Here is a 57,449-nt window from a genome sequence, read left to right as displayed (position 1 = left end):
GCGCTGATCCATGTCTATAACGACGGGTCGATCCATCTGAACCACGGTGGCACCGAGATGGGCCAGGGGTTGAATACCAAGGTGGCGCAGGTCGTGGCGGAGGCCTTCCAGGTGGATTTTGACCGGATCAAGATCACCAAGACCACCACCGAGAAAGTGCCGAACACCTCGGCGACGGCGGCCTCGTCGGGATCGGACCTGAACGGGATGGCGGCGCTGGATGCTGCCGAGCAGATCAAGGCGCGGCTGGTGCAGTTTGCGGCAGAGAGCCGTGGTGTGGGCGAAGACGCGGTACGTTTTGTGCCGAACCACGTGCAGATCGGCGATGAGGTCGTGGCTTTTGATACGCTTGTGAAAGAGGCCTATATGGCGCGGGTGCATCTGTCGGCGGCGGGGTTCTACAAGACGCCGAAAATCCACTGGGATCGCGCGGCGGGCAAGGGGCGGCCGTTTTACTATTACGCCTATGGCGCGGCCTGTTCCGAGGTGGTGATTGATACGCTGACCGGCGAGTATCGGGTCGAGCGCACGGATATCCTGCATGATGTGGGCAGGTCGCTCAATCCGGCGCTGGACAAGGGGCAGGTTGAGGGCGCGTTTATCCAGGGCATGGGATGGCTGACCACGGAAGAGCTTTGGTGGGACGATGCGGGGCGGCTGCGCACACATGCGCCATCGACCTACAAGATTCCGCTGGCAAGTGACCGGCCCCGCGTTTTCAACGTGGAGCTCGCGGATTGGTCGGAAAACCGGGAGATGACGATCAAACGGTCAAAGGCGGTGGGGGAACCGCCGTTCATCCTTGGGATTGCGGTTCTCGAGGCGCTGTCGATGGCGGTGGCGTCGGTGGCGGATTACAAGGTCTGCCCGCGTCTTGATACGCCCGCCACGCCGGAGCGGGTCTTGCTGGCGGTGGAACGGCTGCGGACCGAGGGAGCGCGGGGATGAGCCAGAGCGCGACATTGCGGGCTTTCCTAGAGGCACATGAGGCCGTGGCCAAGGTGCGGATCAGCCGCGTTCTGGGCTCGGCACCGCGTGCGGAAGGCACCGAGATGTTCGTAGCGTCAGGGGGTGTTTTCGGCACGATTGGTGGCGGTCAGCTGGAGTTTCGGGTGATTGATGCGGCCCGCGCCCTGTTGGAACGGGGCGACGCGGCGGATGTGCTTGATCTGCCGTTGGGGCCGGAGATCGGCCAGTGTTGCGGCGGGCGCGTCGAGGTTTCGCTGTCCTGCATGAGTGCGCAAGACAAGGAGGCGGCGGTTGCCGAAGCGGCGCGGGAAGATGCGCACCAGCCGTCGGTTTATGTGCTGGGGGCCGGTCATGTGGGGCGTGCGCTGTGTGACCTGTTTCAGCATATGCCGGTGCGTTGCGTGTTGGTGGATCAGCGCGAGGAAGAGCTGGCGCAATGCGCGGCGCAGGTGGAACAGTGTCTTACTGCGCTGCCCGAGGCCGAGATTGCAAGCGCACCGGATGGCAGCGCCTTTATCGTCACGACACACGATCACGGACTGGATTTCCTCTTGGCCTCGACCGCACTTGGGCGGGAGGATGCGACCTATGTCGGGCTGATCGGGTCCGCCACGAAACGGGCGAACTTCCGCAGTTGGGTGCAGCGGCATTGTGACGGGGTCGACGTTGCGCGGCTTGTTTGCCCGATTGGTGCGGGTGCCGATAAGGACAAGCGGCCAGCCGTGATTGCGGCAATGACGGTGGCCGAGGTGATGGCGGCGCTGTCGATCGCTAACCAGTGTGACGCCGACATCCCGGTGCGCCATTTCGCGGCGCAGTAGCGCGTTTCTAGGTGTCGATCGTCAGCGGCGTTTCGAACCAGTGTTCCTCGAGGTTGGGGCCTTCGCCGATTCGATCCACCACGGCAAAGAGGCCGGGATCATGGAGCGGCGTCAGAACGCCGTGCCAGACACCCCGATGATAGTTCACCCCCTGCCCCGGAGCGGTTTTGAACGCCAGGGGGCGGCCGGGTTTGCCATCCTCATCCGGTGCCACCACGACGACGAAGGGTTTGTCTGACAGGGGCAGAAAGGCCTGACTGCCGTCGGGATGTCGCTCCATCATGTCGAGTGCGAAGGGCAAGGTCACGCATTGGGATTGAAACACGCTGATCCCGGCCTGACCGTCGGTGAAATCAAGGCGCGCGCGATCGTGGTAGCGGCCACACCGGCCCTGATTGATGATCTTGTCGGCCTCGCCCGAGACTTCGATCACATCCCCGAATGCGGCAAAGGCCGCGGCGGTCAGCGGTTGCAGGTGGATGATATCGCTCATGCGCCCAGCTTCTCGATCAGGCGCAATTCGGCGATCCGCTCGACCTGTTTGCAGGCCTCGGCGAATTCGGTGTCGCGATCATTGTCGACCCTGCGTTTGAAGGCCTCAAGGATCGTGGCCTTGGTATTGTCGCGCACGGCAATGATGAAGGGGAAGCCGAATTTTTCGGTGTAGGCGGTGTTGAGCGCGGTAAAGTCTGCGCGTTCCTGATCGGTCAGCGCGTCGAGACCGGCCGAGGCCTGCTCGGCGGTGGATTCGGCAGTCAGGCGCTTGGCAGCAGCCAGTTTGCCGGCAAGGTCGGGGTGCGCGACCAGAACCGCGTGGCGCTGTTCCTGCGAGGCGGAGCGGAAAATCCGCGACAGGGCGCTGTGAACGCCGGTTGCCGTGTCATGGGTTGGGCCAAGTTCGAGATCAAAGGCGCCTTCTGCAATCCACGGGCTGTGTTCGAAAATGCCGCCAAATTCCGACACAAAGGTTTCCTTGTCCATCGCGGACGGGCGCAGGCCCTGTCTGGGGGGGTGTTGCCGCGCCCAGTGATCGGCGATCTGTTCGCGGGTGGCGAACCAGACGCCATCGTGTTGGCGGAAATAGTCGAGCACGCGCTTGAGGGCGGCGGCACGGCCCGGACGACCCATCAGGCGACAGTGAAGGCCGATAGAGAGCATCTTGGGCGCGCCCTCCTGACCCTCGGCATAGAGCATGTCGAAGCTGTCCTTGAGGTAGCTTTCGAACTGGTCGCCGTTGGTATAGCCCGCCTGAATGGCAAAGCGCATGTCGTTGCAATCCATCGTGTAGGGCACGATCAGTTGATCCTTGCCCCCTGCCCTGACCCAGTACGGCAAATCATCGGCATAGCTGTCGGCGATATAGGCAAAGCTGCCTTCCTGGGCGACAAGGTCGACGGTGTTCATGGAACAGCGCCCGGTGTACCAGCCGCGCGGCGCGCTGCCGGTGACTTCGGTGTGCAGACGGATCGCCTCGCGGATTTGTGCGGCCTCTTCTTCGGCGCTCATGTCCTTGTGTTCGATCCACTTCAGACCATGGCTGGCGATTTCCCAGCCAGCGGCGGTCATTGCCGCCACCTGTTCCGGCGCGCGTGCCAAGGCAGTGGCGACACCGTAGACCGTGACAGGCAGATCGGACATCAGGCGATGCAGGCGCCAGAAACCGGCGCGGCTGCCGTATTCGTAGATCGATTCCATGTTCCAGTGGCGCTGACCGGGCCAAGGCTGAGCGCCGGTGATTTCGGAGAGGAACGCCTCGGAGGCGGCGTCGCCGTGGAGGATGTTGTTCTCGCCGCCCTCTTCGTAGTTGAGAACGATCTGAACGGCGATCTTGGCACCGTTCGGCCAGTTGGCGGCCGGCGGGTTTGCGCCGTGGCCTGTCATGTCTCGTGGATAGCGTGTCACGTGAAATCCCTTGTGCGTTCGACACTTACTAAATCACAAAGCCGCCGTGGTTTTTCAAAAAATGTTAGAAACACCATTCTGGTGGACCGGCTTTGCCTCATTTCTGATATTAGGGCAGAACGATCCCAGCACACAGGAGACCCAGCCGATGACGGGATATTTGACCACGCATGTTCTTGATACCGCGCGCGGATGCCCGGCGGCGGGGCTTGAGATTGAACTGTTCCGGATTGAAGGCGAGAGCCGCACCCTGTTGAAGACGCTGACAACCAATGACGACGGGCGCACGGATGAACAGATCCTGCCAGCGGACGCCTTTGCGATCGGGGAATACGAGCTGGTGTTTCACGCGGGCGCCTATCTGGACGCGACCGGCACGCCACCGGAATCCCCGCGTTTCCTGAACGTGATCCCGATCCGGTTCGGCATGTCGGAAGCGGCGCATTACCACGTGCCGCTGCTGCTGTCTCCGTTCGGCTATTCCACCTATCGCGGCAGTTGATCCCGGGGCCGGTCAGGCCGTGGCAAATTCGGCCTGCGCGGCGGTGACGGCGATCATGTGAAGCGCGTCTTCGGCGCTGCAACCGCGTGAGAGATCGTTCGCCGGTTTGTCGAGTCCCTGAAGGATCGGGCCAATCGCTACCGCGCCGCCAAGACGTTGCGCGATCTTGTAGGCGATGTTGCCGCTTTCGAGATTGGGGAAGACGAAGATGTTGGCATCCCCTCCAAGCGGCGAGTCGCTGGCCTTGGAAGCGGCGACGTCGGGTACAAAGGCCGCGTCGAACTGAAGTTCGCCGTCGATCAGGAGATTGGGCTGGGTTTCCTGTGCAATCTGGGTGGCGGTGACGACCTTGGACACTGCCACATGTTCGGCACTGCCGCGCGTCGAGAAAGACAGCATGGCGACGCGAGGTGTTTCGCTGGTGAGTGTGGCAAAGGATTCTGCGGAGGCCATGGCGATCTCGGCCAGCTCTTCAGCGTTGGGATCGACCACGAGGCCACTGTCGGCAAAGATGTGCGCGCCTTTCTTGGCGTGATGCGCCTCGCAGAACAGCATCAGAAAGAAACTGGACACCAGCTTGGCACCCTTTTTAGGGCCAATGACCTGAAGCGCGGTGCGTACGATTTCGGCGGTGGTGGCAACAGCGCCGCCAACGGTCCCGTCTGCCAGCCCGGCCTTCACAAGAAGCGCCGCATAGACATGCGGTTTCGACGCGGCACGCAACGCCTGTTCGAGGGTGACACCCTTGTGCTTGCGCAGGCTGTAGTAGAGGAGCGCAAGTTCATCACGGTGGGGGGATTTGGTGGGGTCGTGAATCTCGATACCCTCGCCCGGCTCTTGCTTGAGCAGCGAGAATTGCAACTGAACAGTCAGTTCATCGCCAACCAGAATCGTGCGGGCAATCCCCTTGTCGCGCGCCTCAATGGCGGCCTCGACGATACGCGGATCCGTGCCTTCGCTCATGGCAATGACCTTTTGCGAGCGGGCAGCGTTTTTCAGCAGCGTCTCCAATGGTTTCATGAATTCTTCCCCTCCCGAGATGCATCCGGAAGCGTACGGCAAATTCCCAAACGGGTTAGGGCCAGCCAGAAGCGCCGTTTAGGTCCAAGCAAGAAGTATCTGGCATTCACCTGCTGATCGCCAAGTGCGGACGATTGCATTCAGGTCTGCCGGCGGGCAAAAGGGAGGCAGATTTGCAGAGCAACATGCGTCCAATGGACCGGAAAAGTCGCGTAGGTGTTACATTCGTTTGTTTTGCGCCCTAAAGGAACGTTAGAAGAGCTTGATACTGGCCTTTTGACCAAAATTTTTCGCAAGGAGAGACACGTTGAACATTCTTCTGGTAGGAGCCGGACTTTCCGGTGCGGTGATCGGGCGACGTCTTGCCGAGGCAGGACATGACATCACAATCGTTGACGGGCGCGACCATATCGGCGGCAACTGCCACACCGAACGCGATGCCGAAACCGATGTGATGGTGCATGTCTACGGCCCGCATATCTTCCACACCGACGACGAAGAAGTGTGGAACTATGTCAACGAGTTCACCACCTTCATGCCCTACAAGAACCGGGTGAAGACAACGAGCCAGGGGCAGGTGTTTTCGCTGCCGATCAACCTGCACACCATCAACCAGTACTACGGCAAGACCATGCGCCCCGACGAGGCGCGCGAGTTTATCGCCAGCATCGGTGACAGCTCGATCGAAGAGCCGGAAACCTTTGAAGAGCAGGCGCTGAAGTTTGTTGGCCCCGATCTCTACGAGGCCTTTTTCAAGGGCTATACCGAGAAACAGTGGGGCTGTTCGCCAACCGAGCTGCCGGCTTCGATCCTGAAGCGCCTGCCGGTGCGCTTCAACTATGACGACAACTATTTCTTCCACAAGTTCCAGGGCATGCCGGAAAACGGCTATACCCCGATGATCGAAGCGATCCTGAAGCACGACAAGATCACCGTGAAGCTGAACACCTGGTACACGCCGGAGATGGGGGAAGGCTTTGATCACGTGTTCTGGTCGGGTCCGCTGGACGGGTTCTTCGATTACAAGCTGGGCCGTCTTGGCTATCGCACGCTGGACTTTGAAAAGTTCACCGAACAGGGCGACTATCAGGGCTGTGCCGTGATGAACTATGGCGACCGCGACGTGCCCTTTACCCGCATCACCGAGCACAAGCATTTCTCGCCGTGGGAAGAGCATGAGGGCACCGTGTGCTACCGCGAATTCTCGCGTTCCTGCACGCCGGACGACATCCCCTATTATCCGATCCGCATGGTCGACGAGAAGGCGATGCTGGCGGACTATGTGGCGCTGGCGGAAGAAAGCGAGGGCGTGACCTTTGTTGGGCGCCTTGGCACCTATCGGTATCTCGACATGGACGTGACCATTCGCGAGGCGATGGACACGGCGACGATGTTCCTTGAGCATCAGGAAAACGGCAGCAAGATGCCCGCCTTCGCGGTGTCGCCGCAGTAACGACGCGCGCGTCCAAAGCGAAAGAAACAAGGCCGGTACCGCGACGGGTGCCGGCCTTTTGCGTTCCGCAACGAGGTGTTTTGCCTTAGGGACAAATCTGCGGTAAGGGAAAGCCTTCCAAAACGGATGCGCGACTCATGACCCAACATCGTTCCGAACTGCTGATGCCAGCGGGCAACCTTCGCAAGCTCAAGATGGCCGTGCTTTATGGCGCGGATGCCGTCTATCTTGGCACGCCCGACATGTCGCTTCGCACGAAATCCGAGTTTTCGCTCGAGGATGTGATCGAGGGGGTCGAGTTCTGCCATGAACATGGTCGCCGCGCCTATCTGACGCTGAACCTGTTCTCGCACAACAAGGACATCCCCAAGCTGGACGAGTACATCGAGACGGTGCGGAAGGTGAAGCCGGACGGCCTCATCATTTCCGATCCGGGGGTGTTTCAATACGTACGCGAACGGGCACCGGAAATCCCGCTGCATGTCTCGACGCAGGCCAATATCGCCTCTTGGCTGACCACGCAATTCTGGCAGTCGCAGGGTGCGGACCTTGTGGTTCTGGCACGCGAGGTGTCTTTCCCCGAGCTGGAGGAAATTCGCGAGAAATGCCCGGACATCAAGCTGGAAGCCTTTGTGCATGGCGCGATGTGCATGACCTATTCGGGCCGCTGCCTGTTGTCGAACTTCATGGCCGAGCGCGGGGCGAACCAGGGCAACTGTGCCAACTCGTGTCGCTGGAACTACAAGTTCCACATGCGTCTCAAGGACGGCACGGTTCAGGAGTTGATTGTCGACGAGGACAATTTGCACATGTTCGAATTCCTGCTGGAAGAAGGTGTGCGGCCCGGTGAGTTCCTGCCGATCCAGGAAGACGAGCGCGGGAGTTATATCCTGAACTCGAAAGACCTGTGCCTGATGCCAAAGCTGGATGATTATCTGCGCATTGGTGTCGACAGTCTCAAGGTCGAGGGGCGCGGGAAATCGGAATACTATGCCGCCGTCGTGGCGCGGGCCTACCGGATGGCGATTGATGACTACTATGCCGACCCGGAGAACTGGAACGCGGCGGATTACATGGAAGAACTGGGGACCGTGGGCAACCGCGGCTATACGCTGGCCTTCCACAAGGGGCGTTTGACCAACCTCGCGCATGGTTACGAGCAGACGCAGGCGATTGCCCAGTGGGAATATGCCGGGGTTGTGACCGAGGTGACCGAAGACGCCTTTCATGTCGAGGTGAAGAACAAGCTTGAGCCGGGGGATGTGATCGAGATCGTGTCACCGGTGGCGCGCAATACCATCCTGCTGCGGGGCTATGAGTACGAGGTGGCGGCAACCGGTGAGAAGAAAGAGGTAATCCACGGATCGACCAAGACGATCATCCGTCTGCCTTTCGCCCTGTTCGAGCATGAAGACCTTGAGGACCTGCGCACGAACTTTCCGCCCTACACGGTGCTGCGCAAAGAGCGTGCGCTGACCGAAGAGCAATGGGCGCGTCTGCAACTCGACAAGACGGCGCTGGCGATGGAAGTGAAGGATAGCACCGGCGAGACCGCGTATAAGCGTCGCCGCGACAAGCTGGTGGAGGCGATTGAAGCGGATGCCAACACCAAGCGTTTCAAGACCAACCGCAAGGGCACCGAAGGGTGTTGCGGCAAGGGGTGCAACGGCTGTCTGATCTTCTGGCAGGACGACATGTACGCCAAGGCCCGCGAAGTCCTTCTGGAACGCAAGCAGGGGGCGATGCTGACCAAGGCCGAGGCGGCCGAGTTCAAACTTCCGGCGGCAGAGTAAGCGGGGTTCAGGCCTGATCGTGCCGGTAAAGCGTGATCGGGCCGGATTGCATTTCGCTCAGAAACTGGCGGGTGAAGTCCCAGATATCGGCATCATGCACGAGGTGGTGGGTGAGATAGCCCAGCGGCTCGGCGGCATCGGTGTTGCCGTTCCGCCGATCTTGCAGCAGCTGCACGGTTTGGGCGACCAGCGTCTCGGGCGCGACGAGGCCCCGCGTGCCGCGCCAGAAAATCGGATCGATATGGGTGTTGATCTGGACCACGCCGGGCGCGGGCTCAACGGCTTTGCGGGGCGTATAGGTCGAGATCGCGGTATAGCCGATGGCGGCAAGCGCCGGCATCAGGTCGGGCGCGATGCGGTTCCAGGGCGGCACGAACATCGGGGCGAGACGCGCACCAAAGAGGCCTTGCAGGCGGGCGAGCGCGTTTTGCAGATCGGCGCGGGCGTCTTCAGGTCTGCGGGTGGCGCCGAACTCGACCTTCTTGGCTTCGGGCGGGGCGTGGTTTTCATGCGCCCAGCCGTGGATCACGGGGATCAGGTTTTGGCGGCCGTCGACATAAGTCGCCAGTTCCGGCCTGGCCGTTTTCGGGATCACGGCAAGGTGGACAGGCACGCCAAGCGCCCGTGACATCTCGTGCATCCGGTCCAGGTGCGCGGTGGACTGGATCGCGTCGTCGTCGCGCCACCAGAAGGGCAGAATCAGACCCTGTTCCCGCCAAATCGCCAGTTCTTGCCGGAGGGGGGACCAGTCGATCTTCATGCCACACTGACCAGTTTTTCGGTGATGCGCACCGCCTCGGCAGCGCCATCCATCGCGGCGCCATTCCCGCTACGCGGGCCTTGGTTGATCACCCTGGCGACCAGTTCGGCCATGCGCGCCGGTGTCACGTCGGCGGTGGGCAGAACCTCAATCGCAGGCTGTTCGGCAAGCGAGGTGGAGCGCAGGGTCTGTTCCACCTCTCCGCCATCATCGAAGGGGACGAGAACCGAGGGGATGCCGGTTTGCAGGAGATCAAGCGCGGTGTTGTAGCCACACATACTCAGCGAGGCGGCAGCGCAGTAGAGCATCTGGCGGAAGTCGGGGCGCACGGCCTCAATGGTGATGTCGAGATCGCCGGCCTTTTGTTTCAGCGCGGCAATCCGCGCGTCGCGGTCTGCGCCGCCGACAAGGATGTGCCAGTGCAGATCACTTTGGCGGGCGGCCTCGATCGCGCATTCGAACATGGCCTGCCCGACTGATCCACCACCGGCACTGACCAGCACCTCGCCCTGCCCTGCCCCGTCAGGATGGGGTGTTGCGGCGGGTGGTGCCACGTAACCGGTGTAGTGCAACAGGGGCGCGATGGCATCGGTGACCGGCCAGCTTGCCGAGAGTTGGGTGATTTCGGGGTCGGAATGGACCAAGACGCCATCGTAGTAGGTTGTGAGAATTTCGGCGGCTTTTTCCGCCTTTTTGGGTTTCGAGGGCGGGGCGAGGATATCGCGAATGGAGCACAGCACCCGGGGGCGGTTGGGCATGGCATGGGCCGCATTGAGAAGGGCCAGAAACTCGTCCGACAAAGAGCGGCGACCGAAGGGAAAGAGTTCGGTCAGGAGCACATCGGGTTGCAGGCGGTGCAGGGTTGCGATGGCCAGCTGCTTGCGCGCTTCGAAGGTTTGTTCAGTCACCTCAAGGCCAGCATCGTCCAGTAGGCGGCTGAAATTGGTGCCGTCAGAGGCGACCGACGGCAATTGTATGAGATCGATTCCGGCAAAATCCATGTGCGGCGCTGGGCGGCCGCCCGACAGGATCGTGACGGTGTGACCCGCGGCCAGATAGGCACGGCCCAGGGTCAGGGCGCGGGACAGGTGGCCAGCGCCGAGAAGATGGGTGACGGAGATCAGAACCTTCATGCGACCCTGTCCAGACGCACGATTTCGGGTGAGGCGACGCGCAGGTCTGTGCCGTCGATCTCTACCACGAACAGGCGGTTTCGCTTAACGGCAAAGGGCGGCGTGCCAAGGAAATCCCAGCCGTGGGCCTTGGCGAGGATCATCCGCATGATGCCGATGTGGCAGACGGCAAGCGTATCGGCCTTGAGCGAGAAAACCCAATCGGCGAGACGGTTCCAGACCTCGGCCGGGGTTTCGCCGCTGGGGGGCTGATAGTCCCAGCCCCAGTATTCGATGTCCCGAAATCCGGAGTCGGGGTCGGCCTTGAGGTCGACGCCCTTGAGGCCTTCCCAGTCACCCCAGTTCATTTCGATCAGGGAGTCGACGGTTTCGGGTGCGCGACCGGCAACGATTTCCGCGGTTTCGCGGGCCCGGTGAAGGGGGCTTGAGACAAGGGCGGCATCGGCCCAGTCGGCGGGCAGGCGAAAGGCGGCAAGGTCGGCGCGGGCCTCGTCATCCAGCGGAATGTCGGTGCGCCCCTGAATGCGGCCTGCACGGTTCCAATGCGTGTGCCCGTGACGCAGCATGGCCAATCGGATCATGCGTTCTCTCCCATCAGTGTCTCAAGCACATCCCACAGGGTTTTGCGGGCGGCTGGCAAGAGATGATTTTGCTGAACGAAGGCGCGGGCCTGGGTGGCGCGGGAGGCCCAGTAATGCCGCGCGCCCCAGAGGCGATCAATCGCGGTGGCCATCGCGGTGATATCGCCTTCGGACACCATCGCCGCGTTTGGCAGGACGTCGCGCACGCCGGGACGGTTCTCGGCCACGACGGGAACGCCCGCCGCCTGCGCCTCGAGGTAGACCATGCCGAAAGCCTCGTTCACACCCGGCCAAAGGAGAACCGAAGCGCGATCAAAGGCGGCGTCTTTTGCAGGCCCTTCCAGCTTGCCCAGAAAGGTGACGCGATCGCCGAATGGGGCGAACAGGGCTTCGACCTCGGCGCGGGCAGTCCCATCGCCAACGATTTCACACCGCCAATCGGGGGTCTTGAGGTGTTTCAGAACCTCGGCGGCCACGGTGTAGGACGCCAGCTTGTCGCCCGGACGCATCATGCCGAGGCACAGGATGGTCCGGTCCGACGGCATCTGGTGCACGGGAAGGTCATCGCGGCGCAGGAAAGGGTGCAGGTGCGCGATGCGCTGATCCTCGGGCGCGTGTTCCAGAAGCGAGACACCATCGCGTTCGGTGACATGGAAAATCGCCTGTGCCTGATCGGATGCGGCGTGTGCCGCGCGGGCGAATTGATCCCACGGGCCATCAAGGCGCTTGTAGGCGCGGGTTGCTTCGATCTGGATGTAGGGGATGTTCAGGGCGGCGGCGACCTTTGGACCGATCAGGTCGGGGGCTTTGTAGTAGTTGTGATAGGTAACCCAGGCCGACCATCCGCCAAGAGCGATCAGCCGCTCTGCCTCGGCCTCTGCATCTTTGAAAAGCGCAGCCTGTACCGCGCTGTCACCCTTGCCGTCATAGCTTCGCAGTTCCGAGACAAGGACCACGGTGCAATCGCGGGCGGGATCGGCCAGCGCGTCCATGATCCCACGGGCCATTTCACGATCTCCCGACGGGTTCGGATGGTTCGGGGATTTGAGCGGCGCGTAGAAGGCGATCCGGGCCATCTTACTCTCCGATCAGGGCCTTGAGACGGGCATCGAGTGCCTTGATATGCGGCCCCATGAGGAAGTGATTGGTGAGACGCTCGTAGGCGGCCTCGGCCATGGAAAGGCGCTTTTGCGGATTGTCGGCAAGATCGGTCATGGCTGCGGCCAGTGCCTTGGGGGCGTCATCCGACAGGATGCCGTGAACGCCCGTGTCGATGAACTCGGGGATGGCAGAGACCGGGGTCGACAGAATACAGAGCTTTTGCGAGGCGGCTTCCATCAGGACGTTGGGCAGGCCATCGCGGTCACCATCCTTGGCGATACGGCTGGGCAGAACGAAGATATCGGAGGCGCGCATGGCCTCGATCACTTCCGGCTGGTCGCAGGCCCCGCTCCAGGTGATGCGGTGGTCGATCCCGAGGTCGCGGGCCTGTGCCTTGAGGGTATCGCCGTTGCCGCCGCCGATATGCTGCCAGTGCCAGTCGAGCGTTTCGGGCAGTTGACCGAGGGCGGCGATCAGGTTGTCGAAGCCTTTTTTCTCGACCAGACGACCAACCGACAAAAGGCGCAGGGGGCCGTCGGTGATGGTGCGTTCCGGAGGGGCGGGAAAGCGGGCGAGATCAAGCCCATGGTAGATCAGTTCGACCCGATCGCGACGATCCGCCAGCCCCTTGAGGTGCTCGGCGCCAAAGCCGGTGCAGGTGGCAAGGAACTCGGCGCCATAGGTGCTTGCCTGAAGTTTCTCGCGCTTTTCCCATTCCGGCGAGGTCCAGATGTCCTTGGCGTGGGCCGAGACGCCCCAGTCCATACCCCGCATGATGGCGGCATAGCGGGTAACAGAGGCCGGTGTGTGCATGAAATGCGCATAAAGGGCAGCGGTTTCCGGCGGCAATTCAGCGGCCAGAACGCAGGCCTGACCAAACCGGCGGCCCCGGTTGGTTGTGCGGTCGCGCATCAGATCCCACAGCCAGACAGCCGTCGCCTTCCAGAAGCCAGTGCGCAGGATGTTGCGACCAATGCCACGCAAGACGCGCAGAGGTTCCTGATAGAGATACTCGGGCAGGTAGTTGACCTTGGCCTTGAGCCGGTCATGCAGCGGATGGCGCTTTTTGTCGGTTGGAAAGCGAAGCGACCAGATTTCCAGATCATGGCCCATTTCTTCGAGGGCCACGAGTTCCTGTGCGATGAAGGTTTCGGACAGGCGCGGCCAGCCCTTTACCACAACCGCCAGACGGGCGTGTTTTGTGTTCATGCCACCCCTTGTGCGTCCTTCAGACCCAGCATTTCAAGAGAACGATGTGAGACGAAATCCAATCCGTCCAGAAGCCCCGGCACAAAGGCCGTCGAGGGTTTCTTCTGGTGCGGCAGTGCGCGGATGGCTTCGATCATGGCCACAACGGTCAGCCCCTCGCGGAATTCGTCGAGAACACGCACAAGACCGAGTTCTTCGGCGCGATGTGCGCGGATGTATTGTTCGAGACGCGGCTTGGTGCGCGGCACGATAACCGCGGGCTTGTCGAAGGACAGCATCTCGCAAAAAGTGTTGTAGCCGCCCATCGACACGATGCCCTGTGCGCCTGTGATCAGGTTTTCCATACGGCTGTCGAAACCGGTGGTCTGCACGCGGCCATCAAGAGCGGCAACGCGGGTTTCAAACTCGGCACGCTGCTCGCCGGAGAGGAAGGGGCCATAGACCAGCTTGGCATTGGGGCCGAGGGTGGGATCGCGTTCATAGGCGGACAGAACGAGGTCCACCATGCTGGCGCCATCGCCGCCACCGCCCGGAGTGATGAGAATATAGTTCTCGTCCGGGATCTCGCCCTCTTCGAGGACTTCGCGGCGGAGATAGCCGGTATATTTCATCCGCGACCGGAAGGCGGCGGAGAGATCGAGACCTGCCGTGGGATCATAGATCGAGCGCAGGCCGTAGACCCATGCCTCGTCATAGTATTTCTCGGCCGCCTCGATGGCGCCCTTGCGTTCCCATTCGGCGGCCAGAACTTCAGGTTCGTCCAGCACGTCCCGCAGGCCCAGAACGATATGCGCCTTGCGCTTGTTCTTGAGCCAGTCGAGCGCCGGGATCAATTCGCCGCGAAACCCCGTGGGTTCCTTGTCGACGATCAGGATATCCGGATTGAAGTGCATGGCGGCCGACTTGATGAGACCCGCCCGCAATTCCGTGGTTTCGTCGATATCAAGGCCAAGCGTTTCCGAGGCATAGGAGCCATCGGGGTTCTTGGTGACACCGGGAAGGCGGATGTGGTCGACGCGATCCGGGAAGGCAAAGCGTCCTGCGACCGGAGATCCGGTGAGGATGATCGCGGAAATGCTCTGGTCTGCGGCGGTGATGGCACTGGCAAGGGTACGCGAGCGACGGAGATGGCCAAGGCCGAAGGTGTCATGGCTGTAGAACAGCACACGCGGCGAGCTGTTGCCCGCTGCCTGTCCGGTCACATTCTTGTCGTCAGCCAAGTTCTTGCCCCTTTACCGCGAGATCACAGTCGCAAATCCGACTCGGACTTCGCAAGCACCCCTTTGATATCGTACAGGATCGCACCCGGCTTTCCGAGTGCTCTTATTGCCTCGGCTCCCATGGTCACGAATTCGGAATGGGAAACGGCAACAATGATTCCGTCATACGCCCCTTGTTCCGGCGTCTCAACCGGGGTGAGGCCATATTCTTCCTGCATCACTTCGGCACTGACCCACGGATCCCAGATATCGACATCTGCCGAGTAGGATTGCAGCTCTTCCGCGATGTCGGCGACGCGGGTGTTGCGCGTGTCGGCGCAGTTTTCCTTGAAGGTGAACCCCATGATGAGCACGCGCGAACGGGCCGGGTTTTCCTTGCGTGCCAGCATCGCCTTGATCATCTCCTGGGCAACGTGACGGCCCATGTGATCGTTGATGCGGCGTCCTGCGAGGATCACTTCGGGGTGATAGCCCAGCTGTTCCGCCCTGTAGGTCAGGTAGTAGGGATCGACACCGATGCAGTGCCCGCCGACAAGACCCGGCTTGAACGGCAGGAAGTTCCACTTGGTGCCTGCGGCTTCGAGCACTTCGAGCGTATCGAGGCCAAGGCGGGAGAAGATCAGAGCGAATTCGTTGACCAATGCGATATTGAGATCGCGCTGGGTGTTTTCGATGACCTTTGCGGCCTCGGCGGTCTTGATCGAACTGGCCCGATGGAGGCCCGCCTTCACGACCGGCGCGTAGATCGCCTCGACACGGTCGAGGGTTTCATCATCCTGCGCGGCGACCACCTTGATGACGGACTCGAGCGAATGTTCCGCATCCCCCGGGTTCACGCGTTCGGGCGAATAGGCGAGTTTGAAATCCTCGTAGGCCCGCAAACCGCTGCCGGCGGCAAGGGCGGGGCCGCAGACGTCTTCCGTCACGCCGGGATAGACGGTGGATTCAAGGATGACCAGGTCGCCCTTGGAAAGGTATGGCGCAATGCTGTTGCAGGCGCTGTGGATCGGCCCAAGGTCAGGTTTGCGCGCGTCGCTGATCGGGGTCGGCACGGCGATCACGTAGACCGTCGCGTCTGCAAGATCGGCGGGGTTCGACGTATAAAGCACGTTGGCGGCCTGCATCGACTCGGTCGAGACCTCGCCGTTGCGGTCTTCGCCGTTGCGCAGCGCGGCGACATGACCGTCGTGGGTATCAAAGCCGATCACGCCGAAGCCGTTTCTGGACAGGGCCAGGGCCAAAGGCAGCCCCACGTAGCCAAGACCAAGGACTGCGATTTTCTCTTTTGGTGCGATTGTCACGGATCCTCGCCCAGCGGCCAAGGCCGCGTCTTCTTCATCCGCACTTGCGCTAACGAAAACCACGGGAAATGTCACCCCTAAAGGCGCAGAAAGCACCGGCTAAGGACACAAAGACAACAGATTTCCCGGGCTTGGCGGCACGGATAAACCCGAACGTTTACGTGGCGCGGGATTCTGCGCTACATCTTGGCTGTAACGCGGCAGAAGGCTTTCTCGATGGTACTCCGATTTCTGGTTCTTGTTCTGACTGTACTTTTCCTTGCGCAGACCCCGCAAAGCGGGATGGCACAGGGAACGGAGGTCAGCGGCGAAGTAAGTGATATTCTCCAACAGGCTGCCGACAATGGCATGAGCGTGATCGTGCTGGATGGTTCCGGCAACATGATAGGTGCCTCTGAGGAAGCCGGTGAGACGGAAGCGGAAGCCGAAGAGAGCGACGGCTCCCAGCTCATGAAAGCCCAGATGCGGGTCAAGAGTTTCCGGGAGACGTTTGCCCAGCGGCTGAGCGCCCTGCCCGCCGCCATCAACGAAGTCGAGTTCATCCTGCGTGCCTCGAGCCCGACAGGCCAGATCTGGGCCTTTTTCGAGACGGTAATCTGGACGCTTGGGTTCCTCGCGATTGGTATCCTGTTCGAGCGTGAGGTGTACGGCAAACGGTTTGCCATCAATTTCGTGGTGCCGCGCATCAAGGAAAATCCGGAAGGGTATTCGGGCAAACTGCCGTTCCTTGTCTATCGCTTTGTGGCTGGTTGTATCGGCATCTGCGTTTCGGTTGCCGTCGCTATTCTGGTGAGCTTCCTGGTCTTTGGCTCGACGGACGATACCGCGATCGAATTCACCTATCTGACGGTGACGGCCGCCTACATGCTGGTGCGCGTGGTGTCACTTGTCTGGCGGATGATCCTGTCGCCCTACCTTGATCAGTACCGCATTCCCGCGTTTTCAACCCACGATGCGCGCAAATTGCACAACTGGCTGTTCTTCGTGGCCATGTTCGACATCTGCACGGCGTTCTTTGGCATCTGGCTGAAAGAGCTGGGACTGAACTACGATGTGTTTGCGATCATGTCGGTTGGTCTGAACACGGCGCTTCTGTTGCTGAACATCAGCATGATCTTTGCCAACCGCGTCGCCATTTCGAACGCGATCCGGAATGGGCGCGATCTCGACGATGTGACGCTTGCCACACGTCTTGCCAGCCAGCTGTGGGCACCTTTCATGCTGGTCTACATGGTCATCGGCTGGGCGCGTCTGAACTTCCAGCTGGTGCTGGAGTTGCCGGTCTCGGTTCCGCTGATCGCCGGCGCCTACATGATCCTGATGTCAATCATCGTGGTCTACGCCACGATCAACTATGGCATCGAACGCTATTTCCAGCGTGCCCGCGCCATCCGCGAGCTGAACGAAGCTGCCGAGGAACTGGCCGCGGCTGCGGAAGAGGATGGTGAAGACGCGGAAGTTCAGGACGAGGTGGCCGAAATCGAGGAGCAGCTTGAAGAGCTGAACTCGAAGAAGATGAACACCTTCGAAGATCTCGCGCGGCGTATCTCGGGGATTCTGGCGATGGTGGCGGGTCTCGTGGCCTGCATCAATATCTGGAACGGCGAAAACATCATGGACAGTGATGATTTTTCGGGACGCGCAATTGATGTGATCGTGATCCTGTTCCTTGGGTATATCGTGTTCCATGCCTTCCGGATCTGGGTTGATACCAAGATCCGCGAAGAACAGGGGGATCAGCCGGAAGAGGCCGAGCTTGGTGACGAGGGTGGCGCGTCCAGTGCTTCGCGCCTGGCGACCCTGCTGCCGCTGTTCCGCAATTTCATCCTTGTGGTGATCACCGTCACTATCGTGCTGATTGCGCTGATGGAACTGGGCGTAAATGTCAGCCCGCTGTTTGCCGGCGCCGGTGTTGTTGGCCTGGCGATCGGTTTCGGTGCACAGACCCTTGTGCGGGATATTTTCTCGGGCGCGTTCTTCCTGTTCGACGATGCGTTCCGCAAGGGCGAGTACATCGATATTGGCAGCGTGAAGGGGACGGTCGAGAAGATCTCGGTGCGGTCCTTCCAACTGCGCCACCACCTTGGGCCGCTGCACACGGTGCCCTTTGGTGAAATCACCCACCTGACGAACTTTTCGCGTGACTGGGTGATCATGAAGCTACCGCTGCGCGTGACATATGACACCGACGTGGAACGCGTGCGCAAGCTGATCAAGAAGCTGGGGATCAGCCTGCTGGATGATCCGGTTATCGGTAAGGATTTCATCCAGCCGCTGAAAAGCCAGGGTGTGATCGAGATGCAGGATTCGGCGATGATCATCCGGGTGAAGTTCATGACCAAGCCGGGGGATCAGTGGATGGTGCGCAAACGTGTCTTCCAGGAAATCCGCGATCTGTTCGAACGCGAAGGCATCAAGTTCGCCCACCGCGAAGTGACCGTGCGCCTTGCGGATGAACCGAAAGAGCCGCTGAACGAGAAGCAGAAAGAAGCGATTGCAGGGGCGGTACAGGGCGCCATCGACGACGAGGCGCTGGAAGGTCAGAGCGCCCCAATGGATGACCGGTAACGCGAAACCAATCGTCTGAAAACGAATGCCCCGGACATTGTCCGGGGCATCTTTCGTTTGGGGTGTTGGTTGCTGCCTTAGCTGCGGTTCGGATCAAGAGCGTCGCGCAGGCCATCCCCGAAGAAGTTGAAGGCGAGAACCACGATCACGATCGGCAGCATGGGAATGGCTGTCCAGGGGTAGATCTCAATGGAGGCGAGGTTCTGGGCGTCATTGAGCATGACCCCCCAGCTTACGGCCGGGGCGCGCAGGCCTAGACCAAGGAATGACAGGGCCGTTTCGCCAAGGATCATCGCCGGTATCGACAGGGTTGCGCTGGCGATGAGGTGGCTGAGGAAGTTCGGCAGCAGGTGCTTGCGGATGACGCGGCTGGGCCGTGCGCCCATCATTTCGGCGGCGCGCACGAATTCTTCTTCGCGCAGCGACAGGAACTTGGATCGCACGGCACGGGCCAGGCCCGGCCAATCCAGAATGCCAAGGATGATCGAGATGATGAAGAAAACCGCGACCGGCCCCCAGTGCGAGGGCACCGCCGCAGATAGCGCCAGCCAGAGCGGCAATTCAGGCAGGGAGCGCAGGATTTCAATGACGCGGTTGATGCCCCAGTCGAGGATACCGCCGAAATAACCCGCGATAGAGCCAAGCACGATGCCGATGACAAAGGACACGGTGATCCCGACAAGACCCACGGTCAGCGACAGCTGAGCACCATAGAGGATGCGCGAGAACACATCGCGGCCAAGCCGGTCAGCCCCGAAGAGGAAGAGAGTGGCCCCTTCCGGCGCGCAGAACAGGTGCGTGTTGGTCTTGATCAGCCCGGCCAGCTTGTAGTGCGAGCCTTCGCAAAAGAATTCGAGCGGTGCGGGTGACGCGGTGTCCGGGATGTACTTCCATGCAAAGGTTTCGAGATCCATCTCGGCCACGAGCGGATAGACGAAAGGCCCAACAAATTCGCCCTCGTGGATGAAATGCACCGCTTGGGGCGGGGCGTAGAGGTGGTCGGGATGCCGCTCGTTCGCCGTGTAGGGCGAAATGAACCCCGCGAAGGGCAGCATCAGGTAGGAAAACAGCAGGAACAGGGCCGAGAAGAGACCGAGTTTGTGTTCCTTGAACCGCAGCCAGATCAGCCGGGTGTTGGACATATCTAGTTCGGCGCTGCGCTCTTCGATGCCGCTGTTCGGATCATAGGGGGCGTCGTCGATGTAACGACCGTCGGGAAGCTGGGTCATGCCGAACGTCCTCCAAAGCGGATGCGCGGATCAAGCAGCGCGAGAAGCAGGTCCGAGATCAGCGTGCCGATCAGGGTCAGAAGAGCGACGAACATCAGGACAAATGCCGAGAGGAACTGGTCCTGCGACTTGAGCGCAGCGAGCAGCACAGGACCAATGGTTTGCAGGCCCAGCACCACCGAGACCAGAACCGAGCCCGAAACCAGCGCGGGCAGCAGCGTGCCGATGTCGGCAACGAAGGGGTTGAAGGCCACGCGCAGGGGATATTTCACCAGCATCCGGCTTTCGGGCATGCCCTTGGCGCGGGCGGTCTCGACGTAGGGTTTGCCCAGCTCGTCCAGAAGGTTGGCCCGCAGACGCTGCATCATCGCCGCCGCACCGGACGTGCCGATCACGAAGGTTGGAATGATCATGTGGATGAGGACCGACTTCATCTTTTCGAAACTCATGGGCTGGCCTTCGAATTCGGGCGCCATGAGACCGCCGATGGGCAGGTTGAGATAACGGTTGCCATAGTAGAAGAGGATCAGCGCCAGAAGGAAGTTCGGTGTCGCAAGGCCGAGGTAGCCGACAAAGGCAGAGGTGTAATCGACCCATGTTTTTGCGCGGGCCGCAGCCAGAACGCCAAGCGGCAGCGCCACGGCATAGACAAAGATCACGGCGGCGAGGTTGACCAGAACCGTCAGCCAGAGCGCGCCGCCCACCAATTCGGAAACCGGACGGTCAAATTCGAACGACCAGCCGAATTCGCCCTGCAACATCCCGGCATAGCCATGTGGGCCGGGGGCGAACCCCATCCAGATCATGTATTGCTCCCATAACGGGCGATCCAGCGCGAACTCCTTGCGCAGGAACTCGGCCTTGGCGACGCCGGCAGACTGGCCCGTCGCGCGCAACTCGTTGATCTGGTTCGACAGGTAATCGCCGGGGGGCAGGTTGATGATCACGAAGATCAACACCGACACCACCAGCAATGTCGCCAGCATGGTCAGAAGCCGAAAGAACGCAAAGCGCAGAAGGGCCATTCAGGGGTCTCCTTACCGGTCCAGCCAGTATTCGTCGGGACGGTGCACCCCGAAGTGCGCACCCGGCGACCAGGCCCAGATGGCCTTGAGCGGTACGTTTTTCACGGCGTTGTTCACCACGACGGGCTGACGGCCGCCGGCGAGGATACCGATGCCGTAGACCTGATCGGCGTGGATATCGACAATCTCCTGCCAGGCCGCCGTGCGCCCCGCATCATCCGTAGCAGTGCGCCAGTCCTCGGCCAGGTCCATCAGGCGTTTGGGTGCCTCCATATCGATGGGTTCCCCAGCTTCACCGCGGGTCTGGTAATACTGGCCCCACTTGGGCCATGCGAAGAATTCCTGCTGCTGCGGAACGGCATAGGTGGGCGAGGTATAGGGCTGGGCCAGACCATTGTCCCATCCGAACCAGACCGCCATCATGGTTTCGCCCGCATAGACGCGGTTGCGCAGGATGTCCCGTTCGAGCGGGCGCATGATCAGTTTGACGCCGATGTCACGCCAGTTGTCGGTGATGATCTGAAGCGCATTTTCAACTTCCTGACGTTCGCCAGCGGTTTCGATGACAACCCAGACCGGGCGACCATCGGGCAGAAGGCGGATACCTTCGGCATCGCGTTCGGTCAGGCCCATGTCATCGAGCAGCGCATTGGCCTGCGCCACGTCGTAGGCGGACCACGCGGCGAGGTTTTCCGGTTTGTGGAAGGGGCTTTCGGGCAGCATGGTCATCGCGCCCTCTTTGCCCAGACCGAAGTAGAGCGCCTTGTTGATGATGCGCCGGTCGATTGCCAGCGATAGGGCACGGCGGAAACGCACGTCGCGCAGCGTGTTGCGCCAGCCTTCGTCGTTATAGTTCAGGTTGGGGTAGATAGCGATTTGCGAGGCGTTCCCCTGCCCCCAGAGAAGCGTTCTGTAGCCGCCCGTCTTTTCGCCCTTCTTGAGGATCGCGACGTCCTTGAAATCAAGACCACGGGCCTGAAGATCGACTTCGCCGGCATTGGCCTTGGCCGCCACGAGACCACCGGAGACGACGTTCATTTCAACGATGTCGATGTAAGGCAGTTGCGTCCCTTGGGTATCAATGCGGTGATAGTAGGGGTTGCGCACGAAAAGGAAGCGGCTCTTGCCGTCCTTGGTGGCGAGAATCCAGGGCTGCAACGTCGGCAGGGCCGGGTTGTCGAACTTGTACATGTTGTCCGACTTGTTATGCAGCGCCGCCCAGGAGCGCACGCGCTTTTCCTCCAGCAGGGCCTCAAGGCTTGCCATGTCGGCATATTTCTCGTGAAACGGCTTCAGGAAATGCGCCGGGCGATAGATGAACGGTGGGCGGGCCTCGGCGAGGGCCTGAAGGAACAGCGGGTTGGGTTTGGACCATTCGTAGATCACGGTGGTCTCGTCCGGGAAGGTCACGGTTGGCAATTCGCCTTCCACGCGCAGGAAATCCTGCGGGCCGGAGGGCGACAGCGCGGGGTTGTTGGCAACGTCTTCCCACCAGTAGCGGAAATCCTCGGAGGTGAAGGGGTGGCCGTCTGACCACTTGTGCCCCGGCCTCAGACGCAGGGTGAACTTGCGGCTGTCTTCGATGTCGATGGCCGCGAGGATGTCCGGCTTGATCTCGTAGGTTTCGTCATAGCCGGCAAGACGCGCGTAGCCGTAGACAACCATCTGGCGGATGTCCTTGCTGCGGGTCACGAGCGTGCGCAGGGTGCCCCCCTGTTTCCCAATGGTGCGCCCCTTGGCCTTGAGATCAACAACAAGCGGGTCGGAGGGCACACGTTCCGCGGCGGGTGGCAGATTGCCTGCGTCCACTTCAGCCTTCCAGAAGTTGCTTTCATTGACGCCTGCCAAAGCTGTTGTCGCGGTGAGCGCAATGGCGGCGAGAGAGGAAAGAAGACGGTTAAACATGGCAGCGCACCTTATGTCCGGGGCTTGTTTCGTTGAGAGGTGGCACGTTGGCACCATCAAAGCGGAAGGCTTCGGGCCAGGACGAGGGCTCTCCGGCCCCCTGTGCCACGACATTGAGATCGATCGGGCGTTTGATGTCGGGCTCGGGCTGGGCCGCGAGCAACGCCTTGGTGTAGGGATGTTTGGGGTCGAAAAAGAGGCTTTCGGGCGGCCCCTGTTCCACCACCAGGCCTGCGCGCATCACCGCAACATCATCCGCGATCCGCGCCACGACGGCGAGGTCATGCGAGATGAACAGGTAGCTGAGGTTGAGACGGTCGCGGATTTCCTCGAGTAGTTGCAGTACCTGTTCCTGTACTGACACATCCAGCGCGGAGGTGGGTTCGTCGCACACAAGGAATGTCGGCCCAAGCATCAGGGCGCGGGCAATCGAGAGGCGCTGGCGTTGTCCGCCGGAAAAGGCGTGTGGATAACGGGTCAGCATGTTCTCGGAGAGGCCCACCCAGTTCAGCATCTCTGCCGCGCGGTCGAGACGCTCCGAGGCGGACCCGATACCGTGGATATCCATCGGTTCGCACAGGGCATCCTTGACGCGCATTCGGGGGTTCAGGGTCGAGTAGGGATCCTGAAACACCATCTGCGCCTTGCGCTGGAAAGCAAGGCGACCGGCGCGATCAAGCTCTTGCAGGTTCACCGGATCGGCACCCTTTTCGGCACGGAACAGAACCTGCGCACCGGGATCGGCAATTTCCGCGCCCAGCGCGATGCGGGCGCAGGTTGTTTTGCCCGAACCGCTTTCGCCGACGACAGCCAGTGTCTTGCCGCGCTCGACACCGAATTCGATGCCACGCACGGCATGTACATGGGTCTTGGGATGCCAGGGCGCCGATCCCTTGAGCGTGAACGTCTTGGTGACGTCCTTCATCTCGAGTATCATGTCCTTTTCCGGCTCTTGCGCGTCGAGGGCACAGCCTTCGGGGATCTGCGGCGCCGCCGCGAAAAGATGACGGGTGTAGCCGTGCTGGGGATCGCCCAGGATTTGCTGCGCGGTCCCTGCCTCCATGACCCGGCCACGATTCATCACGCAGACGCTGTCGGCCATGTTGGCAACAACGCCAAGATCGTGGGTCACGAGGACAACGGACATGCCCGTATCTTTCTGGATGTCCTTGATCAGGCCCAAAACCTGTGCCTGAGTTGTTACATCCAGGGCAGTTGTCGGTTCATCCGCGATAAGAAGGTCGGGTTTGCCGACAATCGCCATTGCGATCATCGCGCGCTGGCGCATACCGCCGGACAATTCGAAGGGATAGGAGCGGAAGATGCGCTCGGGGTCGACAAAGCCGACACGTTCGAAGGTTTCCAGAACCCGCTTGCGGGCGCCCTGCCCCTTGGCAGTGCCATGCAGGCGCAGGACCTCGATCACCTGATTGCCGATGCGATGCAACGGCGAGAGCGAGCGCATCGGCTCTTGGAAGATCATCGAAATCTGGTTGCCGCGGATGTCACACATGCGCCGCTCGGACTGGGCGAGGATATCAACGGGGCCGTTCTGACCGTTCAGCGTGATCGAACCGGCCCGGATTTGCGCGGCGGCGGGCAAGATACGCAGGGCGGAGCGGCAGCTCAGGGTTTTGCCCGAACCGGATTCGCCAACAAGGGCCAGTGTTTCACCCGGTTCGACGGAAAAGCTCACGTCTTCGACAACGGGGGCCGACTTGCCGAAACCGATGGTAAGCCCCTCAACCTTCAATAATGCCGTCACGCGTTTTCCCCTAAACCCGCCTTTGCGGGACACTCCCTACAGGGCAGATCATTTTTTCTTGATTCAATCTGTCCCTGACAACAAAGCGAGTGAAGCATGTTTGACAGTCGACAGGCAAGTCGCTTGAACCCTTTCGACGTAACGCCGCTGTGACGTTTTGGCGTCAATGCCTCACTTCCCTGTTATCTATTGGTGAACTGCGCTAAAGAGTTTTCAAGCTGACTTCTTGATTTAGCAATCGGTTGCCTTTGCGCGGCCAACAATCACATTTGACCCATTTTCTTTTGATCAGGCCACACCATAACGATGAAGATTGCAGCACGATCAATGGCTTGGCATCCGGTTTGGATTGCCCGTGAAATTCGCCCCACCGCAATGCCACAAAAAGCATCAAAAGGGGATTATCCAAACAGTACTGTTTCCGGATCAATCACGAAAAAGCCTTTCCTCGCGCGAGTCTTGTGGGCTAGAACGGTTTGGAAGGGGTTGTTTTCAAACGTTTTGGCCCAGCAGTTAGGGCGGAGGAAGTGATGTCGTCTGACTGTGGCAGTTTCTTGACCTATGTGGAGCGCCGTTTCCGGTTGGCCGGCAGTGCGCTCGTCGACGACGGCAACCACCCTTATTTTGTCCCCACAGACACGCTTGAAGAAGAAGGCGGACCGTGGCCCGAGGGCTTTCTGAGCATGTCGCACTATGACTATCTCGGCCTCATGCACCATCCGGAGACGGTTGGCGCGGCCAAGGCGGCCTATGACACGTTCGGGACCGGCGCGGGCGGATCGCGGCTCGTGGGGGGTGAACGCAGCACGCACAGGGCGTTTGAAAAAGACCTTGCCGAGTTCCTTGGCGTAGGCGGCGTGCTATCGATCATTTCCGGCTATCTCACCAATATCTCACTTATCCAGCATATGGTTGGCGGCCGTGATCTGGTGATCGCGGACGAGCTTGCCCACAATTCGATCATCATGGGGTGCAAGGCTGCGAAGTGCACCTTTCTGACCTATCCGCACAACGATCTGGATGCCCTTGCGGCCCTGCTGGACGAACAGCGCGCGCATTTTGGCCGCGTGCTGATCGCCACCGACGGGTTGTTTTCGATGGATGGCGACATCACCGATCTTCCAAGGCTCCTTGAGATCAAGGAAAAGCACGACGCCTGGCTGTTGCTGGACGAAGCGCATTCCTACGGGGTGCTTGGGGCGACAGGTCGCGGACTGTGCGAGCATTTCGGGATCGACCCCAACCGTATCGAACTGGCCGTGGGCACCCTGTCAAAGACCTTTGGGTCGTCGGGCGGGTTCGTGGCTGCGAATGAACGGGTGATCGAATGGCTGCGGTTTACCCTGCCGGGGTTCGTCTTCTCCGTGGGGCTGGCCCCCGCGACGGTGGCCTGTGCGCAGGCGGCTCTTGGTATCCTGCGCCGCGAACCAGAGCGCGTTGCGCGGCTGCGTGACAATTCCCAGACGTTCCTGAACATGGCACATTCTGCGGGGCTTGATACCGGCGAGGCCATTGGCGAAGCGGTGGTGCCGGTGTTGTTCGATACTCCGGACGAATGCGTGTATGTCGCCGGGTGTCTCATGCAACAGGGGATCTATGCGCCGCCGGTCGTTCACGTGGGTGTGCCGAAGGATGCGCCACGTATCCGGTTCTTTATCTCGGCAGCACATGAAAAGGCCGACCTCGAGAGGGTTATCAACGCGGTTGCATTGGCGCTTGCCGATTTCCGGGCATCGCAACAAACGGCGATCAGCGCGGAGTAACTGAATGACATCGCGCCAGTCCCTTACACGCCGCACCGCGCTTGGCTTGATGTCCGGTGCCACGATCGCGGGTTTCGGCGCGACCCAAGGGCACGCGGGACCGAAACTGCGCGTGGTCGAGTCGATCCCGAGCAAGCGGCTGCCGAAGGTGCGGCGGACATGGCCGATGCCCAAGGATCGCGGGCAGGTGTTCTTTATCCAGAGGTCAATGAACCCCAATACCGTGGTCTATACCGCGCGATACGACGGTGCCGGAAATCTGGGGCGTCGTCCCCTGACGGCCTATTGGCGCAGGTATGCGGAAGAGGGACAGAAGCGCGACCTCTTTGTTTACGAGCGCGTCTTTGCCTATGGCATTTCGGCCCGCAGGAAACGCGAGGCCGGGCGATGGTCGGCACGCTTTGCCGCTTTGCCCGACCTGCCTGCCGAACTCAGGCAGAACGGCCCGAATGACGCGGCCCTCTGGAGCCGGATCGAGGGGCGGGACTACCGCCTGATTTACGGCTTTCTCGATCTCGACGAAAGCGGGATGATCCCGAAAGTTGAGCGCCTGCGCCTTGTGACCCATGACAAGGATGCGGGGCAATTTGTAACCCATATGATTTCCGTATCCGGCGGAGAAATTCACTGATGAACACGACGACCAAGACCCCCATCCGCACCGCAATTGTAGGTGTCGGCAACTGTGCCAGCTCGCTGATCCAGGGGGTAAGTTATTGCCGCGCCATGGGGGATGCCGCCATCGGGGTGAGCTTTCCGAACCTTGGCGGTTACACGCCTGCCGATGTCGAGCTGGTTGCCGGATTCGATGTGGACAAACGCAAGGTCGGCAAGACGCTGGGCGAAGCGGCCTTTGCCGCCCCCAACTGTACCGAGCAATTCCATACCGAGGTCTCCGATCAACAGGCGCTGGTCTATCGCGCGCCGGATCTGGATGGTGTCGCGGCGCATATGCTGTCCAAGCCCGAAGACCGGAGTTTCCGCCTGTCGGATGCACCTGAGATGGCGCGGGACGAGATCATCGACCTGCTGCGCGAGAAAGGTGTCGAGGTTCTGATCATCTTCCTGCCGGTGGGATCACAGAAGGCGGTGGAGTTCTGGGCCGGTTGCGCGCTTGAAGCGGGGGTGTCGATCGTGAACGGCATCCCGGTATTCATCGTCTCCAACCCGGTCTGGGCCGAGAAGTTCACCAAGGCGGGTATTCCCTGCGTCGGCGACGATTTCAAGGCGCAGCTTGGCGCAACCATCGTGCACAGAACGCTTGCCAACCTGGCCGAGATGCGCGGCGTTCAGATCGACCGCACATATCAGCTGAACGTAGGTGGCAATACCGATTTTCTCAACATGACGGAACATGACCGTCTGGCCAGCAAGCGCGAAAGCAAGACCGAAGCGGTTCAGGCGGTGATGGAAGAGCGGCTGCCGACGGATGACATCCGCATTGGCCCGTCGGACTATGTGCCGTGGTTGAATGACCGCAAGGTGGCCTATGTGCGTCTTGAAGGGCGTCTGTTTGGCGGCGCACGGACCAACATCGAACTCCGTCTGGATGTTGAGGACAGCCCGAATGCAGCAGCCGAGGCGCTGACGGCGATCCGGTGTGCGCGTATTGCACGGGATCGTGGCATGGCCGGGCCGGTGGCTGCGGCAAGCGCCTTCCTGTTCAAACACCCGCCGGAACAGATCGAAGATACCGACGCGCATGACGCGCTTCTGGCCTTTGCCAACGGCGACGAGGGATAAGACCATGCGCGCCGCCTTCGTGACTGGGGGTTCCAGCGGAATTGGTCTGGCGGCGGCAAAGCTTTTGGCGAAACGCGGGCACGTGGTGGTCTTGTTTGCCAGGGATGCCGACAAGCTGACACAGGCGGCCGATAGTGTGCGGGCCGAGACCCCGGGTGCCGAGGTGCATGTGTTTTCGGTGGATGTGCGTGACAAGACCGCGCTTGCGGCGGCGGTTGAGGCCGCGATTGCAAAGGTGGGTGCCCCCGAAATTGCCATTGCCAGCGCGGGGATTGCCGAACCGGGATTGTTCCGCGAGCAGTCGCTTGAAGCGCACGAAACGCAGATGGCCGTGAACTATTTCGGCACGCTGTATTTCCTGCACGCTTTGCGGGGGCCGATGTCGGCGGCTGGCGGGGGCAATATCGGGGTGATCGCCTCTGGGGCCGCGTTCTTTGGTATCTATGGCTATGGGGCCTATGCGCCGTCGAAATTCGCCCTTCGCGGCCTTGCCGAAGTTCTGCGGCTTGAGCTGGAAGAGGACGGCATTAGCCTGACCCTCAGCTATCCGCCGGATACGGATACGCCACAATTGGCAGCCGAAAAACGGACCAAGCCGATGGCCACGCAGAAGATTACCGAAGGCGGTGGCCTATGGAGTGCCAAGGCGGTGGCGGCGTCGCTGCTGGATGGCATGGATGCGGGACGTTTCGTGGATGCTCCCGGGGCGCAGATGAAGGCGCTGAACCGTTTGACCAGCCTGATTGCGCCGCTGCTGCGGTGGCATCAAGCGCGTATCATTCGCAAGGTGAACCGGTGAGCGTTGTTCAGATTGCCTATGCCGCCGGGGTCTTGCTTGCCATTGGCGCCACGACCATCGCGATCTTGATGATGGTGCCAGCCGGCCGGAAAGTTGCCAGCGACCTTGTCGGCGCATTTGGAAGCCTTGCCATCACCGCCGCCGTTCTAATTGGCGTGTTTCTGGCCGGTCCATGGGCGCTGATGGTGTTCTTTTTGCTGCTGGCCGGGCGCGTAGCGTTTGAGGCGGCGCAGGTGCGCCTTGGAAACGGCTACGTTTTAGGCGGCGTGGCCGTGTTGCTGACGCTGGGCTCGGTTCTGCACGAAGCGGTGGCCCCGGTGCTGATCGCGCTTTGGTTTCTGGCCGCCGGGCGGCTGCTGGCCGTGCCGTGGGCGGACAACAGCAAATGGCGCGCCGTGATCGAGGTGCTTTTGTTTCCCGCGCTTCCCGTTGCCATCCTTGCCCAGGGTGTCCTGCGCCCTGAACTGATGGCGCTGATGCTGGCGATCTATGTCCTGATTGAAACCTTCGACAGCTACGCGCTTGTGGTTGGCAAGGTCTTTGGCAGGACCAAGGCCTTTCCGGTGCTCAGCCCGCGCAAGACGGTTGAGGGGCTTTTGGGCGGCACGGTCTGCCTTGTGATAACGGCCGCTGGCGTTGCCTATCTTGTCGGGGAACCTGTTGGTCTGGCCTGCGGCATCGCGGTGGCGGTGGGTGTACTTGGCCTTGCCGGAGATCTTGGTGCGTCGCGGCTCAAGCGGATTGGAGGCGTAAAAGATTATCCCGTTGTTCTGAAACGGCAGGGCGGCGCGTTCGACATTTTCGACAGCTGGATCGCCGCCGGTGCTGGGGTGACGGCCGGAGCAATGCTTTGGTCGATGCTGTGAAAGGGTTGCAAGCAATGGCAGGGAAACGGACAATCACCCCATGATCCGACCCGGCCCCGTTTTTCGCATCCTCGCCGTGCCGACCGTTGCGCGGCTTGCCTTGCTCGTGGGGTTGGTGGTCGCCGTATTCTTGGCCGAGAGTTTCACCACGCTGATGGAAGGGGCCATCCGGCATGGCGGCGGCAGCCTGCATGTGCTGACACTGCTCGGCTACAAGGCGCCTGAGATCGTAGATCTTGCACTGGCCCTTGGCATGTTGATCGCCCTCTATTTTGCCCTGAGCGATGCGCGGCGGCGGGGGGAGCTTGTCATTCTGGCCACCAGCGGCGTGAGCTGGGCGCGCATTCTCTGGTTCGCGATCTGGATGGGGGCGATTGGCGCCATGCTGTCGGTTCTGGTGTCGGGTTATCTTGTGCCTGCCGCCCGATTTGGCGAGCGGATCACGCAGGCGGAATTGCGTAAGGACTATATTCTGGCGCAGGTTCTGGAAGCCGGACCACGCAATACGCTGCAAACGATCGAGGATATCACCTTTATTGCGACCCCGCCCGCAAGTACCGAACAGGAGCGCGGCAAACTTTTTGCCTTTCAGGCGCATCCCACCGGGTCATGGCGTGTCGGGCAATCGCATGACTGGACAGTGACCGGACCGGACGGCGAAGGCAGCTACCGACTGCAAATGAACCAAACAACGGCCTATGAAGGCCTGCCGGCAGAGGCCCGCCCCGCGCCAATCAGTGTCTTTCGCGCACGCAATGCGGGGTTCGATTTCGAGATGCAGAAAATCGTTTCCGAGGTCAGCAAGGTTCGACAGACCTGGGAGCGGCCGCTGGTGTTGGGCGAGGTGCCTCTCAAACGGCTTGCCGAAGTGCTGTCGCGTGCGATCCTTGTGCCAACGGCGGCGCTTCTTGCGGTGGCGGCCGTGCTTGCGGCGGGGCGTGGCCTGATGCGGTTTGCCAGCCTGCCCCTCGCGGCGGTTCTGCTGCTGTTTTACGATGTTCTGGGCCGGACTCTTGTTCTGGATACGGTCGGTAGCCTGCCATTCATGGGCTTGGTGGCGCTGACGATGCTCGCCTATCTTGGACCACCGCTTGCCTATGTGCTGATGCGCGGTGAAGCGATCATGATCCCGGTCAGAGGTGACGCATGAGATGGCGCGGCGGAGTGGCCCGGCGCATGATTGTCATGACGCATCTGCAGGCGATTGCCTTTGTGATGTTTGTTCTGCTGACCGTTGCCATTGCCATCGACCTGACCGAGACGCTTGACGAGGTGCGGGCGCATGTTGCGGAGACAGGCCATTCCCTGCCCTTGGTTCTGGCGCAATACCTGAGTTACCGGGCGGCTGATATCGTGACGCGCCTCTTGCCGATGGCCTGCCTTGCCGGGGCCTTTGTGGCAGAGCTTCTGCGCCATCAGCGCATGGAGCATGTCATCCTTGCCGCGGCTGGTGCCGGGCCGGGCATGTTCCTTGCTTCGATGTTGTGGGTCGGGGGCATCGTGGGCGGAGCGCAGGTGGCGCTGGAAGGGTGGCTGCGCCCTGCGGCGGTGTTTGCCCAGACGGACCTTGGCATCGGATCTTATGCCCACCGGTTTCGTCGGGGGGAAAGTGGACCGCGCTGGTTTCTTGACGGCAATCGCGCAATCCGGGCGCGGGTTCTGAGGGACACAAACCCGGAACTGCGCGAGGTGATGGTTTTCGAAGGCGTTGATGAACCTGCGCTGCGCAGCATCACGCAGGCGGACCGTGCCATTCCCGGAGCGACCGATCAGGAATGGATTTTGGAGAACGTGGTGGTCTGGTCCCCTTCGGGTGGGCAGGTGCTGTTTCCCGTACGCCATGACCGGCTGGTGCTGCAATTCCCGCTGCGGCAGGCGCATCTTGAGTATCACGATATCTGGAGTTTCTACCTGCCCAATGCGGCGCTTCGACAGATCGCCACCCTTGAAGGCACGCCCAAAACGGCGGACGGGCAAACCGCGGTCGCACGGCGATATCTGGCGCTGTTTCTGCCCGGGGTCTTTGCCCTACTGGGCGCCAGCCTTGCCCAGGCCGCGCGCAGTGGCAGGCTGATCGCATGGTGGCGTCTGCTGGCGCTGGGCACGCTGGGGTATGTCACACTGGTGTCGGTCAAGGCGTTCTGGTCGCTGGGCGAGATGGGCACGATGGCCCCCTTGCCGGCAACCACGGCGCCGTTGGTGTTCGCCCTGATCCTTGTGATGATCTTTCAGATCCGGATGAACGGGCTACCCGGCCGTCGCTAGCAAGGTGTCGCGTTCCTGAATGCGCGGCCAGATGGTGCCGATCGCACGCGAGAGCATTTCCTCGGTGTCCACCTCGCTCCACGCCAGATCGGGGATCAGGGTGCAGGCGATATCGCGGGTCTGCGCCAACCGGATCACCGAGTCCTCGTAGTCGGCCTTGGCGTCTTCTGCGAGAACCGCGCGTGCGGCGGTTTTCAGGCGCTCGGTGTCTTCGGCGTCAAACCTGCTGAGACCGGTCAGTTCACCGAAATGGGCGCGGGGTTGGGCATCGATCTTCTTGGACATGGTGTCGAAAATGGTTTCGTCGCGGGTCCAGATATAAACTTCGTCCCCTGATCCGGTCACGCCGGACACAAGGATTGTCGATGGGCCGTCAAGAACGGGGGCAAGCGCGGCGGTTTCATAGATCAGGTCGGATTCCAGAAGGACGAAAGGCCCCGAGAGATCTTCGAGACCGGTCATCATGGAGCGGAGGCTGCCTGTCGTCGCGAAATCCGGATTGTGCACCAGTTCGACCCCCGGCATGGTGCCGAAGATATCCTCGTATTGGTCTGCCAGATGGCCGGTTACGATGCGCACCCGCGAAACGCCTTTGGCTTGCAGGAGAGTGACAGAGCGCGCCACAAGCGGGGTGTCGTTGATTTTCAACAGGCCCTTGGGCGTGAGGGTGCCGCGTGGCCCCATGCGGATGCCGCGCCCGGCCGCAACAATCAAGGCAGTATCTGTCATCGTATTACAAGATCCTGAAATGGCTCGAATTTGAGGGTGAGCCTATGGTAGGGAAGAAGCGTTCGCAAGTTTCAAGGGGCCGGTTGCCACCATGAAGATCGTGCAGGTTAGCCCCTATGCAATGGACCGCCCGGGCGGCGTTCAAAGCCATGTTCGCGACCTGAGCAACTGGCTGGAGCGGCAGGGCCACGACGTTCAGATCATTGCACCTCCGGGCAAAGGCGGCGCACCGGACGTGATGACCCTTGGCAAGGTGCGCGAAATCTCGATGCACGGTACGCATTTCGAGCTGAGCCGCGCCAGCAAGAGCGAGATCGAAGGCGCATCGATGGCGCTTTTCGACTGGGGGGCGGATGTGGTTCACCTGCATACGCCGTGGACCCCGATGCTCGGCTGGCAGGTCTGGAAGGCGCTGGAGCTGCCAACCGTCGCCACCTTCCACGCGACCCTGCCGGAAGGGGGCGGGTTTGACCCGATGACATGGTTCCTGGGCCGTGCCGCAAAATACTTCGACGAGCGCCTCGAAGGTATCGTCGTGCCCTCGCGGGCGCCCCAGGCGCAATGGGAAGCGCGCGGGCATGATCCGGTTCCCAAAATTCTGGCGCCCGCGATTGATCTTTCAGAGTGGCGGGATGTCCGGCAGGGGCCGAGGCATTCCGAAGACGGGCCGCACGTGATCTATCTGGGGCGGCTGGAAGAGCGAAAAGGGGTGCAGGTTCTGGTGGAAGCCTGGAAAGAGGTGTCCCGACGCCTGCCGGCTGCGCGCCTGACCATTGCAGGCAAGGGCAGCATGGAAGGCGCATTGCGCGAAGCGGCGCAGGGCATGCGTTCGATCCGCTTTCTTCCGCCGCCCGACAACGAGGCGGCCCGCGCCTTGGTCGCGCGCGCCGATTTCTTTGCCGCGCCCGCAACGGGCGGCGAAAGTTTTGGCCTTGTTCTGATCGAAGCGATGGCGGCGGGCACCATACCGATTGCCGCAGAGAACGAGGGCTATGCCACCGTTCTGGCCAATGGCGGCGAGACGCTGCTGGTGCCACCGGGCGATCCCGCGGCCCTGGCGGACCGCATTGTTCTGCTTGCTTCGGACCAGCAGAAGGCGCTGGATTTGCGCACATGGGCAATGGCGCGGGCCGAGACCTTTGACGTGGCGCAGGTCGGGCCGCGTTACGTCGCACTTTATCAGGCCGCGGTGGACAAGCACGGCGCATCCATGCCAGCGTGCGACGAAACATGACAAGCAATTGACGCGCGGCGAAAACCGGCGCGAAGAGGGATAGACAACAGGTATGGGCGATCTCGTGATCTCGGCCGATTTCGGCACGTCCGGTGTCAAGGTGGGCGTCGTGGACGAAAGCCTGACTCTGCTGGCCAAGACCACCGAAACCTATCCCATGCACCTCGCTCCGGGCGGGATCGCCGAGCAGGCGCCGGATGATCTCTGGCAGGGTTTCGTCCGCGCGGTGCGTCGTCTTGCAGAAGAGTTTCCAGACCTGCAAACCCGTGTGAACGTGATCGTGTTTTCCAGCCAGTTGTGCGGTGTGATCTGTGCCGACGAAAGTGGCGCGGCGCTGCGGCCCTGTTTGACATGGTTGGACAAAAGGGCGGCAGAAACAGGCCAGTCGCTGGTTGGCGGGTTTCCGACGGTCGCTGGGTACGGCGCGTTCAAACTCGCCCGCTGGCTCAGGATCGCGAATGGTGCGCCGGCCAAGAACGGCATGGACCCGACGGCCAAGATCCTGTGGATCATGCAGAACGAGGCCGATGTCTTTGCCCGCACGCGGTGGCTGCTTGATGTGAAAGACTGGCTGATCCATCGCGCCACGGGTGTATTCACCACGAGTTCGGAAAGCGCCAACCTGACGTGGTTGATGGATACGCGCAAAGGGCGTGAAGGGTGGTCGGAGACCCTGTCGCGCATGACCGGCATCGGGTTGGACAAGATGCCGGAGATCGTGGATGGCGAAGCGGTTGTGGACCGCCTGTCCGCGAGGGCCGCGGATGAACTGGGGTTGCGGGCCGACACCGTTGTCCTTGGCGGCACATCGGATGTGACCGCGGCAGCGTTGGGATCAGGCGAGGTGGAAGACGGGGCGCTGCATGTTTCGGCGGCGACCAGCCTCTGGATTGCCGGTTTCATGCCGGGCCGCGTGTTGAACGTGGCAAGTTCCTACGCCACGATTTCATCCAGCCTTAGCTATCGGCCGCTGCTTGTCGCCTCGCAGGAAAACGCGGGATCAGCGATGGAATGGGCGGTCCGGATGAGTGGCGGCACAACCGAAGGCGAGGCACTGGCGGGGGCATTCGACGACATGGGCACACCGCAAGCGGATGACCCCTATTTCCTGCCGTGGCTTGCCGGTGAACGTGTTCCGGTGGACAACGAAGCCGTGAGAGGCGCGTTTCACGGGCTTGCCCTGCACCATGATGCCCGCGCCATCCGTCGCGCGGCGGTCGAAGGTGTCGCGCTGAATTTGCGGTGGGCCTATGACAAGGTCAGCCGTGAACGGGGTGTTCTGACGAACCGCCCCTTGCGTATGGTGGGCGGCGTGGCGGCAAATGCCGCATTCGCACAGACGGTTGCAGACGCACTGGATCGCGAGGTTCATGTGGGCGGTGCGCGTCATGCAGGTGTTCTGGGCGCGGCGACCCTTGCGGCCAGTTACCAGGGATGGGCGCAGAACGCGTTTGAGGCGGCCGCGCGCCTGCGGCACCAGAGCACTGCGACCTATACCCCCAATCCGCAGCGTGTGGATGCGCTTGCCCAGCGCAATGCGCGGCTTGAAAAAATCCGCCGCCACGTGGTGCGCAGCTACCAGTAGGAGAGCGATATGATCGACGGGCTTATAAAATCCAAGATCGACCCGATGTGGGAAGCCATGTCGACACCGCTTGTCCGCGCCAAGTGGACGCCCAATCAGGTGACCTTTGCGGGGCTGGTGCTGATCATTCTGGTCTCCGCGGCCTACCTCTGGCACGGCAACCCGTGGGTCTATGGGCTGACGCTGGCGGTGGCCTTTGCCTTTGACGCGCTGGACGGTGCGGTGGCGCGCCGGCGGGACATGCGCAGCAAGGCAGGCGGTTATTTCGATGCCATGGTGGACCGCTATCAGGAGCTTGCCGTTCTGGGCGCATTGGCGTGGATGCACGATCTATGGGCGCTGGCGCTGCTGGCCTTTTCGGGCAGCGTGATCACCAGCTATGCCAAGGCCCGCACAGCCATCGAAATCCCGATCAGCAACGAGGACTGGCCGGACTTTTTCGAACGGCTTGAGCGGGTGATCTTTCTCTGTGTGATGATGGTGATTGCGGGCGTGTTTCGCACCCATGCGGACCTGATCGTGATGGGCGGACTTGCCATATTCGCGTTGTTATCGCACGGAACGGCGCTTCAACGGGCAAGGCGTGCCACCGCCATGTTGCGAAGCGAGGATCAGGCGCGCAAGTAGCGCCAGATCGCACGCCCCATATCGAAGTGATAGGACAGGACGTAGCCGAGGAATGACGAGAGCAGCATTGGCTCTGTCACGGTATAGGCCGTGTAAAGTGGCACGCTGATTGGGCCGAGGTCATATCCCTTGATTACGAAGAGAAAGAGATAGGCCACACCAAGGCAGACCGGCACCCAGATATAGACGCGCCGCAGGTTTCCGCCCCTTTTGTCCATGAAGCTGCGCCCCTCTTCCAGGGCACCGTGGCGGCGCGAAAGGAACTCCCCGAAGACGACGACGAAGGCCTGTGAGAAGAAGAAAAGGTAAGAGCCAACCATGTGCATTTCATGGTGATCCGGAAAGCGATACCGGCTCAGCAAGACCATGCCGACGCTGGCCATTGCCTGAAGCAGAACAACAATCAGCGAGAGCCAGAAGATGCCCCGATCCGTGGGACCGGTACGCGCCTGTTCGCGCCATGCGCCGTAGACCAGTGCAGAGACACCGACAAAGAGGATCGGAGCGCAGATCGCCATCCAGATGGCAAAGGGCTCGCCCACCTGCGGGGCAGAGATTGCGCGGCTGATGGTGGCAGGTTGCTCCGAGACATACTCGGGGTGCAGAACGGCAAACACGATACGGGCGCGGTAGATCAGGATGTTGACCACGACAATGACGAACCCTGTGCACAGGATCGACAGCGCCAGAAGGCGCACGGTGAGACGCGAGGGGATCACCCCGACACCTGTGGTGCGCGATGGTCCTGTCGCTGGTCCTGCACAACCCTGCCCGCTTCCATGCGGATCAGGCGATCGCATTTGTGGAACTGGTGTTCGTCATGTGTAATCGCGATGACCAACTGACCCGAAGCCGCGAGTTCCGGCACAAGAACGTCGTAGAAAAACGCCCGGTTGGCCGGGTCCTGATCGGCGGCAAATTCATCCAGAACGATGATGGGGCGTTGTTCGGCCAGCGCAAGCGAGAGGGCCAGACGGCGTTTCTGACCCGCGGACAGGGAAAGCGACGAAAAGCGATCCTCGTGCATGTTGACGCGATCGGAAAGGTTCAGATCGGCGATGCGGCGCTCCATGCGCTCGATTTCCTCGGGGCTGAGGCCATAGGCGCGCGGGAACAGGTAGAAACCGCTGAAGACCGACGAGAACAGTTCGCGGTAGGTATGGCGGCTTTGATCGTCCAGCGGCGCGCCATCAAGGTAGATTTCCCCCTGATCCGGACGGCGCAGACCGGTGATGATGTCGAGCAGGGTTGTCTTGCCCGATCCATTGCCACCACAGATGAAGATGGTTTCGCCGGGGGAGAAGGTGAGATTAACGGGGCCGAGATGAAAGAATTCCGCATCCTCGCGGCCGGGTTCGGACACGCTGGCAGAGATGTTTTCGAGCCGGACTTCCCTGAAGGATGTCGGGGCGGGCTGATCACTGTCGATGGAGGCTGACTGCGCATGTGTCAGGGCCTCTTCCACCTCGTGGATCCTGTTGAAGGAGTTTTCGGCGCTGGCAAGGATCGGCAGGGCGCCGAAGAAATACTCGATCGGTCCGTTGGTCAGGAAAATGATCGTCAGAACCTGGAACATCAGGGCCACGCTGCCACCGGGCAGAACCGGCAGGAGGATGACGACGAAACACAACAGAAGGATCACCGCGGTCTGGCCAAGGGCGGTGGAGGCCGCGAACATGCGTTCGGCATCAATTGTGTGGCGGCTGGTGTCCTCGATGATCTCGAGCGTCTCGCTTTCAAGTGCGGCGCGGCGGCTTTGGCGCAGGCGCAGTTCCTTCCAGCCGGACAGCAGATCGCGGACACGATCCCAATAGGCCGCGCGATCCTGCGATGCGCGATGCAGCCTCGTACGGGCGGGACGGTCGAAGAACTGGTAGCCCAGCGCACCGATCACCATCGCCCCAACCGTGGCCATGCCAGTTTCCCAGCTGATCCAGAACAGGTAGGGCACCGCGAACAGGATGATGACCGTGGCCTCGACCGCACCGATGACGGTGTTGATTGCGCCGGACAGGTTATCGACCTCGTGGGTGATCGCCTGATGCACCCGGCCGTGCGGGCTGGACAGCAGGAAGTCGATATCAGCGCGGGTCAGGGTCTTTGTCAGACGAATGCGGGTCTTTTTGCGGATGCGTTCGATCAGGACATGGGTCCGCATTTTGAGGACATATCCGAAGGCCAGCATCAGCGCCGCCGAAACCCCGATCCAGACTGCGGACCACCCAACACCCTGTTCCGCGGTCTTGGCCGTTTCGTTGATCGAGAACATCAGGCCAGCGCGGCTGAGGCTGCTGAAAATCACCAGAAAGACAATCGGATCGCGCATGATGCCGCTGGTGACCAGCAAGTAGCGCACCACCGGGGCCTTTTCGGCAAACATCCTGCCAATACCCTGCTTTTTCGAAGAAGTAGTCACGAAAATTCCTTGCCCATCGAACTTGGGAGAACGCTAAACGGTTTCTTGTGAGGACGCCAGATTGTGTCCGCCGACACGCCAGCGATCTGCATAATGGCGGATGGCAATTGTATTGTTGCGGGTTTCCGGCCCGCCTTCCCCGGCGTTGATCCGGCCCAGCGAGGTTTCCTTGAAGTGTTTGAAGTCCTGCCACGGCAGATAGCTGAGGCCGTTGTTTGGCACCACGAGACAGGGTGCGTTGCACAGGGCCGAGGTGCGCACGTCATCGGCAAGAAACCCGGCACGCGGGGTTTCGGAGAAATCGGTCATGTCTTCGAGGTCGAAGAAACGGGGACGCACCAGATAGGCGAAGACACCCAGAAGGACGTCAACCTCTTCCGGTTGACGCAGGCGATGCCCCCGCAAGGGCGCGGGCGCGCGTTTCAGCAGGTTATCCATGACCCGCGTCGGGCCATCGGTCAGATCACCGGGCACGATCCAGCCCGCGTTGGTCAGGGCGGCATCCGGCAAGCGGGAGGCGTGTTTCTCGATCTCTTCAAGCGTGTCGCGTGGATATATGCGGTCGTCGTCAACCACGAGGATCGGCTGGTCCGGGTTATCAGAGGATAGCAAAGTTGGGATCAGCTTGGTCGCAGGTCCCCAGTCGCGGCCACAACGGTGGATTTCAACGCCTTGCAGGGCACTCAGGTGGGGCGGCACCTCGTAGGCGCAATCTTCACGCAGGGAATGATCGGGGATGTTCACAACGATCTTTTTCGGCGGGCGCGACTGGGCCAGAAGGCCTTTCAGCGCATAGTCGATGCGCGAAATGCGGCTTGGGATCGTTGTCAGGCTGATGATCGTGTCGGATTTCGCAGGGGAAGCGGCCCATTCTGCATCGAGTTGCGCCAGCGATTTGCGGGACAGACGCCATTCATGCAGAACGTCCCGAAAAAACCTTTCCCCTTCGAAAAGGAACAGCAGCCGCCAGGCAAGGTAAACCGCCGCGATCAATAGGATAGCTGTCCAGATAATCCAACTCATCCCTGTCCCCCAGTTGCGCCCTTTCCATGTAACAGGTGGCAGGCGCAGCGCAAACTGTCTCCTTTGGCGCAGGGTGGTAAAATGGTGCACAAGGGGGTTTAGTGGTCGGGAATTCCATTTCATGACTCGGATTGCGATGACCAAGCCTCTTCCACTTTTCGTGACCGCTGCCGATGCGCGTTACTGGCGGTGCCTGCATCAACTGCTGCGTGCGGTTCAGCGCAAGGGCTGGACCGAACAGGCGGAGTGGGCGGCCTATGATCTTGGCATGGAAGCGGAACAGAGGGCTCGGCTTGAGCGCGATTTTCCCTGGGTGCGGTGGGAGACGTTTTCTTACGACGGTCTGCCGGAACATTACGTCCCCTCGGCCGGGAGCTATGCCTGGAAAGCGCATCTTTTCTGGCCGGAGGTGGAACGCGCATCAGGCCCCGTGATCTGGATGGACAGCGCCAACCTGCCACTGGCGTCGCCGAGCGAGATGCTGGATCACATCGATCAATACGGGATCTACCTGTTGCATGGGCAGGCCCCTTTGCAAGAACGCTGTGATCCAAGGGTGCTTGATGCCTTAGGTGTCCCGCGCTGGACATGGGGCACGCGGGAATGTGTGACGGGCCTTGTGGGGGTGGATGCCGCCAACCCGGTGATGCGCGATTTCATGCGGCGCTGGAGTGACTTGTCGGCCGACCCCGAGATCATTCGCCCGAAAGAGCGGATTGAACGGCACATGAACGATCAGGCGGTTCTGAATGCGATCATGGCTGAAGCAACCTGCAAGGGTGATGTCGTGCTTCCGCAGAAGGATGTGGACATCAGTTCGGGGCGCCCTGTGCGGTTTCTTTCGACGCGCAACAAGGTGCGGCCCAGTTTTCCAATCTGGGCAGACTGGTTTTCCCGCGCCTACTATCGCGTGAACAAGGTGCTGGATCAGTTTCTGCACCGGCTGGATGATTTCCACCTCGATCACAACCCGTTCTGGAGGATGCACAAGGAATACTTCGGGGTGCACTACAAGGCGGCGGACGGGTCGGTGAGCGACATGCCCTGCCCCTTTGGCCACTACTATGCCGATCCTTTCCTGATCGAACAGAATGGCGAGACATGGGCGTTCTTCGAGGACCTGAACTATTTCAAAGACCGCGCCACTATCGCGGCGATGCGTCTGGATGACGGGCCATCAAAGGCGGTTCAGGTGCTTGATCCGGGGTGCCATGCCTCGTTCCCGTTCCTGTTCCGCCATGATGGCCAGCTGTGGATGCTGCCGGAAACCTGCAAGAACGGCACTCTGGAGCTGTGGCGGTGCATCGGGTTTCCAGAGCGCTGGGAGAAGGTGCGCAATGTGTTTGAAGGCGTCAACTGCGCAGACAGCGTGGTGTTTGAACACGATGGGCGCTGGTGGCTGATCACCTCCATGGAATCGCCGATGGCAGGCGGCATGTACCGCTATCTTGCGATCTTCCACAGCGATGATCCGGTGACGGGGGATTGGCAGGCGCATCCGGGCAACAAAAAGGGTCTGGAAGTCACATCACGCGGCGGTACGGGGCGCAACGCGGGTGGCGTCCTGCGCAGCCGGGGGCGGCTTCTCAGGGCCGTTCAGTCCAGTCGGGACTACTATGGTCAGGGCATGCAGTTTCGCGAAATCACCACTTTGACACCCGAAGCCTTCGAAGAACGTGTCGTCCCGACACCTGACGATCTGCGCATGGCGGATCAGGAGGGCGTGCATCACCTGTCACGACTCGGGACGCTGACGATCTGGGACAAGCGCACACGGCACTAAACCAACCCGCCCATCGCATTCGCAATGGGCATATGCAGTGTCGGTTTTCGCAAACAGATTTCGGAATCCTGCAGGTGAAGCCCCGTTTGTCTCTTTTACCGTAAGGGTCAAAGGAGACATCGCAATGAACATGGAAACCCCTCGCACCCGTTCCCGCTCGGGCGGTCGCAGCGCCCGCCGCGCGGCTCGTACGGCACCCGATTTCGCAATGCTGCCCGGCCTGACCCGCAACATTCCCGTTTGCGAGGTCATGGACGGTAGCCAGGTTGAACGCATCCATAATGCGTCGATGGACATTCTAGAAAACGTGGGCGTCCACTTCCGCGATCCGATTGCCTTGGAAGACTGGAAGCGCATTGGCGCCAAGGTGGTCGACGAAACCGTCTATCTGGACCGTGCGCTGGTGATGGACCTGATTTCGACGATCCCGTCGGACTTTACCTACCACGCGCGCAACCCGGCCAAGAACGTGCGTCTTGGCGGCAAACATTCGATCTTTGTTCCGATGACTGGCGCGCCGTTCCTGCGTGACCTTGATGACGTGCGTCGCAACCCGACGCTCGACGATCTCGCCATGTTCCACAAGCTGGCGCATATGTCGCCTGCGCTGCATTCCTCGGCGCACCATATTGTCGAACCCTACGACCACCCGATTTCGCAACGGCACCTCCGCATCACCTATTCGTCGATGAAATACTCGGACAAGACCTTCATGGGCATGACTACCTCGCCCAAGAACGCCGAGGATGTCATGGACATGTGCGCAATCCTGTTCGGCGAGGATTTCCTTGAGGAAAACCCGGTGACCACAGGCAACTGTAACGGCAACTCGCCGCTGGTGTGGGATGAGACGATGCTGGGGGCAATGCGGGCCTTCTGCAAACGCAACCAGCCGGTTCTGTGTTCGCCCTTCGTGCTGGGCGGGGCCAACACACCGGCATCGGTGGCCGCCTCCGTGGCGCAGCTGAATGCCGAGGCGCTTTCCGCCCTGGCCTATACGCAGGTGATCCGCCGTGGGGCGCCGGCGATCTATGGGCATTACCTGTCGACCGTGAGCATGAAGTCGGGCGCGCCGATGGCGGGCACCCCCGAGATCAGCCTGATGAATTTCATGATCGGCCAGATGGCGCGGTTCTATGACGTGCCGTGGCGGACCTCGAACACCCTTGGCGGGGCCAAGACCTTTGATGCGCAGGCAGGGTACGAGAGTGCGACCACGCTGTCGTCGGTCATTCACGCGGGCGCCAACTATATCTGGCACTCGGCCGGTTGGAACGAGGCGGGTATGCACTGTTCGGTTGCCAAGTTCGTGGTGGACGCCGAGCAATGCGCGATGGCCTATCGCATGGCGGAAGGCCCGAAATGGGATGACTTTGACACCGCCGTGGGCGCCGTGCCTGATGTTGGTCCGGGCGGTCACTATCTTGGCCACCCGCACACGCAGGAAAACTTCCAGACCGCATTCTTCATGCCGGAACTGTTCGACAACAACTCGATCGAGCAATGGGTGGCCGAAGGCAGTGTCGAGATCACCGAGCGCGCCTTGAACCACGCCCGCAAGCTGCTCAACGACTATGAAGAGCCGAAGCTGGACGAAGCCAAGAACGAAGCGCTTCTGGATTACATCGCACGCCGCGAACGCGAAATCCCGGCAGCGGACGAGTTGAACCAGAGCTACTAAGCGTATCGAGGGGCCACATCGGCCCCTCCTTTTCTTATGCACCTTCGGCGGCGCGAACGAGCCAATCCCGCAGTAACAGAGCCTGTTTCGAGGCCCCCGTGGCGGCGCGAATGTAGAACTCGCGCGGTGCCGGGGCCTCGAGATCCATCAGGGGCACCAAAGCCCCGCTTTCCAGCATCGGCCGGGTTTCCTCGCGCCATCCCAGCACTACACCGATCCCATCCTGTGCCGCCTGAAGCGCGATGATGTAGTTGTTGAGGTGCAAGAGATCGCCAAGCGGGCCTTCATAGCCGACCTCGCGGAACCAGACCGGCCATGTTGTATAGACGTCCTCTGGTGAATGCAGGTGGATGAGCGGCAGTTTGGCCAGCTCTTCAACCGAGGTAACGGGATGCTCGGCTGCGAACGCGGGACTGGCAAGTGGCACCATCACATCGCGGAACAGAAGCCGGCAGTCGCCCGCATCTTCGGACATGTGACCATAGCGGATTTCAAGGTCGGCGCGCGCGCCCTCGGGTTCAACATCGCTCAGTTCCTGAGTGACCCGGACGTTGGGAAACTCGCGCCAGAACCGCGCGAGCCGCGGGGTGAGCCAGAGGTAAGATAGGGCGGTTGTTGATGCGATGCGCACGCCCCGGTGCTCGGCCTGGTGGCGCAGCGCGGCAATCGCCTCGCCGATCTGGGAAAACCCGCGTTCCAGCGCGGCATAGAGCATGGCCCCCTCAGGGTTCAGTTCCACCCCACGCCGGTGCCTTTCGAACAGAACAAGGCCCAGTTCCGTTTCCAACCCCTTGATCTGATGGCTGACGGCGGCCGGGGTCACGTTCAACTCTCCCGCGGCACGTTTGAAACTGCGATGACGCGCGGCAGCCTCGAAGGCGTCCAGCGCGCTTAGCGGGGGCAGATCATAGTAGGTACGGGCCATTACCTTCTCTAACTTGGATGTTTGCGCTTTCACCAAAGCACAAGGGACAGGATCACTCCATAGATGAATCCATCTAAACCCAGATGAATTTTTTCAGAATTGTCGGACCGAACGCGCGAGGGCAGGTTCCCGCCACACACAGGAGACCGCAATGACCCAATCCCCCCTCGCCCTGCTGGACGACACCCTGCGCGCCACACGCGTGTCGTTTGACCAGATCCCCGTTATCGACGTGGCCCCGCTTTTGGATGGCAGCGACAAACAGAAAGTCGCCAGGGAAATCCGCTGGGCGTTGTCCAATGTCGGCTTCATGTACGTCAAGAACCACGGCGTGGCCCGTGACGTTGTCGAGAGCGCGTTTGACCAGACCCGCCAGTTCTTTGACCTGCCGCTAGACCAGAAAATGGACCTGCACGTGAGCAAATCCGGCACCGCGCTGCGGGGCTATATCGAGATGTTCGGCGAGAATACCGACCCGACCCGCACCAAGGATCTGAAAGAGTGTTTCGATCTTGGTCCGGAAACACCGGGAGATGCCACACCGTTTTTCGGCGCGAACCAATGGCCCTCTGAAGCGGTGCTGCCGGATTTTGCCAGGGTGATCTATGGCTACCATCAGGACATGCGGGCCCTGTCGACCAAGCTGCTGCGCGGGATTGCGCTCTCTCTGGATCTCGACGAAGACTTCTTTGCGCCAAAGATGACCAACCCGATTTCGATCCAGCGCCTTCTTCACTACCCGCCGCAGACCGGCAAGATCGACGAAAGCGTGATGGGCATCGGTGCGCACACCGACTATGGCAACCTCACCATTCTGGCTCAGGACAACGTGGGCGGGCTGCAAGTGATGAACCGCGACGGGGATTGGGTGATGGGCCCGCCGATCGAGGACACCTTTGTCATCAATATCGGCGACCTTGTGCAGAAGCTGACCAACGACCGCTATATCGCCAACCTGCATCGCGTGGTGAACACATCGGGGCGCGAACGTTACTCGATCCCGTTCTTCATCGACGCCGACTATGACGCCGAGTTTGCGCCGCTGCCGTCCTGTGTGACCGAGGACAATCCTGCACGCTATGAGCCTGTGACCTGCGGTCGACACAAATTCGCCCGCTTTGTCGACAGCTTCCCTCATCTGGCTGCGGAACAGGGCAAATGAAAGAAAGGGGCGGTTTCTAGCCGCCCTCTGCAGCAAAGGGTGAGCGCGGCAGGTGGGGCCACGTTCAAAAGCAACGCCTGGGGAAATCTTCGGGCATCCTCCTCCGCAAAGAGGGGCGGCGGTGCACACGGAGCTGCCTTTCAAATAGAGATGGGTTACTTCCGTTTTCGTTCGAATTCTTGTTCGACGACTTCCGTACCCCACTGCTTGCCCCGTTCTTCATGGACTAGTTCAAATCCATACTTTTCATAAAGGTGGCGCGCGGCATCGAGTCCTTTGAACGTCCAGAGACGGGTTCGATCGAAAGCTGCCGTATCAACAAATGACGTGGCCTTTTCGAGAAGCAGTTTTCCTACTCCCATGCCTTGGGATTCGGGACTGACAATGAACCACCTGAGATGGCTGGCCCCATCCTCAAGGTCCTCTCCATCAAGCGACACCGAACCCAGCAGTGTTTCGCCAATGTAAGCGGAGAATGTCGTGTTCACGGAGCTTTCTATACGCCCCATGAATTCTGACATTTCAGCCGCAACTTTTCTCTCAAAGATGGCACCAAAACCAAAATTGCTCGCGTAGTAGGAGGCGTGCAGACCAACGACGGACGCAATCACACCGGGGTAATAACCCTGGCGAAACTCTATCGCACTCGAGTCAAAGACCCGGCTTGTTTCTCCTCGCAACGCCTTGGCGAAAAGCGTCAAACCTGTTTCGACCTTCGTGAGATCATCCTTCGCAAGATGTTCAAAGGCCGACCTGATTTGTCGGCGCCCGAAGTCTTCAAGCGACTTCAAAAGAGCTTTACCTTCCTTCGTGAGACCTATTTCCCGAGATCGGCGGTCGGCGGGGTTTGTCTTTGCCTCGATCAATCCGTCCTCAGCGAGTCTTTGGACAAGACGACTGACCGATGACTTCTCTAGCTGCAGTAAGTAGCTCAGGTCACTTGCATTTGTGACGGTGCCGTAACCCAACTCTATGATCGTATGCACGGCTGACGGAGACAGCGCTGTCCCAGCTAGCCCTTTCTGCATGAACCCAAGCTCGCGGACGATGTCGCGTGAAGCTGCGCGCAGCTTATCGATACGCTGTATGGAAACGAGTTCACTCATAGTTGTATAGTACAACTAATTTTCCTCCCGTCTACCTACAACCGACATTCGCTTCGATGCTGCGACACGTCTGGGTGGACTCAAAGCGACCATTGTCCTTCGAGCCTTCGGGGCTCTCAAATTCACCACGTCTTGCAAGGGGCTAGCGCTTACAAACCGGCCCATCGTCTCTGAATCAGTCTCTAATTCACCTTATTCGGCACCGGCGCGCCATTCCTTGTAGCGCAGATAGACATTGGCACCGATGGTGGCGAAGGGCTGGGGCGGGAGCCGTTTGGGCGCGTCCTCGGCGGTGAAATGCGCGGTGATCTCGCTGCTTTCGCCACAGGCAAGTTCCGCCGCCCCCATACCGGTCAGGGTGCCGCGCGCGGTGCCAAGACCGTTTTGCACGCAGGCCGAAAAGACACCGTCTTCGACCTCCTGCATCACCGACACGCCATTGAGCGAGAGGCACAGGTGCCCTGCCCACTTGTACTCCATCGGGTATCCGGCAAGCTGTGGGAAACGTTCGTCGAACTTCTGGCGATGCACGCGGCCGGCGCGGTTGTTTTCCGCTTCGGAGGGGTTCATCTCGGGTTTGAGAACGGCGCAGGTGCGGGTCACGATGCGATTGCCGCCCTGCCCCGTATCAATGCGGCGCATGGTGGTGCCCATCGGGTCTGATGGCGTGATGCCCCAGCGCGGCTGGCCACCAAGGGCCTTGAGAGCATCCGCGTCGAGCTCGCCTGTCATCGAGGCAAAGAGGAAGAGTTGCATCAACCGCCCCCTGGCAAAGCCAAAGCTTTCCAGATGGCCGTTATTGGCAAGGATGATACGCCCCGTTGCCACGCTCCCCTTGGCGGTCTTGACCACCCAATCGCTGCCCGCCTTTTCGAACCCGGTGACGGGCGAGTTCTCGTGCAGGGAGATCCGGGTGGAAAGCGCCTCGCCAAGGCTTCGGATATAGCCGGCGGGCTGCAGCATCACGGTGCCGGGCGTATAGAGACCGGACGTGTAATGCCTGCTTCCGGTCAGGTCATACATGGCCTGCGCGTCAAGCATCTCGGAGGTTTCCCCCATCGTCGCAAGGTGCCTGGCATAGCTTTGGTTGTGCGCGTCCCCGGCGGGGGTTGCGGCACCATTCACCTTGCCGACAGGATCGAAAAAGTTCGCGTCGATCCCGTAAGCGTTGACGGCGTCACGCGCGAAACCGATGGCCTTGCGATTGAGGTCGATGATCTTCCGGTCATCCCCTGATCCGGCATAGTCATCCGAGGCAAGGTCGTGCGGCAGGTCAATCATGAAACCCGAATTGCGCCCTGCGGCACCTTCGGCAAGCCGACCGGCCTCGAGCAGGACAACGCGCGCATCTGGTTGCAGCTGAAGCAAACGCTCGGCGGCCGAGAGGCCCGCAAAGCCGCCACCGACGATGACGAAATCGGCGGTCTGAGACCCTTCAAGCGGCACGGCCGGAGGCTGCGGCCCCAGAATGGCGCTCCAGGCCGCCTGCCCCCGATGCGAGGGCAGGCGTTTGGCTGTGAACCGTGTCACGACACGGCCTCGTCTTCGTCGTCCGCCAGATCGATCCAGATCGTCTTGAGCTGGGTATACTGGTCGTGAGCGTGAACCGAGTTGTCCCGACCGCCAAAGCCCGACTGCTTGTAGCCGCCGAAGGGTGTGGTGATGTCGCCTTCGCCAAAGCTGTTGACTGTCACCGTCCCTGCGCAGATGGCACGGGCGCCGCGCACGGCGCGTTTGACGTTGGAGGTGAAGATCGACGCCGCAAGGCCGTATTCGGTATCGTTGGCCATGGCGATGGCCTCGTCGAAACCGGAAACCGTGATGACCGAGAGAACCGGGCCGAAAATCTCTTCGCGGGCCAGATCGTGATCATTGCCGTCGACTTCGACAACGGTGGCCTCGACATGAGTGCCGTTGTGGGCCTTACCGCCCAGAACCACGGTCTCTGCCTTGTCGAGATAGCCGCACACCTTGTCGAAATGCGCCTTGGAGACCAATGCGCCCATGCGGGTTTCCGGATCCAGCGGATCCCCGACATTCCATTCGCGGGCATGGTGGCTGATGCGTTCCATCAGCTCGGCCTTGACGTCCTTGTGCACGATCAGGCGCGAGGTGGCAGAGCAGTTCTCGCCCATGTTCCAGAAGGCACCGTTCACGATGTGCTGGGCCACGCGATCAAGGTTCTCGGCGTCGTCCATGACAACGCAGGGGTTCTTGCCGCCCATTTCGAGCACGACTTCCTTGGCGTTGCTTTCTGCCGCGTAGGTCAGGAAACGTTTGCCGGTGACTGTCGAGCCGGTGAAAGACACCATGTCGATGTCCATGTGGCGGCCAATCGGTTCACCGACGTCGGCACCACCGCCCGGCAGGATGTTCAACACCCCCTTGGGCACGCCCGCTTCGGAGGCCAGTTCGGCCACGCGCAGAGCAGTCAGGGTGGTTTCCGCCGCAGGTTTCAGAACCACCGAACAGCCTGCCGCAAGGGCCGGACCGATTTTCCAGGCCAGCATCAGAAGCGGGAAGTTCCAGGGGAGGACCAGCCCGACAACCCCGATGGGTTCGCGCACGACCATGGCGATATGATCGTCGGATGCGGGCGAGACCTGATCATAGATCTTGTCGATGGCCTCGGCATGCCACTTGATGCAGTGGATGGTTTCGGGCACGTCGACGGTTTCGCAATCGAAGATGGTTTTGCCGGAATCAAGCGCCTCCATCACCGCCAGTTCGCGACGGTTGCGGGTCAGGAGCTTGGCAAAACGGATCAGAACATCCTTGCGCTCTGACGGGTGCATCCGCGACCAGCGGCCGTCTTCAAAGGCTTCACGCGCCTTCGCCACGGCAAAGTCCACGTCTTCCTGCCCGCAGGCCGCGATGTCAGCCAGCTTTTCGCCGGTTGCCGGGTTTACGCTTTCGAAGGTCTTGCCCGACGCTGCCGGACGATAGCCGCCATCAATGAAGGCATTGGTTGGCAGGGTCAGATTGGCGGCGATGGATGTGTATTCTTCCTGTGTCAGCAGATCCATGATCCTTACCCCTCTGCCTGAATATCTGCGATGGTGGATTTCAGCACGCGGATCACTTGTTCCAACGCGCGTTTGTCGTCTTTGTTGAGCCCCTTGAGCGGCGGCCGCATCGGGCCGGTGTCGATGCCGTTCATCGTCACGCCGTGCTTGATGCATTGGATGAACTTGCCACCCTGCTCGAGCACGCGCATCAGCGGCATCATGGCGCTCATGATGCGGCGGCCCTTGTCAAAGTTCCCTTCGATGGCGCAGGCCTGATACAGGGCCACGTGCTCCTCGGGCAGGAAGTTCGATCCGCCGCAAACCCAGCTGCGCGCGCCCCATGCGAAGAATTCAAGCGCCTGATCATCCATGCCGCAGGACATCTGGATGTGTGGATAGTCACGCGCCAGAAGGTGCACGCGGTTGATGTCGCCCGAGCTTTCCTTGATGGCGCAGATGTTACGCGACCGGCCAACGCGATCGAGGAACTCTTCCCCCATGTGGACGCCCATGCGGCCGGGGTAGTTATAGAGCATCACCGGCAGGTTCGCGGCCTTGTCGATGGCGAGTGCGTTCAAGGCGTTCTCGCGTTCGGTGGGCACCGAATAGGGCGGCGTGGCCAAGAGGATCGCATCGGCCCCCATGTCGCGGGCCCCTGTGGCAAGGGCAATCGAATCCGGTGTCATCATCGCGCCCGTGCCTACGATCAACGGCAAACGCCCCTTGGAGCGTTCGCGGGTGAAACGCGCGATTTCAAGACGTTCCTCAACGGACTGGGCATAGTTTTCGCCGGTCGAACCACCGGAGATCAGGCCGTGCACGCCCTTGTCGATCAGGTTCTCGATCACGTCGGCCAGCGCGTCCCAGTTGACGCTGTGGTCGTCGTTGAAGGGCGTCACGACCGGCGTGTAGATCCCTTCGAATTTGAAAATCGGAGTCATGTGCATCCTCTGTTCGGAGTTAAGCGGGGGTCTTGCGGGGCAGATCACCAAGCGGCAGATCAAGCCCGGCAGGCATTACGAAAATTTCGATCTGGTCGCGCGACAGCGCCCAGTGATCATCAGCCAGCTTGCCGGCGGCAGCCTCATCACCGGCTTCGATGGCGGCGATGATCTGGTCGTGCTGTTCGGCGGCGTCCGACAGGTTCTCGGCCATGCGATTGTCGGTTGGGCGATAGAAGGTCATGCCAATGCGGGCGTGATCGATCAGCAGGCGGTGAAAGCTGGGCGTCAGATAGACGTTGTCGGCCATCTCGCCGGTGATCTCGTGAAACCGGTTGTTGGCAAGGGCGCGATCTGCACCGGTGCCGGATTTCAACGCGGCGCGAAACTCTGCCTGCGCCTCTTTCAGCCTGACGATCTGATCGGCGCGCGCGTTCTTGGCCGCGAGGCGCAGAACGGCAGCATAGATCATCGGTGCGGTCAGAAAGAAATCGCGCAGGGTGGTGTGAGACATCTCGGATATGCGCGCGCCGCGATTCTCGCGAAGGTTGATATAGCCTTCCCCCGCAAGCTGGCGAAACACCTCGCGCAGGGGGGTGCGCGAAAGGGAAAACTCTTCGCTGAGCGCGGTTTCATCAAGGTCTTCACCCGGACGCATCTGCATGGTCAGGATACCCATCTTGAGCGCCTCGTAGAGAGCCATTTTCCGCGATTTCGAGTCGGTTTTCATCAGTGTCTCCCGGTCTGCGATTTTGCTGACCTAACATAAAATACAATTTGTATACACAGAAAATTTCGATTACACCGATGCGACGCCGTGGTGCGGATTCACGACTCACGCTAGGGTTTACTCATGAAAAAGCCGGAACACTTTGCCTTTGTGCTTGTGCCAGAATTCACTCACATCGCGTTTTCCTGCGCGATTGAACCGCTGCGCATTGCCAACCTTGTCAGTGGCGAAGAGCTTTATAAGTGGTCTCTGATCTCGGAAAACGGCGAGACGGCGACCTGTTCCAACGACATCGTGACGGTGGTGCATCACGGTTATGACTCGGTGCCCGAGTGTGACCGCCTGTTCATCCTGTCCGGTATCAACGTTCAGAATCACGTCTCGCAACCGCTGCTGAATCTGATCCGCAAGGCGCGGGTCAGCAAAGCCAAGCTTGGCGCATTGTGTTCGGCGGCCTTTATCATGGCCAAAGCCGGGCTGCTTGATGGCAAACGCGCTGCGATACACTGGGATTTCCACGACGGTTTCATGGAGGACTTTCCCGAAGTGAGCCTCGTGAGCAGCGTCTTTGTTGCGGATGAGTCCATCGTGACCGCCTCGGGGGGGACGGCGACGGCCGACCTGATGATCCACCTGATCGCCGAGCAGCACGGCAATGAGCTTGCCGTCGCCGTGGCGGATCAGATGGTCTATAACGCCGTGCGCGAAAGTAGCGCGGAACAGCGGGTCTCGCTTCAATCTCGCCACGGGATGCGCAATCCGCATCTCGTCAAGGCGATCCAGATGATGAACGAGAACATCGAGGCGCCCCAGTCACCGGCGCTGATTGCCGAGGAAATCGGCATCTCGACCCGGCAACTTGAACGGCTTTTTGGCCGCTATCTGAACTGTTCGCCCAAGAAGTACTATGTCGATCTGCGGCTTCAGAAGGCGCGCAATCTTCTGGTGCAGACGGATCAGTCGGTCACGGAAATCGCGCTGGCCTGCGGGTTCGAAAGCCCCGGTCACTTCAGCCGCGTCTATCGGTCGAAATTCGGCATCACCCCGACCACCCAGAAATCCACAATCGGTTAGAGCGGATCAGTCCGGTAGAGTTTCACCCGCAACCCGCCGTGCGCAACGGGCGGGCCGGGTTCGAGAAATGGCAGGCCGGTTGCCTTGGCGAGGCTGCCATCGGTGGTGATGATCCCGACACGCCAGCCCCGAAAACGGTCGAGCATCGTCTTGCCCAGCGCCCCGTGCAGCGCGAACAGCTGCTTTTTCTCGCCGATCCGCGTGCCGTAGGGCGGGTTGACGATGACAAGGCCGGGCGGGCCGGAAGGGCGCTGGATTTCACTGACGCCGCAATGTGCAAATTCGGTGAGGTCTTCGACGCCCGCGCGTTTGGCATTGTGTTCGGCCGCGGTGACGGCACCTTTGTTTCGGTCAGAGCCAAAGAACCGCAATTCTGGTGAATTAGACTCTGATTTTGAGTGCAGGCCTGACCAAATACCCGCATCGAAGGTTGCAAGTTTCTCAAAGGCAAAGGCGCGGGAACGGCCCGGTTTCAGACCGCGTGCAATCTCTGCCGCCTCGATCACGAAGGTGCCTGATCCACACATTGGATCAAGCACAGGTTCGGTGCCGTCATAGCCGCATTGGCGCAGGAAACTGGCCGCGAGCGTCTCACGCATCGGTGCCTTGCCGACCGCCCCCTTGTTGCCGCGCTTGTGCAGCGGTTCGCCTGAGGTGTCGAGCGAGAAACTGCACTGGTTGTCTTCGATCCGCACCTTGATCTGCAAAGGCGCATCAATCGCAACGGGGATACCAACGGCACTCGAAAGTGCGCGCTCGATCCGTTCCGAGGCGGCACCGGCATGGTAGATCTTGGACTTGCGGCAGGTCACCTCGACCTTCACTGGCACATCGCGGCGCAGGAAACGTAGCCATGGAAGTTCCGCAGTCTGCTTTTCAAGCTGCGACAGGTGCATGGCCTGAAACCCGCCAATGCGCACCATCACCCGACCGGCACAGCGCATTTCGAGGTTAGCACGCCAGACATCGCGCCAGTTGCCCCGAAACCGCACGCCGCCGGGCATGGCCTTGGGTTTCTTGAACCCCAGAGCGGCGGCTTCGTCTTTGACGATGAGTTCGAGGCCCGGTGCGGCCTGAAGGAAGATTTCGAATGTAGCGTTGGCTGTCATGGCGCCTGTCTAACGAGAGATCCGCGTGAAGCCTAGCCGAGATATGCCCGCAACGCAGGCGGCGGATTGTCGAGCAGGTCTGCGGTGGCGGTGGGGGCATGGGCCACGCCATCGGCCACAAGCACGGTGTGGGGCGCGATGCGCCGTGCGTCTTGCGGATCGTGGCTCACCATCAAGAGCCCTGCACCGGTTTCGTCGAGAACCTCGGCCACCAGATCCAGCATTTCCACCTTGAGTGCGGGGCCGAGCGCCGCGAAGGGCTCGTCCAGCAGGACCCAGGGTTTGTCCTGCACGAGAACACGAGCAAGGGCGACGCGGCTTTGTTGGCCCCCAGAAAGCGCTGCCGGTTTGCGGGGGCCGTATCCTTCGAGCCCCACCCGTTTCAGCGCGGCCTCAACGCGGCTGGCCTGTGTCGCATCAAGGCGCAGATCGGGGCGAATACCAAGGCCGACATTCTGGGCCACGGTCAAATGCGGAAACAGGTTGTTGTCCTGAAACAGCATTGCCAAAGGGCGCTGTCCCGGAGCCGCATGTGTCATATCCTGACCCTGATTGAGAACGCGCCCTGTTTCGGGATCCAGGAAACCGGCGAGGAGGTTCAGCAGGGTGGATTTGCCCGCACCAGATGGGCCGATCACCGCAACGCGCATGCCGGGCTGGATCGAGAAATCGGCGGTAAGCGAGAAGCCGCCCTGCCGGATCAGGGTATTTTCAAGAGTCAGCATGGCCACGCCCTCCGCGATCAAACAGCCAGAACAGGCCAAAACTCAGCACCAGCAGCAAAAGCGCCGCGCCGGATGCCGCCTCCATCCGATAGCTGCCCATCAGGCGATACATCTGCAAGGGCAAAGTCGCCGTTTCCGGATCGGCAAACAGGGCAATGACCCCGAGGTCTCCCATGGACAGCGCTGCAGTTAGGCCACATGCGAACCCCAGCGGCGCGCGCATCCGTGGCAAGTAGATGATACGCAGCCATTGCCGCCCTGTGAGGCCCAGAGAGAGGCTTAGACGGCCATAACCCTGTACCACGTCGCGGGTTGACCCGATCAGAATGCGCAGGGCAAAGGGCAGCGCCATGATCGCATTGACAAGCGCCGTGACCGGGAAGGCGAAATCAAAGGGATCGGCAATCGGGTAGATGACGATGAACAGCCCCGTCCCGATCACGAGCGGAGAAGAGGCGATGCCCAAAAGGCCAACGGCCTCCAGCCAGCTGCTCTTGCCGGCGGCGGCGATTGCGATGGGCAGGGCAAGGGCCAGCATGAGCGCGGTTGATCCAAGTGACACAAGCACCGAAACACCGGCCGCCTTCCACACCTGCGCGGGCATCTTGGTGATGCCGAGAAGCCCGTCGATCACAACAAGGGACATCGGGAGCAAGAGGAAGAGGGCGGCAAGGGCAATGACGGCGGAATCGAGACTAATCCGGCCCAAACCGGCGCTATCCCACCTGCGCACGGCACGATCCAGCCCCGCGCCGAAACCCTCGCTGCCGGAGAGTTTCAGGGCAACAAGCGCGGCAATGCCAACCAGAACCAGTTGCACACAGGACAGGAGCGCGGCGCGCCCGAGATCAAAATCGAAGCGGAAGGCCTGATAGATAGCGAGTTCAACCGTGGTGGCCTTGGGGCCGCCGCCCAATGTCAGGGCCACGGCGAAGCTCGACAGGCAAATGGCGAAGATCACGGCGGCAGCCGGAGGCACGACACGCGACAGCATGGGGGCTTCGATCACGCGCCACATCTCGCGCGGACCAAAGCCCAGTTGCGCGGCAAGGCGAAAGCGTTCGGCGGGCACTTGCTGCCATCCCTGCAAGATCAGGCGCGTGGCCAATGGCAGGTTGAAGAAGACATGCGCCAGAACAACACCGTGCAATCCGTAAACCTGTACTTCGGGAAGGCCCAGCCAGCGGAGCGCTTCGTTCAGGATGCCACTGCGCCCGAAAACCGCCAGCAGACCCAGAACCGCGACAATCACGGGCAGAATGAAAGGGGCGCCCAACAGCGTGATGAGAACACGGCGTCCGAAAAACCGCCGTCGCGACAGGGCACGGGCGACGGGGATGGCAAGCGCCACGCTTATGGCGGCGGACAGTACGGATTGAACAATGGTAAATCGAATGGCCGCCCAATCAGACGGCCCAAGGCCGCGCCCCGCTTCTGCGCGCAGGGCGACGGCCAGCAATGTGCCCAGAACAAGCGCCGCGACCAGGGCCGCAGCGCCAATCCCGGGCCAGCGCCTTACTGCGACAGCGCGCCCAGCCATTCGGCCAGCGCCTCGTCACGGATGGCCTGTACCTTGTCGGTGGCAATCAGGCGTGCCTGTTCCGGCGCGATCGGCGCGGCAAAGGCGTCTGGTACACCCGCAGCCGGGGTAAAGGCGGGGTACATCCAGTTGGTGGTCGGGATGATCGACTGGAACCCATCCGAGACCATGAAGCTCAGGAATTGATCCGCCAGTTCCGGCTGATCGCTACCCGCCAGTTTGCCAGCCACCTCGATCTGCATGTAGTGCGAGGGGAAGGCAGCGGCGGCCTTGCTCTGATCTTCTTCGGCAATGATGTGGTAGGCGGGCGAGGTTGTGTAGCTCAGCACCATGTCGGCTTCGCCTTCAAGGAACAGGCCGTAGGCTTCGGACCAGCCCTTGGTCACGGTCACGACGTTGTCGGCAAGGCCTTCCCACATCGCGGCGGCACCATCACCGTACTGCTCTTTCACCCAGAGCAGGAGGCCGAGGCCCGGAGTCGAGGAACGGGGATCCTGGATCACGATCTTGACGTCGGATGCGGCCAGCTCTTCGAAGGAAGTCGGTGCATTTTCCAGCTTGGTGGTGTCGTAGACAAAGGCGAAATAGCCCCAGTCATAGGGCAGGAAGTTGGCGTCGTCCCAGCTGCCGAGTTCGCCAAAGGGGTTCGGCACGTCGGTGGTAACGGTCTGGCCATGCGGTGAAAAAAGGCCGGTTGCGGCAGCTGCGCCCGTCAGGCCGGTGTCGAGGCCAAGCACGACGTCGGCATCCGAACGCGCGCCTTCCAGCTTGATCCGCGCCAGAAGCGCCGCGCCATCGCCAGCGCCGACCAGCTTGAGATCGCAACCGCAGATTTCTTCGAAGGCAGCTTCGACCGCCGGGCCGGGGCCCCAATCCGAGACAAAGCTGTCGTAGGTGTAAACAGTGAGAACGGGTGTCTCGGCCACCGCGGCAGTGGCGGCCATCATTCCCGTGGCAAACGCAAGATACTTCATGGCATCCTCCAAAATGCGACGGACGGAGCTTATTTGGAAGAGAGTCAGCCTTCCCTCCGCCGGTCTTAACCGGTTCAGGTTCTACGGGTTCGCAACGATTTGCATCTCAGCCCAATTCGGGCACCCCGAGGTAGGCGCGACCCTAGTGACGCCAGCGGCCGGTGACAAGCGGATTCCATGAGTCCAGCAAGGTTGACTGCGGCGAATGGGCAAAGCCCCTTGAGCAAAGACCTCCAGACCGCTATTCCGCCTTGGAACAAAGGAGCCCGCCCCATGTCGATGAACAGCTTTGGCCATCTCTTCCGCGTCACCACCTGGGGTGAAAGCCACGGACCCGCCCTTGGTGCTACCGTGGATGGCTGCCCTCCCGGTGTGCCGATCGAACCGGAGATGCTGCAACAGTGGCTCGACAAGCGTCGCCCCGGCCAGAACAAGAACACCACCCAGCGCAACGAGCCGGATGCGGTGAAAATCCTGTCGGGTGTGTTCGAAGGGCAGTCTACGGGCACGTCGATTCAGTTGATGATCGAAAACACCGATCAGCGCTCGAAGGACTATGGCGATATCTCGGAAACCTTCCGGCCCGGCCATGCCGACATCACCTACTGGCAAAAATACGGCATCCGCGACTATCGCGGTGGCGGGCGGTCCTCTGCGCGTGAAACCGCGGCCCGTGTAGCGGCAGGTGGCATCGCACGCGAAGCCATCAAGGCGCTGGCCCCCAATGTCGAGATCAAGGGCTACATGACCGCGATGGGCGAGCTGGAAATCGACCGCAGCAAGTTCGACTGGGACGCCATCGACCAGAACCCGTTCTGGATTCCGCAAGGCGCGGAAATCGCGCAGGAATGGGAAGACTACCTTCAGAAAATCCGCAAAGAGCACAACTCGGTTGGCGGTATTGTCGAAGTCGTGGCACGCAATGTGCCTGCGGGCATCGGTGCGCCGGTCTATGGCAAGCTGGATACCGATCTTGCCGCTGCGATGATGTCGATCAACGCCGTGAAGGGCGTTGAAATTGGCGAAGGCATGAACGCGGCCCGCCTGATGGGCACCGACAATGCCGACGAAATCTATATGGGCGAGAACGGCCCAGAGTATTCCTCGAACCACGCCGGCGGCATTTTGGGTGGTATTTCAACCGGCCAAGACATCGTGGTGCGTTTCGCGGTCAAGCCGACCTCGTCGATCCTGACCCCGCGCAAGTCGATCCGCAAGGACGGCAGCCCGATCGAAGTTGTCACCAAGGGCCGCCACGATCCCTGTGTTGGTATTCGCGCCGTTCCGGTGGGCGAAGCCATGATGGCCTGCGTGATCCTCGATCATATGCTGTTGCATCGCGGCCAAGTCGGCGAAAACCGCGGTAAGATCGGCTGACCCCTTG

General features: G+C 60.9%; 50 protein-coding genes and 1 riboswitch (2 of these 51 running past the window's edge). Of the genes, 22 read left to right on the top strand and 28 right to left on the bottom strand.

What is annotated here, in order from left to right:
- Together xdhB and xdhC are read left to right on the top strand one after the other, a co-directional pair.
- On the top strand, positions 1-948 hold the end of the coding sequence (xdhB, locus tag ABWV42_RS17445; RefSeq protein ID WP_353341297.1) for a xanthine dehydrogenase molybdopterin binding subunit. Its footprint begins 1,386 nt before the window's first position; only the last 948 of its 2,334 coding nucleotides appear in the window; the start codon falls outside the window, past its left edge; the stop codon is at positions 946-948.
- Positions 945-1,790, top strand: a complete 846-nt coding sequence (gene xdhC / locus ABWV42_RS17440) for a xanthine dehydrogenase accessory protein XdhC (protein WP_353341296.1) — start codon at positions 945-947, stop codon at positions 1,788-1,790. Before xdhB ends, xdhC begins: the two co-directional genes overlap by 4 nt.
- Before the next feature lie 7 nt (positions 1,791-1,797).
- Here xdhC and ABWV42_RS17435 read toward each other — a convergent pair whose 3' ends face one another.
- A complete protein-coding gene (locus tag ABWV42_RS17435; RefSeq protein ID WP_353341295.1) occupies positions 1,798-2,283 on the bottom strand; it encodes an ureidoglycolate lyase in 486 nt (161 codons plus the stop codon).
- A complete protein-coding gene (puuE, locus tag ABWV42_RS17430) occupies positions 2,280-3,692 on the bottom strand; it encodes an allantoinase PuuE (protein ID WP_353341294.1) in 1,413 nt (470 codons plus the stop codon). Before puuE ends, ABWV42_RS17435 begins: the two co-directional genes overlap by 4 nt.
- Positions 3,693-3,840: 148 nt before the next feature.
- On the opposite strand from puuE, the gene uraH reads away from it, so the two are divergent.
- Complete coding sequence (gene uraH / locus ABWV42_RS17425; RefSeq protein ID WP_353341293.1) at positions 3,841-4,194, top strand: hydroxyisourate hydrolase; 354 nt, start codon at positions 3,841-3,843, stop codon at positions 4,192-4,194.
- Between the two features lie 12 nt (positions 4,195-4,206).
- Here uraH and pta read toward each other — a convergent pair whose 3' ends face one another.
- Positions 4,207-5,214, bottom strand: a complete 1,008-nt coding sequence (gene pta / locus ABWV42_RS17420; RefSeq protein ID WP_353341292.1) for a phosphate acetyltransferase — start codon at positions 5,212-5,214, stop codon at positions 4,207-4,209.
- Between the two features lie 307 nt (positions 5,215-5,521).
- Between pta and glf the strand changes: the two genes are divergently transcribed.
- Together glf and ABWV42_RS17410 are read left to right on the top strand one after the other, a co-directional pair.
- Entirely contained in the window at positions 5,522-6,667 is a 1,146-nt protein-coding gene (gene glf / locus ABWV42_RS17415; protein ID WP_353341291.1) for a UDP-galactopyranose mutase, read from the top strand.
- A gap of 137 nt (positions 6,668-6,804) precedes the next feature.
- Complete coding sequence (locus tag ABWV42_RS17410) at positions 6,805-8,460, top strand: U32 family peptidase C-terminal domain-containing protein (protein ID WP_353341290.1); 1,656 nt, start codon at positions 6,805-6,807, stop codon at positions 8,458-8,460.
- Between the two features lie 7 nt (positions 8,461-8,467).
- Here the strand turns inward: ABWV42_RS17410 and ABWV42_RS17405 are convergent, their stop codons facing one another.
- The 7 genes from ABWV42_RS17405 to ABWV42_RS17375 are packed head-to-tail and all read right to left on the bottom strand — an operon-like array spanning position 8,468 to position 15,759.
- Positions 8,468-9,220 carry a polysaccharide deacetylase family protein gene (locus tag ABWV42_RS17405; RefSeq protein WP_353341289.1) on the bottom strand — a complete coding sequence of 251 codons (753 nt, stop codon included), beginning with the start codon at positions 9,218-9,220 and terminating at the stop codon, positions 8,468-8,470.
- Complete coding sequence (locus ABWV42_RS17400; RefSeq protein ID WP_353341288.1) at positions 9,217-10,353, bottom strand: glycosyltransferase family protein; 1,137 nt, start codon at positions 10,351-10,353, stop codon at positions 9,217-9,219. Before ABWV42_RS17400 ends, ABWV42_RS17405 begins: the two co-directional genes overlap by 4 nt.
- Positions 10,350-10,934 (bottom strand): histidine phosphatase family protein, encoded by a 585-nt coding sequence (locus tag ABWV42_RS17395; protein WP_353341287.1) that lies wholly within the window; start codon positions 10,932-10,934, stop codon positions 10,350-10,352. The genes ABWV42_RS17400 and ABWV42_RS17395 overlap by 4 nt, the downstream gene beginning before the upstream one ends.
- On the bottom strand, positions 10,931-12,010 hold the full coding sequence (locus ABWV42_RS17390; protein WP_353341286.1) for a glycosyltransferase family 4 protein: 1,080 nt from the start codon (positions 12,008-12,010) through the stop codon (positions 10,931-10,933). The genes ABWV42_RS17395 and ABWV42_RS17390 overlap by 4 nt, the downstream gene beginning before the upstream one ends.
- Before the next feature lies 1 nt (position 12,011).
- Entirely contained in the window at positions 12,012-13,244 is a 1,233-nt protein-coding gene (locus ABWV42_RS17385) for a glycosyltransferase (RefSeq protein ID WP_353341285.1), read from the bottom strand.
- The gene (locus tag ABWV42_RS17380; RefSeq protein WP_353341284.1) at positions 13,241-14,464 is read right to left on the bottom strand and encodes a glycosyltransferase family protein; all 1,224 of its coding nucleotides are present in this window, start codon (positions 14,462-14,464) and stop codon (positions 13,241-13,243) included. Before ABWV42_RS17380 ends, ABWV42_RS17385 begins: the two co-directional genes overlap by 4 nt.
- A 23-nt stretch (positions 14,465-14,487) precedes the next feature.
- Entirely contained in the window at positions 14,488-15,759 is a 1,272-nt protein-coding gene (locus tag ABWV42_RS17375) for a nucleotide sugar dehydrogenase (RefSeq protein ID WP_353341410.1), read from the bottom strand.
- A gap of 288 nt (positions 15,760-16,047) precedes the next feature.
- On the opposite strand from ABWV42_RS17375, the gene ABWV42_RS17370 reads away from it, so the two are divergent.
- Positions 16,048-18,333 (top strand): mechanosensitive ion channel family protein, encoded by a 2,286-nt coding sequence (locus ABWV42_RS17370; RefSeq protein WP_353341283.1) that lies wholly within the window; start codon positions 16,048-16,050, stop codon positions 18,331-18,333.
- A 77-nt stretch (positions 18,334-18,410) separates the two neighbouring features.
- Here ABWV42_RS17370 and ABWV42_RS17365 read toward each other — a convergent pair whose 3' ends face one another.
- The 4 genes from ABWV42_RS17365 to ABWV42_RS17350 are packed head-to-tail and all read right to left on the bottom strand — an operon-like array spanning position 18,411 to position 24,257.
- Positions 18,411-19,562: an ABC transporter permease gene (locus ABWV42_RS17365; protein WP_255106993.1), complete on the bottom strand. Its 1,152-nt coding sequence runs from the start codon at positions 19,560-19,562 to the stop codon at positions 18,411-18,413.
- Positions 19,559-20,587, bottom strand: a complete 1,029-nt coding sequence (locus ABWV42_RS17360; protein WP_353341282.1) for an ABC transporter permease — start codon at positions 20,585-20,587, stop codon at positions 19,559-19,561. Before ABWV42_RS17360 ends, ABWV42_RS17365 begins: the two co-directional genes overlap by 4 nt.
- Positions 20,588-20,599: 12 nt before the next feature.
- The gene (locus ABWV42_RS17355; protein ID WP_353341281.1) at positions 20,600-22,492 is read right to left on the bottom strand and encodes an ABC transporter substrate-binding protein; all 1,893 of its coding nucleotides are present in this window, start codon (positions 22,490-22,492) and stop codon (positions 20,600-20,602) included.
- Positions 22,485-24,257, bottom strand: coding sequence for an ABC transporter ATP-binding protein (locus tag ABWV42_RS17350; RefSeq protein ID WP_353341280.1), 1,773 nt, complete (start codon positions 24,255-24,257; stop codon positions 22,485-22,487). The genes ABWV42_RS17355 and ABWV42_RS17350 overlap by 8 nt, the downstream gene beginning before the upstream one ends.
- 530 nt (positions 24,258-24,787) lie before the next feature.
- Between ABWV42_RS17350 and ABWV42_RS17345 the strand changes: the two genes are divergently transcribed.
- The 7 genes from ABWV42_RS17345 to ABWV42_RS17315 are packed head-to-tail and all read left to right on the top strand — an operon-like array spanning position 24,788 to position 31,693.
- On the top strand, positions 24,788-26,020 hold the full coding sequence (locus ABWV42_RS17345; protein WP_353341279.1) for an aminotransferase class I/II-fold pyridoxal phosphate-dependent enzyme: 1,233 nt from the start codon (positions 24,788-24,790) through the stop codon (positions 26,018-26,020).
- Positions 26,021-26,024: 4 nt separating this feature from the next.
- Positions 26,025-26,651, top strand: coding sequence for a DUF4833 domain-containing protein (locus ABWV42_RS17340; protein ID WP_353341278.1), 627 nt, complete (start codon positions 26,025-26,027; stop codon positions 26,649-26,651).
- Positions 26,651-27,763 carry an inositol-3-phosphate synthase gene (locus ABWV42_RS17335; protein ID WP_353341277.1) on the top strand — a complete coding sequence of 371 codons (1,113 nt, stop codon included), beginning with the start codon at positions 26,651-26,653 and terminating at the stop codon, positions 27,761-27,763. Before ABWV42_RS17340 ends, ABWV42_RS17335 begins: the two co-directional genes overlap by 1 nt.
- Before the next feature lie 4 nt (positions 27,764-27,767).
- On the top strand, positions 27,768-28,562 hold the full coding sequence (locus ABWV42_RS17330; RefSeq protein WP_353341276.1) for an SDR family oxidoreductase: 795 nt from the start codon (positions 27,768-27,770) through the stop codon (positions 28,560-28,562).
- Positions 28,559-29,428, top strand: coding sequence for a phosphatidate cytidylyltransferase (locus ABWV42_RS17325; protein ID WP_353341275.1), 870 nt, complete (start codon positions 28,559-28,561; stop codon positions 29,426-29,428). The genes ABWV42_RS17330 and ABWV42_RS17325 overlap by 4 nt, the downstream gene beginning before the upstream one ends.
- 40 nt (positions 29,429-29,468) lie before the next feature.
- Positions 29,469-30,578 (top strand): LptF/LptG family permease, encoded by a 1,110-nt coding sequence (locus ABWV42_RS17320; RefSeq protein ID WP_353341274.1) that lies wholly within the window; start codon positions 29,469-29,471, stop codon positions 30,576-30,578.
- A 35-nt stretch (positions 30,579-30,613) separates the two neighbouring features.
- A complete protein-coding gene (locus tag ABWV42_RS17315; protein ID WP_353341273.1) occupies positions 30,614-31,693 on the top strand; it encodes an LptF/LptG family permease in 1,080 nt (359 codons plus the stop codon).
- Here ABWV42_RS17315 and ABWV42_RS17310 read toward each other — a convergent pair.
- Positions 31,676-32,422, bottom strand: a complete 747-nt coding sequence (locus ABWV42_RS17310) for a phosphocholine cytidylyltransferase family protein (protein WP_353341272.1) — start codon at positions 32,420-32,422, stop codon at positions 31,676-31,678. The genes ABWV42_RS17315 and ABWV42_RS17310 overlap by 18 nt on opposite strands.
- A 91-nt stretch (positions 32,423-32,513) precedes the next feature.
- On the opposite strand from ABWV42_RS17310, the gene ABWV42_RS17305 reads away from it, so the two are divergent.
- Genes ABWV42_RS17305 through ABWV42_RS17295 form a run of 3 tightly spaced genes read left to right on the top strand, consistent with a single transcriptional unit; the run spans position 32,514 to position 35,868 of the window.
- Positions 32,514-33,656: a glycosyltransferase family 4 protein gene (locus ABWV42_RS17305; RefSeq protein ID WP_353341271.1), complete on the top strand. Its 1,143-nt coding sequence runs from the start codon at positions 32,514-32,516 to the stop codon at positions 33,654-33,656.
- 52 nt (positions 33,657-33,708) lie between these two features.
- A complete protein-coding gene (locus tag ABWV42_RS17300) occupies positions 33,709-35,241 on the top strand; it encodes a xylulokinase (protein ID WP_353341270.1) in 1,533 nt (510 codons plus the stop codon).
- Positions 35,242-35,250: 9 nt separating this feature from the next.
- Positions 35,251-35,868 (top strand): CDP-alcohol phosphatidyltransferase family protein, encoded by a 618-nt coding sequence (locus ABWV42_RS17295; protein ID WP_353341269.1) that lies wholly within the window; start codon positions 35,251-35,253, stop codon positions 35,866-35,868.
- Here ABWV42_RS17295 and ABWV42_RS17290 read toward each other — a convergent pair.
- The 3 genes from ABWV42_RS17290 to ABWV42_RS17280 are packed head-to-tail and all read right to left on the bottom strand — an operon-like array spanning position 35,853 to position 39,307.
- Positions 35,853-36,587 carry a Frag1/DRAM/Sfk1 family protein gene (locus tag ABWV42_RS17290; RefSeq protein WP_353341268.1) on the bottom strand — a complete coding sequence of 245 codons (735 nt, stop codon included), beginning with the start codon at positions 36,585-36,587 and terminating at the stop codon, positions 35,853-35,855. The genes ABWV42_RS17295 and ABWV42_RS17290 overlap by 16 nt on opposite strands.
- Positions 36,584-38,284 carry a cyclic peptide export ABC transporter gene (locus ABWV42_RS17285; protein ID WP_353341267.1) on the bottom strand — a complete coding sequence of 567 codons (1,701 nt, stop codon included), beginning with the start codon at positions 38,282-38,284 and terminating at the stop codon, positions 36,584-36,586. Before ABWV42_RS17285 ends, ABWV42_RS17290 begins: the two co-directional genes overlap by 4 nt.
- A 33-nt stretch (positions 38,285-38,317) precedes the next feature.
- Positions 38,318-39,307 carry a hypothetical protein gene (locus ABWV42_RS17280; RefSeq protein ID WP_353341266.1) on the bottom strand — a complete coding sequence of 330 codons (990 nt, stop codon included), beginning with the start codon at positions 39,305-39,307 and terminating at the stop codon, positions 38,318-38,320.
- A gap of 121 nt (positions 39,308-39,428) precedes the next feature.
- On the opposite strand from ABWV42_RS17280, the gene ABWV42_RS17275 reads away from it, so the two are divergent.
- Together ABWV42_RS17275 and ABWV42_RS17270 are read left to right on the top strand one after the other, a co-directional pair.
- The gene (locus ABWV42_RS17275) at positions 39,429-41,090 is read left to right on the top strand and encodes a glucosamine inositolphosphorylceramide transferase family protein (RefSeq protein ID WP_353341265.1); all 1,662 of its coding nucleotides are present in this window, start codon (positions 39,429-39,431) and stop codon (positions 41,088-41,090) included.
- Between the two features lie 130 nt (positions 41,091-41,220).
- On the top strand, positions 41,221-42,771 hold the full coding sequence (locus ABWV42_RS17270; RefSeq protein ID WP_500150994.1) for a trimethylamine methyltransferase family protein: 1,551 nt from the start codon (positions 41,221-41,223) through the stop codon (positions 42,769-42,771).
- Positions 42,772-42,805: 34 nt separating this feature from the next.
- Here ABWV42_RS17270 and ABWV42_RS17265 read toward each other — a convergent pair whose 3' ends face one another.
- Positions 42,806-43,696: a LysR family transcriptional regulator gene (locus ABWV42_RS17265; RefSeq protein WP_353341264.1), complete on the bottom strand. Its 891-nt coding sequence runs from the start codon at positions 43,694-43,696 to the stop codon at positions 42,806-42,808.
- Positions 43,697-43,847: 151 nt separating this feature from the next.
- On the opposite strand from ABWV42_RS17265, the gene ABWV42_RS17260 reads away from it, so the two are divergent.
- A complete protein-coding gene (locus ABWV42_RS17260) occupies positions 43,848-44,858 on the top strand; it encodes an isopenicillin N synthase family dioxygenase (protein ID WP_353341263.1) in 1,011 nt (336 codons plus the stop codon).
- Between the two features lie 155 nt (positions 44,859-45,013).
- On the opposite strand, the gene ABWV42_RS17255 is transcribed toward ABWV42_RS17260, so the two are convergent.
- The 5 genes from ABWV42_RS17255 to ABWV42_RS17235 form a co-directional block, all read right to left on the bottom strand.
- Entirely contained in the window at positions 45,014-45,964 is a 951-nt protein-coding gene (locus tag ABWV42_RS17255) for a GNAT family N-acetyltransferase (protein ID WP_353341262.1), read from the bottom strand.
- A gap of 192 nt (positions 45,965-46,156) precedes the next feature.
- Complete coding sequence (locus ABWV42_RS17250) at positions 46,157-47,494, bottom strand: NAD(P)/FAD-dependent oxidoreductase (RefSeq protein WP_353341261.1); 1,338 nt, start codon at positions 47,492-47,494, stop codon at positions 46,157-46,159.
- Positions 47,491-48,990: an aldehyde dehydrogenase gene (locus tag ABWV42_RS17245; protein ID WP_353341260.1), complete on the bottom strand. Its 1,500-nt coding sequence runs from the start codon at positions 48,988-48,990 to the stop codon at positions 47,491-47,493. Before ABWV42_RS17245 ends, ABWV42_RS17250 begins: the two co-directional genes overlap by 4 nt.
- Positions 48,991-48,995: 5 nt before the next feature.
- Complete coding sequence (locus ABWV42_RS17240) at positions 48,996-49,913, bottom strand: dihydrodipicolinate synthase family protein (RefSeq protein WP_255107018.1); 918 nt, start codon at positions 49,911-49,913, stop codon at positions 48,996-48,998.
- A 19-nt stretch (positions 49,914-49,932) separates the two neighbouring features.
- The gene (locus tag ABWV42_RS17235) at positions 49,933-50,643 is read right to left on the bottom strand and encodes a GntR family transcriptional regulator (RefSeq protein WP_353341259.1); all 711 of its coding nucleotides are present in this window, start codon (positions 50,641-50,643) and stop codon (positions 49,933-49,935) included.
- 123 nt (positions 50,644-50,766) lie between these two features.
- Between ABWV42_RS17235 and ABWV42_RS17230 the strand changes: the two genes are divergently transcribed.
- Complete coding sequence (locus ABWV42_RS17230; RefSeq protein WP_353341258.1) at positions 50,767-51,717, top strand: GlxA family transcriptional regulator; 951 nt, start codon at positions 50,767-50,769, stop codon at positions 51,715-51,717.
- Here the strand turns inward: ABWV42_RS17230 and ABWV42_RS17225 are convergent.
- From ABWV42_RS17225 to thiB, 4 genes are read right to left on the bottom strand one after another with little or no spacing between them, the layout of a single operon-like run.
- A complete protein-coding gene (locus tag ABWV42_RS17225) occupies positions 51,714-52,826 on the bottom strand; it encodes a THUMP domain-containing class I SAM-dependent RNA methyltransferase (protein WP_353341257.1) in 1,113 nt (370 codons plus the stop codon). The genes ABWV42_RS17230 and ABWV42_RS17225 overlap by 4 nt on opposite strands.
- A gap of 32 nt (positions 52,827-52,858) precedes the next feature.
- Positions 52,859-53,551 carry a thiamine ABC transporter ATP-binding protein gene (locus ABWV42_RS17220; RefSeq protein ID WP_353341256.1) on the bottom strand — a complete coding sequence of 231 codons (693 nt, stop codon included), beginning with the start codon at positions 53,549-53,551 and terminating at the stop codon, positions 52,859-52,861.
- Positions 53,538-55,091, bottom strand: coding sequence for a thiamine/thiamine pyrophosphate ABC transporter permease ThiP (locus ABWV42_RS17215; RefSeq protein WP_353341255.1), 1,554 nt, complete (start codon positions 55,089-55,091; stop codon positions 53,538-53,540). The genes ABWV42_RS17220 and ABWV42_RS17215 overlap by 14 nt, the downstream gene beginning before the upstream one ends.
- Positions 55,067-56,065 (bottom strand): thiamine ABC transporter substrate binding subunit, encoded by a 999-nt coding sequence (gene thiB / locus ABWV42_RS17210; protein ID WP_353341254.1) that lies wholly within the window; start codon positions 56,063-56,065, stop codon positions 55,067-55,069. The genes ABWV42_RS17215 and thiB overlap by 25 nt, the downstream gene beginning before the upstream one ends.
- Before the next feature lie 34 nt (positions 56,066-56,099).
- Positions 56,100-56,203, bottom strand: a riboswitch (TPP riboswitch).
- A 135-nt stretch (positions 56,204-56,338) separates the two neighbouring features.
- On the opposite strand from thiB, the gene aroC reads away from it, so the two are divergent.
- Positions 56,339-57,442, top strand: coding sequence for a chorismate synthase (aroC, locus tag ABWV42_RS17205; RefSeq protein ID WP_353341253.1), 1,104 nt, complete (start codon positions 56,339-56,341; stop codon positions 57,440-57,442).
- Positions 57,443-57,446: 4 nt separating this feature from the next.
- A protein-coding gene (locus ABWV42_RS17200; protein ID WP_353341252.1) for an AEC family transporter crosses the window boundary here: on the top strand, positions 57,447-57,449 show its start. It continues 939 nt past the right edge of the window; 3 of the gene's 942 nt are visible here — the first part of the coding sequence; its start codon is at positions 57,447-57,449; its stop codon lies beyond the right edge, outside the window.

It is taken from the genome of Pelagimonas sp. KU-00592-HH (genome assembly GCF_040369695.1).
GTDB lineage: Bacteria > Pseudomonadota > Alphaproteobacteria > Rhodobacterales > Rhodobacteraceae > Shimia.
Note: the sequence above shows the minus strand (reverse complement) of the source record. Positions and strands in the feature narration are given on the sequence as shown.

What these genes read in the sequence shown, in the direction of transcription:
- ABWV42_RS17305 (WP_353341271.1), top strand. Translation starts at nt 32,514, where the DNA reads ATGAAGATCGTGCAGGTTAGCCCCTATGCAATGGACCGCCCGGGCGGC.
- pta (WP_353341292.1), bottom strand. Translation starts at nt 5,214, where the DNA reads ATGAAACCATTGGAGACGCTGCTGAAAAACGCTGCCCGCTCGCAAAAG.
- ABWV42_RS17220 (WP_353341256.1), bottom strand. Translation starts at nt 53,551, where the DNA reads ATGCTGACTCTTGAAAATACCCTGATCCGGCAGGGCGGCTTCTCGCTT.
- ABWV42_RS17400 (WP_353341288.1), bottom strand. Translation starts at nt 10,353, where the DNA reads ATGAAGGTTCTGATCTCCGTCACCCATCTTCTCGGCGCTGGCCACCTG.
- ABWV42_RS17295 (WP_353341269.1), top strand. Translation starts at nt 35,251, where the DNA reads ATGATCGACGGGCTTATAAAATCCAAGATCGACCCGATGTGGGAAGCC.
- ABWV42_RS17335 (WP_353341277.1), top strand. Translation starts at nt 26,651, where the DNA reads ATGAACACGACGACCAAGACCCCCATCCGCACCGCAATTGTAGGTGTC.
- ABWV42_RS17245 (WP_353341260.1), bottom strand. Translation starts at nt 48,990, where the DNA reads ATGGATCTGCTGACACAGGAAGAATACACATCCATCGCCGCCAATCTG.
- ABWV42_RS17340 (WP_353341278.1), top strand. Translation starts at nt 26,025, where the DNA reads ATGACATCGCGCCAGTCCCTTACACGCCGCACCGCGCTTGGCTTGATG.
- ABWV42_RS17315 (WP_353341273.1), top strand. Translation starts at nt 30,614, where the DNA reads ATGACGCATCTGCAGGCGATTGCCTTTGTGATGTTTGTTCTGCTGACC.
- ABWV42_RS17270 (WP_500150994.1), top strand. Translation starts at nt 41,221, where the DNA reads ATGGAAACCCCTCGCACCCGTTCCCGCTCGGGCGGTCGCAGCGCCCGC.
- uraH (WP_353341293.1), top strand. Translation starts at nt 3,841, where the DNA reads ATGACGGGATATTTGACCACGCATGTTCTTGATACCGCGCGCGGATGC.
- ABWV42_RS17240 (WP_255107018.1), bottom strand. Translation starts at nt 49,913, where the DNA reads ATGACTCCGATTTTCAAATTCGAAGGGATCTACACGCCGGTCGTGACG.
- ABWV42_RS17390 (WP_353341286.1), bottom strand. Translation starts at nt 12,010, where the DNA reads ATGGCCCGGATCGCCTTCTACGCGCCGCTCAAATCCCCGAACCATCCG.
- ABWV42_RS17230 (WP_353341258.1), top strand. Translation starts at nt 50,767, where the DNA reads ATGAAAAAGCCGGAACACTTTGCCTTTGTGCTTGTGCCAGAATTCACT.
- xdhC (WP_353341296.1), top strand. Translation starts at nt 945, where the DNA reads ATGAGCCAGAGCGCGACATTGCGGGCTTTCCTAGAGGCACATGAGGCC.
- ABWV42_RS17320 (WP_353341274.1), top strand. Translation starts at nt 29,469, where the DNA reads ATGATCCGACCCGGCCCCGTTTTTCGCATCCTCGCCGTGCCGACCGTT.
- ABWV42_RS17385 (WP_353341285.1), bottom strand. Translation starts at nt 13,244, where the DNA reads ATGAACACAAAACACGCCCGTCTGGCGGTTGTGGTAAAGGGCTGGCCG.
- ABWV42_RS17410 (WP_353341290.1), top strand. Translation starts at nt 6,805, where the DNA reads ATGACCCAACATCGTTCCGAACTGCTGATGCCAGCGGGCAACCTTCGC.
- ABWV42_RS17225 (WP_353341257.1), bottom strand. Translation starts at nt 52,826, where the DNA reads ATGACAGCCAACGCTACATTCGAAATCTTCCTTCAGGCCGCACCGGGC.
- aroC (WP_353341253.1), top strand. Translation starts at nt 56,339, where the DNA reads ATGTCGATGAACAGCTTTGGCCATCTCTTCCGCGTCACCACCTGGGGT.
- ABWV42_RS17345 (WP_353341279.1), top strand. Translation starts at nt 24,788, where the DNA reads ATGTCGTCTGACTGTGGCAGTTTCTTGACCTATGTGGAGCGCCGTTTC.
- thiB (WP_353341254.1), bottom strand. Translation starts at nt 56,065, where the DNA reads ATGAAGTATCTTGCGTTTGCCACGGGAATGATGGCCGCCACTGCCGCG.
- ABWV42_RS17280 (WP_353341266.1), bottom strand. Translation starts at nt 39,307, where the DNA reads ATGAGTTGGATTATCTGGACAGCTATCCTATTGATCGCGGCGGTTTAC.
- ABWV42_RS17360 (WP_353341282.1), bottom strand. Translation starts at nt 20,587, where the DNA reads ATGGCCCTTCTGCGCTTTGCGTTCTTTCGGCTTCTGACCATGCTGGCG.
- ABWV42_RS17435 (WP_353341295.1), bottom strand. Translation starts at nt 2,283, where the DNA reads ATGAGCGATATCATCCACCTGCAACCGCTGACCGCCGCGGCCTTTGCC.
- ABWV42_RS17310 (WP_353341272.1), bottom strand. Translation starts at nt 32,422, where the DNA reads ATGACAGATACTGCCTTGATTGTTGCGGCCGGGCGCGGCATCCGCATG.
- ABWV42_RS17275 (WP_353341265.1), top strand. Translation starts at nt 39,429, where the DNA reads ATGACTCGGATTGCGATGACCAAGCCTCTTCCACTTTTCGTGACCGCT.
- ABWV42_RS17255 (WP_353341262.1), bottom strand. Translation starts at nt 45,964, where the DNA reads ATGAGTGAACTCGTTTCCATACAGCGTATCGATAAGCTGCGCGCAGCT.
- ABWV42_RS17395 (WP_353341287.1), bottom strand. Translation starts at nt 10,934, where the DNA reads ATGATCCGATTGGCCATGCTGCGTCACGGGCACACGCATTGGAACCGT.
- ABWV42_RS17215 (WP_353341255.1), bottom strand. Translation starts at nt 55,091, where the DNA reads ATGGCTGGGCGCGCTGTCGCAGTAAGGCGCTGGCCCGGGATTGGCGCT.
- ABWV42_RS17355 (WP_353341281.1), bottom strand. Translation starts at nt 22,492, where the DNA reads ATGTTTAACCGTCTTCTTTCCTCTCTCGCCGCCATTGCGCTCACCGCG.
- ABWV42_RS17235 (WP_353341259.1), bottom strand. Translation starts at nt 50,643, where the DNA reads ATGAAAACCGACTCGAAATCGCGGAAAATGGCTCTCTACGAGGCGCTC.
- ABWV42_RS17330 (WP_353341276.1), top strand. Translation starts at nt 27,768, where the DNA reads ATGCGCGCCGCCTTCGTGACTGGGGGTTCCAGCGGAATTGGTCTGGCG.
- ABWV42_RS17365 (WP_255106993.1), bottom strand. Translation starts at nt 19,562, where the DNA reads ATGACCCAGCTTCCCGACGGTCGTTACATCGACGACGCCCCCTATGAT.
- ABWV42_RS17260 (WP_353341263.1), top strand. Translation starts at nt 43,848, where the DNA reads ATGACCCAATCCCCCCTCGCCCTGCTGGACGACACCCTGCGCGCCACA.
- ABWV42_RS17405 (WP_353341289.1), bottom strand. Translation starts at nt 9,220, where the DNA reads ATGAAGATCGACTGGTCCCCCCTCCGGCAAGAACTGGCGATTTGGCGG.
- ABWV42_RS17370 (WP_353341283.1), top strand. Translation starts at nt 16,048, where the DNA reads ATGGCACAGGGAACGGAGGTCAGCGGCGAAGTAAGTGATATTCTCCAA.
- ABWV42_RS17265 (WP_353341264.1), bottom strand. Translation starts at nt 43,696, where the DNA reads ATGGCCCGTACCTACTATGATCTGCCCCCGCTAAGCGCGCTGGACGCC.
- ABWV42_RS17300 (WP_353341270.1), top strand. Translation starts at nt 33,709, where the DNA reads ATGGGCGATCTCGTGATCTCGGCCGATTTCGGCACGTCCGGTGTCAAG.